This window comes from Serratia sp. 14-2641, from assembly GCF_001692375.1.
GTDB lineage: Bacteria > Pseudomonadota > Gammaproteobacteria > Enterobacterales > Enterobacteriaceae > Chania > Chania fonticola_C.
Window position 1 is genome coordinate 57,672 of sequence record NZ_LXKR01000002.1, and the last position, 57,671, is coordinate 115,342.

46 protein-coding genes (1 of these 46 only partly in view) are annotated in these 57,671 nt (G+C 55.6%); 23 read left to right on the forward strand and 23 right to left on the reverse strand.

Translation table 11 applies throughout. The annotated features are described in order from the left end of the window. The first annotated feature begins 251 nt into the window (after positions 1-251). The 7 genes from dnaA to A6U95_RS03045 all read left to right on the forward strand — a co-directional run bounded on the left by dnaA (position 252) and on the right by A6U95_RS03045 (position 9,813). The gene (gene dnaA, locus A6U95_RS03015; protein ID WP_021181394.1) at positions 252-1,646 is read left to right on the forward strand and encodes a chromosomal replication initiator protein DnaA; all 1,395 of its coding nucleotides are present in this window, start codon (positions 252-254) and stop codon (positions 1,644-1,646) included. A 5-nt stretch (positions 1,647-1,651) separates the two neighbouring features. Beyond that, complete coding sequence (dnaN, locus tag A6U95_RS03020; RefSeq protein WP_021181393.1) at positions 1,652-2,752, forward strand: DNA polymerase III subunit beta; 1,101 nt, start codon at positions 1,652-1,654, stop codon at positions 2,750-2,752. Between the two features lie 155 nt (positions 2,753-2,907). Next, positions 2,908-3,993 (forward strand): DNA replication/repair protein RecF, encoded by a 1,086-nt coding sequence (gene recF, locus A6U95_RS03025; RefSeq protein ID WP_021181392.1) that lies wholly within the window; start codon positions 2,908-2,910, stop codon positions 3,991-3,993. A gap of 18 nt (positions 3,994-4,011) precedes the next feature. Next, positions 4,012-6,426, forward strand: coding sequence for a DNA topoisomerase (ATP-hydrolyzing) subunit B (gyrB, locus tag A6U95_RS03030; RefSeq protein ID WP_065683417.1), 2,415 nt, complete (start codon positions 4,012-4,014; stop codon positions 6,424-6,426). Between the two features lie 125 nt (positions 6,427-6,551). Then, on the forward strand, positions 6,552-7,367 hold the full coding sequence (gene yidA / locus A6U95_RS03035; RefSeq protein ID WP_065683418.1) for a sugar-phosphatase: 816 nt from the start codon (positions 6,552-6,554) through the stop codon (positions 7,365-7,367). A 373-nt stretch (positions 7,368-7,740) separates the two neighbouring features. Beyond that, positions 7,741-8,457 (forward strand): phosphatase PAP2 family protein, encoded by a 717-nt coding sequence (locus A6U95_RS03040; protein WP_241810616.1) that lies wholly within the window; start codon positions 7,741-7,743, stop codon positions 8,455-8,457. Positions 8,458-8,532: 75 nt separating this feature from the next. Beyond that, positions 8,533-9,813, forward strand: a complete 1,281-nt coding sequence (locus tag A6U95_RS03045; RefSeq protein WP_065683420.1) for a DUF3748 domain-containing protein — start codon at positions 8,533-8,535, stop codon at positions 9,811-9,813. Here A6U95_RS03045 and A6U95_RS03050 read toward each other — a convergent pair whose 3' ends face one another. Then, on the reverse strand, positions 9,814-10,173 hold the full coding sequence (locus tag A6U95_RS03050) for a YceK/YidQ family lipoprotein (protein ID WP_024527353.1): 360 nt from the start codon (positions 10,171-10,173) through the stop codon (positions 9,814-9,816). It abuts the gene before it with no gap. A 306-nt stretch (positions 10,174-10,479) separates the two neighbouring features. Here A6U95_RS03050 and ibpA point away from each other — a divergent pair, with 306 nt between their 5' ends. The 3 genes from ibpA (at position 10,480) to A6U95_RS03065 (ending at position 13,217) form a co-directional block, all read left to right on the forward strand. Then, entirely contained in the window at positions 10,480-10,893 is a 414-nt protein-coding gene (gene ibpA / locus A6U95_RS03055; RefSeq protein ID WP_021181374.1) for a small heat shock chaperone IbpA, read from the forward strand. Positions 10,894-10,962: 69 nt separating this feature from the next. After that, positions 10,963-11,391 (forward strand): small heat shock chaperone IbpB, encoded by a 429-nt coding sequence (ibpB, locus tag A6U95_RS03060; protein ID WP_024527352.1) that lies wholly within the window; start codon positions 10,963-10,965, stop codon positions 11,389-11,391. 167 nt (positions 11,392-11,558) lie between these two features. Beyond that, the gene (locus A6U95_RS03065; protein ID WP_065683421.1) at positions 11,559-13,217 is read left to right on the forward strand and encodes a putative transporter; all 1,659 of its coding nucleotides are present in this window, start codon (positions 11,559-11,561) and stop codon (positions 13,215-13,217) included. A gap of 59 nt (positions 13,218-13,276) precedes the next feature. Here A6U95_RS03065 and A6U95_RS03070 read toward each other — a convergent pair whose 3' ends face one another. The 16 genes from A6U95_RS03070 to A6U95_RS03145 all read right to left on the reverse strand — a co-directional run bounded on the left by A6U95_RS03070 (position 13,277) and on the right by A6U95_RS03145 (position 33,152). Next, positions 13,277-14,527 carry a valine--pyruvate transaminase gene (locus tag A6U95_RS03070; protein WP_065683422.1) on the reverse strand — a complete coding sequence of 417 codons (1,251 nt, stop codon included), beginning with the start codon at positions 14,525-14,527 and terminating at the stop codon, positions 13,277-13,279. A gap of 134 nt (positions 14,528-14,661) precedes the next feature. Beyond that, positions 14,662-16,728 carry an alpha-amylase gene (locus tag A6U95_RS03075; protein WP_065683423.1) on the reverse strand — a complete coding sequence of 689 codons (2,067 nt, stop codon included), beginning with the start codon at positions 16,726-16,728 and terminating at the stop codon, positions 14,662-14,664. A 166-nt stretch (positions 16,729-16,894) separates the two neighbouring features. Beyond that, positions 16,895-17,869: a glyoxylate/hydroxypyruvate reductase GhrB gene (gene ghrB / locus A6U95_RS03080; protein ID WP_065683424.1), complete on the reverse strand. Its 975-nt coding sequence runs from the start codon at positions 17,867-17,869 to the stop codon at positions 16,895-16,897. A gap of 81 nt (positions 17,870-17,950) precedes the next feature. Then, positions 17,951-19,219 carry an MFS transporter gene (locus A6U95_RS03085; protein ID WP_065683425.1) on the reverse strand — a complete coding sequence of 423 codons (1,269 nt, stop codon included), beginning with the start codon at positions 19,217-19,219 and terminating at the stop codon, positions 17,951-17,953. A 122-nt stretch (positions 19,220-19,341) separates the two neighbouring features. Then, positions 19,342-20,289, reverse strand: coding sequence for a sugar kinase (locus A6U95_RS03090; protein WP_139102312.1), 948 nt, complete (start codon positions 20,287-20,289; stop codon positions 19,342-19,344). Continuing rightward, positions 20,286-21,044 carry a xylose isomerase gene (locus tag A6U95_RS03095; protein WP_065683426.1) on the reverse strand — a complete coding sequence of 253 codons (759 nt, stop codon included), beginning with the start codon at positions 21,042-21,044 and terminating at the stop codon, positions 20,286-20,288. Before A6U95_RS03095 ends, A6U95_RS03090 begins: the two co-directional genes overlap by 4 nt. 355 nt (positions 21,045-21,399) lie before the next feature. After that, a complete protein-coding gene (locus A6U95_RS03100) occupies positions 21,400-22,434 on the reverse strand; it encodes a LacI family DNA-binding transcriptional regulator (protein ID WP_065683427.1) in 1,035 nt (344 codons plus the stop codon). A gap of 70 nt (positions 22,435-22,504) precedes the next feature. Beyond that, the gene (locus A6U95_RS03105; RefSeq protein ID WP_065683428.1) at positions 22,505-23,776 is read right to left on the reverse strand and encodes an MFS transporter; all 1,272 of its coding nucleotides are present in this window, start codon (positions 23,774-23,776) and stop codon (positions 22,505-22,507) included. A gap of 82 nt (positions 23,777-23,858) precedes the next feature. Next, positions 23,859-25,985 (reverse strand): alpha-galactosidase, encoded by a 2,127-nt coding sequence (locus A6U95_RS03110; RefSeq protein ID WP_065683429.1) that lies wholly within the window; start codon positions 25,983-25,985, stop codon positions 23,859-23,861. 129 nt (positions 25,986-26,114) lie between these two features. After that, positions 26,115-27,122, reverse strand: coding sequence for a LacI family DNA-binding transcriptional regulator (locus tag A6U95_RS03115; protein ID WP_065683430.1), 1,008 nt, complete (start codon positions 27,120-27,122; stop codon positions 26,115-26,117). 118 nt (positions 27,123-27,240) lie between these two features. Then, complete coding sequence (locus A6U95_RS03120; RefSeq protein ID WP_024527339.1) at positions 27,241-27,900, reverse strand: OmpA family lipoprotein; 660 nt, start codon at positions 27,898-27,900, stop codon at positions 27,241-27,243. 280 nt (positions 27,901-28,180) lie between these two features. Then, positions 28,181-29,617, reverse strand: a complete 1,437-nt coding sequence (locus A6U95_RS03125; RefSeq protein WP_065683431.1) for a 6-phospho-beta-glucosidase — start codon at positions 29,615-29,617, stop codon at positions 28,181-28,183. A 26-nt stretch (positions 29,618-29,643) separates the two neighbouring features. After that, on the reverse strand, positions 29,644-31,152 hold the full coding sequence (locus tag A6U95_RS03130; protein WP_024527337.1) for a PTS transporter subunit EIIC: 1,509 nt from the start codon (positions 31,150-31,152) through the stop codon (positions 29,644-29,646). Positions 31,153-31,328: 176 nt separating this feature from the next. Next, on the reverse strand, positions 31,329-32,060 hold the full coding sequence (locus tag A6U95_RS03135; protein WP_065683432.1) for a MurR/RpiR family transcriptional regulator: 732 nt from the start codon (positions 32,058-32,060) through the stop codon (positions 31,329-31,331). 76 nt (positions 32,061-32,136) lie between these two features. Further along, positions 32,137-32,583, reverse strand: coding sequence for an N-acetyltransferase (locus A6U95_RS03140; RefSeq protein ID WP_024527336.1), 447 nt, complete (start codon positions 32,581-32,583; stop codon positions 32,137-32,139). Beyond that, complete coding sequence (locus A6U95_RS03145) at positions 32,580-33,152, reverse strand: DNA-3-methyladenine glycosylase I (protein ID WP_065683433.1); 573 nt, start codon at positions 33,150-33,152, stop codon at positions 32,580-32,582. Before A6U95_RS03145 ends, A6U95_RS03140 begins: the two co-directional genes overlap by 4 nt. A gap of 193 nt (positions 33,153-33,345) precedes the next feature. On the opposite strand from A6U95_RS03145, the gene A6U95_RS03150 reads away from it, so the two are divergent. The 8 genes from A6U95_RS03150 to A6U95_RS03185 all read left to right on the forward strand — a co-directional run bounded on the left by A6U95_RS03150 (position 33,346) and on the right by A6U95_RS03185 (position 45,484). Further along, entirely contained in the window at positions 33,346-35,334 is a 1,989-nt protein-coding gene (locus tag A6U95_RS03150) for an autotransporter domain-containing protein (RefSeq protein WP_065683434.1), read from the forward strand. A gap of 812 nt (positions 35,335-36,146) precedes the next feature. After that, on the forward strand, positions 36,147-36,890 hold the full coding sequence (locus A6U95_RS03155; protein ID WP_065683435.1) for a LuxR family transcriptional regulator: 744 nt from the start codon (positions 36,147-36,149) through the stop codon (positions 36,888-36,890). Between the two features lie 292 nt (positions 36,891-37,182). Beyond that, the gene (glyQ, locus tag A6U95_RS03160; RefSeq protein WP_024483285.1) at positions 37,183-38,091 is read left to right on the forward strand and encodes a glycine--tRNA ligase subunit alpha; all 909 of its coding nucleotides are present in this window, start codon (positions 37,183-37,185) and stop codon (positions 38,089-38,091) included. 8 nt (positions 38,092-38,099) lie between these two features. After that, entirely contained in the window at positions 38,100-40,169 is a 2,070-nt protein-coding gene (gene glyS / locus A6U95_RS03165; RefSeq protein WP_065683436.1) for a glycine--tRNA ligase subunit beta, read from the forward strand. A 197-nt stretch (positions 40,170-40,366) separates the two neighbouring features. Further along, complete coding sequence (locus A6U95_RS03170; protein ID WP_065683437.1) at positions 40,367-41,086, forward strand: DUF3053 domain-containing protein; 720 nt, start codon at positions 40,367-40,369, stop codon at positions 41,084-41,086. Positions 41,087-41,633: 547 nt separating this feature from the next. Continuing rightward, positions 41,634-43,550, forward strand: a complete 1,917-nt coding sequence (locus tag A6U95_RS03175; protein WP_065683438.1) for a PTS mannitol transporter subunit IICBA — start codon at positions 41,634-41,636, stop codon at positions 43,548-43,550. A 63-nt stretch (positions 43,551-43,613) separates the two neighbouring features. Beyond that, on the forward strand, positions 43,614-44,762 hold the full coding sequence (locus A6U95_RS03180) for a mannitol-1-phosphate 5-dehydrogenase (RefSeq protein WP_065683439.1): 1,149 nt from the start codon (positions 43,614-43,616) through the stop codon (positions 44,760-44,762). Positions 44,763-44,926: 164 nt separating this feature from the next. Next, positions 44,927-45,484 (forward strand): MltR family transcriptional regulator, encoded by a 558-nt coding sequence (locus A6U95_RS03185; RefSeq protein WP_024483278.1) that lies wholly within the window; start codon positions 44,927-44,929, stop codon positions 45,482-45,484. Here A6U95_RS03185 and A6U95_RS03190 read toward each other — a convergent pair. Beyond that, complete coding sequence (locus A6U95_RS03190; protein WP_024483277.1) at positions 45,481-46,089, reverse strand: LysE family translocator; 609 nt, start codon at positions 46,087-46,089, stop codon at positions 45,481-45,483. The genes A6U95_RS03185 and A6U95_RS03190 overlap by 4 nt on opposite strands. A gap of 137 nt (positions 46,090-46,226) precedes the next feature. Here A6U95_RS03190 and A6U95_RS03195 point away from each other — a divergent pair, with 137 nt between their 5' ends. Together A6U95_RS03195 and A6U95_RS03200 are read left to right on the forward strand one after the other, a co-directional pair. Further along, positions 46,227-47,696 carry a PLP-dependent aminotransferase family protein gene (locus tag A6U95_RS03195; protein ID WP_065683440.1) on the forward strand — a complete coding sequence of 490 codons (1,470 nt, stop codon included), beginning with the start codon at positions 46,227-46,229 and terminating at the stop codon, positions 47,694-47,696. A gap of 67 nt (positions 47,697-47,763) precedes the next feature. Then, complete coding sequence (locus tag A6U95_RS03200; protein ID WP_024483275.1) at positions 47,764-48,126, forward strand: YibL family ribosome-associated protein; 363 nt, start codon at positions 47,764-47,766, stop codon at positions 48,124-48,126. A gap of 52 nt (positions 48,127-48,178) precedes the next feature. Here the strand turns inward: A6U95_RS03200 and A6U95_RS03205 are convergent, their stop codons facing one another. The 5 genes from A6U95_RS03205 to fdhD form a co-directional block, all read right to left on the reverse strand. Then, a complete protein-coding gene (locus A6U95_RS03205; RefSeq protein WP_065683441.1) occupies positions 48,179-48,961 on the reverse strand; it encodes a class I SAM-dependent methyltransferase in 783 nt (260 codons plus the stop codon). Positions 48,962-49,010: 49 nt separating this feature from the next. Further along, positions 49,011-49,682, reverse strand: coding sequence for a 6-hydroxyaminopurine reductase (gene yiiM, locus A6U95_RS03210; protein WP_065683442.1), 672 nt, complete (start codon positions 49,680-49,682; stop codon positions 49,011-49,013). Between the two features lie 100 nt (positions 49,683-49,782). Next, a complete protein-coding gene (locus A6U95_RS03215; RefSeq protein ID WP_065683443.1) occupies positions 49,783-51,705 on the reverse strand; it encodes a methyl-accepting chemotaxis protein in 1,923 nt (640 codons plus the stop codon). Positions 51,706-51,826: 121 nt separating this feature from the next. Beyond that, a complete protein-coding gene (gene sodA / locus A6U95_RS03220; protein ID WP_024483271.1) occupies positions 51,827-52,450 on the reverse strand; it encodes a superoxide dismutase [Mn] in 624 nt (207 codons plus the stop codon). Between the two features lie 128 nt (positions 52,451-52,578). Beyond that, positions 52,579-53,406, reverse strand: a complete 828-nt coding sequence (fdhD, locus tag A6U95_RS03225) for a formate dehydrogenase accessory sulfurtransferase FdhD (protein WP_037434388.1) — start codon at positions 53,404-53,406, stop codon at positions 52,579-52,581. 173 nt (positions 53,407-53,579) lie between these two features. Between fdhD and fdnG the strand changes: the two genes are divergently transcribed. The 3 genes in view from fdnG to fdoI are tightly spaced (at most 12 nt apart) and all read left to right on the forward strand, a layout consistent with a single transcriptional unit that may run on beyond the window. Continuing rightward, positions 53,580-56,627: a formate dehydrogenase-N subunit alpha gene (gene fdnG, locus A6U95_RS03235; protein ID WP_080673316.1), complete on the forward strand. Its 3,048-nt coding sequence runs from the start codon at positions 53,580-53,582 to the stop codon at positions 56,625-56,627. Between the two features lie 12 nt (positions 56,628-56,639). Continuing rightward, the gene (gene fdxH, locus A6U95_RS03240; protein ID WP_021807291.1) at positions 56,640-57,551 is read left to right on the forward strand and encodes a formate dehydrogenase subunit beta; all 912 of its coding nucleotides are present in this window, start codon (positions 56,640-56,642) and stop codon (positions 57,549-57,551) included. Continuing rightward, on the forward strand, positions 57,548-57,671 hold the 5' end (the start) of the coding sequence (gene fdoI / locus A6U95_RS03245; protein WP_024527318.1) for a formate dehydrogenase cytochrome b556 subunit. The gene runs 515 nt beyond the window's last position; the window shows 124 of its 639 coding nt (coding positions 1-124); its start codon is at positions 57,548-57,550; the stop codon falls past the right edge of the window. Before fdxH ends, fdoI begins: the two co-directional genes overlap by 4 nt.

The following is a 57,671-nucleotide window of genomic DNA, read 5'->3' on the forward strand; positions in this document are numbered from 1 at the left end:
CTCTTCACGGGCTGTGGATAAAATGGATCTAATCTGTGATGAAGGGGAGGATCTCTTGCGCAGATTGCGCTATGATCCGTCATTCCGATCGCGATCCCAAAACAGGATCGTTAAGGGCATAAACCGTGAAAGGCGGTTCGCATACCCTACAGGTTTTTCAGCCAATACCGGGCGTGTGTCAAAAATCATGAGTTATAAAAAAGTAGCCTGATTCTTTTCTTTTTATTGATCTTGTTCGAGTGGAGTCCGCCGTGTCACTTTCGCTTTGGCAGCAGTGTCTTGCCCGATTGCAGGATGAGTTACCTGCCACAGAATTTAGTATGTGGATACGCCCATTGCAGGCGGAACTGAGTGACAATACCCTGGCGCTGTATGCGCCCAATCGTTTTGTGCTGGATTGGGTTCGCGATAAGTACTTAAACAATATCAATGGCCTGTTGAATGATTTCTGCGGTACGGATGCGCCGCTGTTGCGTTTTGAGGTGGGCAGCAAGCCACTGACACAAACCCTCAGCCAGCCCGTGATGGCTAGCGTCAACAGTGCTCCGGTCGCCCCTGTGGTGCGCACGGCTGCACCGTCCCGTCCAAGCTGGGACAATGCAGCACCGCCGCCTGAGCTGTCCTATCGTTCCAACGTCAACCCCAAGCACACCTTCGATAACTTCGTTGAGGGTAAGTCTAACCAGCTGGCTCGTGCTGCGGCGCGGCAGGTGGCAGACAATCCGGGGGGCGCTTATAACCCACTGTTCCTGTATGGCGGTACCGGCCTGGGTAAAACGCACCTGTTGCATGCGGTAGGTAACGGCATCATGGCGCGTAAGGCCAATGCCAAAGTGGTGTATATGCACTCGGAACGCTTTGTGCAGGACATGGTTAAGGCGCTGCAAAATAACGCCATTGAAGAATTCAAACGCTACTACCGCTCGGTGGATGCGTTGCTGATCGATGATATTCAATTCTTTGCCAACAAAGAGCGTTCACAGGAAGAGTTCTTCCATACCTTTAACGCCCTGTTGGAAGGTAATCAACAGATCATCCTGACCTCGGATCGCTATCCAAAAGAGATCAACGGGGTGGAAGATCGTTTGAAATCCCGCTTCGGCTGGGGCCTGACGGTGGCGATCGAGCCGCCGGAGCTGGAAACCCGCGTCGCGATCCTGATGAAAAAGGCCGACGAGAACGATATCCGTCTGCCGGGCGAAGTGGCGTTCTTTATCGCCAAACGCCTGCGTTCCAACGTGCGTGAGCTCGAAGGGGCGCTGAACCGGGTGATCGCCAACGCCAACTTTACTGGCCGCGCCATCACCATCGATTTCGTGCGTGAAGCGCTGCGGGATCTGCTGGCGTTGCAGGAAAAACTGGTCACCATCGACAATATCCAGAAGACGGTGGCCGAGTACTACAAAATCAAAATCGCGGACCTGCTGTCTAAACGGCGTTCGCGCTCGGTTGCCCGCCCGCGCCAGATGGCGATGGCATTGGCAAAAGAGCTCACCAACCACAGCCTGCCAGAAATCGGCGATGCGTTTGGTGGCCGCGACCATACTACGGTGTTGCACGCCTGCCGGAAGATTGAGCAGCTGCGTGAGGAAAGTCACGACATCAAAGAAGATTTCTCCAATTTAATCAGAACATTGTCGTCATAGCCCATATGAAATTTATCGTTGAACGTGAGCATCTGCTAAAACCGCTGCAACAGGTGAGCAGCCCACTGGGTGGCCGCCCGACGCTGCCAATTCTGGGTAACCTGCTGCTGCAGGTGACGGAAGGTTCCCTGTTGCTGACAGGTACCGATCTGGAGATGGAGATGGTGGCCCGCGTTGCCCTGTCTCAGCCCCATGAAGCGGGCGCGACGACCGTCCCCGCGCGTAAATTCTTTGATATCTGCCGTGGCCTGCCGGAAGGGGCTGAGATTACGGTGATCCTCGAAGGCGACCGTATGCTGGTGCGTTCTGGCCGCAGCCGTTTCTCGCTGTCCACGCTGCCGGCGATAGACTTCCCGAATCTGGATGATTGGCAGAGCGAGGTGGAGTTCACCTTGCCGCAGGCGACGTTAAAGCGCCTGATCGAAGCCACCCAGTTTTCGATGGCTCATCAGGATGTGCGCTATTACCTGAACGGTATGCTGTTTGAAACCGAAGGGGAAGAGCTGCGTACCGTGGCTACCGACGGCCACCGCCTGGCGGTGTGTTCGATGCCGATTGGCCAGCAGTTGCCCACCCATTCGGTGATCGTGCCGCGTAAAGGGGTGATGGAACTGGTCCGCTTGCTGGACGGTGGTGATACGCCGCTACGGGTGCAGATTGGCAGCAACAACATCCGCGCTCACGTCGGTGACTTTATCTTCACCTCCAAGCTGGTTGATGGCCGTTTCCCTGATTATCGCCGCGTATTGCCGAAAAATCCGGACAAAACGCTGGAGGCGGGCTGTGACCTGCTCAAGCAGGCGTTTGCCCGTGCGGCCATTCTGTCGAACGAAAAATTCCGCGGTGTGCGCCTGTACGTCAGCCAGAACCAGCTCAAGATCACCGCCAACAACCCGGAACAGGAAGAGGCGGAAGAGATCCTTGATGTCAGCTATGATGGCACCGAGATGGAAATTGGTTTCAACGTCAGCTATGTGCTGGACGTGCTGAACGCGCTCAAGTGTGAAGATGTGCGTCTGCTGCTGACCGATTCCGTTTCCAGCGTGCAGATCGAAGACGGTGCCAGTAAGTCTGCCGCCTACGTCGTCATGCCAATGCGACTGTAGAAATTATCGGGCTATCTTACTGGCCCCTTTGCGATTGGGCAGTGCCCGCAATCCTCACGTACTTTAAGTACGCTGCGGTTGCTGTGCACTGGCCGCACGCAAATGATCTGCGACGATAACGCCCTGGATTGTTAGATGATGAAGACAACTACAGTATGGCTCTGACGCGCTTACTGATTAAAGATTTCCGCAATATCGAAGCTGCCGATCTGGCGCCTGCGCCGGGGTTTAACTTCCTGGTGGGGGCCAACGGCAGTGGCAAGACCAGCGTGCTGGAGGCGGTGTATACCCTTGGCCATGGGCGCGCGTTTCGCAGCCTGCAGGCCGGGCGAGTGATCCGCCACGATCAGCCGGAGTTTGTGTTGCATGGCCGGATCGAAGGCAGCGGGCGCGAATTATCGGTAGGACTGAGTAAAAGCCGTCAGGGTGACAGCAAAGTGCGCATCGATGGCAGTGATGGCCATAAGGTGGCAGAGCTGGCACAGCTACTGCCCATGCAGTTGATCACCCCCGAAGGTTTTACCCTGCTTAATGGCGGGCCGAAGTATCGGCGTGCCTTCCTGGACTGGGGTTGTTTTCACAATGAACCCGGTTTTTTCACCGCCTGGAGCAACCTGAAAAGGTTACTGAAGCAGCGCAATGCCGCGCTGCGCCAGGTCAATCGCTATGCGCAGATCCGCGCCTGGGATCAGGAACTGATCCCGTTGGCCGAGCGTATCAGTGAGTGGCGGGCAGCTTACAGCGATGCAATTGCCGCGGATATCACCGCGACCTGCGCGCAGTTTTTGCCCGAATTTGCCCTGAGTTTCTCTTTCCAGCGTGGCTGGGACAAAGAGAGCGACTACGGAGAGCTGCTGGAGCGCCAGTTTGAGCGCGACAGGGCGTTAACCTATACCGCGGTGGGGCCGCATAAAGCGGACTTCCGCATTCGTGCTGAAGGCACGCCGGTAGAGGATTTGTTATCGCGCGGTCAGCTTAAACTGCTGATGTGCGCATTGCGCTTGGCGCAGGGTGAGTTTCTCACCCGCCAGAGCGGGCGGCGTTGCCTGTATCTGATTGATGATTTTGCCTCCGAGCTGGACACCGGCCGTCGCCGGTTGCTGGCCGATCGCCTGAAAGCCACCCAGGCTCAGGTTTTTGTCAGTGCGGTAAGCGCTGAACAAGTAACCGACATGATGGGTGAAAAGGGCAAGATGTTCCGCGTGGAACAAGGTAAAATAGAGGTTCAACCACAGGACTAAAATGAGCGAGAAACGTTGATGTCGAATTCTTATGACTCCTCAAGTATCAAGGTATTAAAAGGGCTGGATGCGGTACGTAAGCGTCCGGGCATGTATATCGGTGATACTGATGACGGCACCGGTCTGCACCACATGGTATTCGAGGTCGTGGACAACGCTATCGACGAAGCACTCGCTGGCCACTGTAGCGACATTCAGGTGACGATCCACGCCGACAACTCCGTCTCGGTGCAGGATGATGGCCGTGGTATCCCAACCGGTATCCACGAAGAGGAAGGGGTGTCTGCGGCACAGGTCATCATGACCGTACTGCACGCCGGCGGTAAGTTTGACGACAACTCCTATAAGGTATCCGGCGGTCTGCACGGCGTAGGCGTTTCGGTTGTTAACGCCCTGTCAGAAAAGCTGGAACTGGTGATCCGCCGCGAAGGCAAGGTCCATGAGCAAACCTACAAGCATGGCGAACCACAGGCCCCGCTGAAAGTCGTCGGTGAAACCGACCAGACAGGTACTACCCTGCGCTTCTGGCCGAGCTTCCAGACCTTTACCAATAACATCGAGTTTGAGTACGACATCCTGGCCAAGCGCCTGCGTGAACTGTCGTTCCTCAACTCGGGCGTTTCTATTCGCCTGAAAGACAAACGCAACGACAGAGAAGACCACTTCCATTACGAAGGTGGTATCCGTGCGTTTGTGGAATACCTGAACAAGAACAAGACTCCGATCCACCCAACGGTGTTCTACTTCTCAACCGTGAAAGACGATATCGGTGTGGAAGTGGCGCTGCAGTGGAACGATGGTTTCCAGGAAAATATCTACTGCTTCACCAACAACATCCCGCAGCGTGATGGGGGGACTCACCTGGCCGGCTTCCGTGCCGCGATGACCCGTACCCTGAACACCTACATGGATAAAGAAGGCTACAGCAAGAAGTCCAAAATCAGCGCCACCGGTGACGATGCGCGTGAAGGTCTGATTGCCGTGGTGTCGGTGAAAGTGCCCGATCCTAAATTCTCTTCCCAGACCAAAGACAAGCTGGTGTCTTCGGAAGTGAAAACGGCGGTCGAATCGCTGATGAACGAGAAGCTGGTGGATTACCTGATGGAAAACCCAGCGGACGCCAAGATCGTGGTTGGTAAAATCATCGATGCGGCCCGTGCTCGTGAAGCGGCGCGTAAAGCGCGTGAAATGACCCGCCGTAAAGGCGCGCTGGATTTGGCTGGCTTGCCAGGCAAACTGGCGGACTGTCAGGAACGTGACCCGGCGTTGTCCGAACTCTACCTGGTGGAAGGGGACTCCGCGGGCGGCTCAGCCAAGCAGGGCCGTAACCGTAAGAACCAGGCGATCTTGCCGCTGAAAGGGAAAATCCTCAACGTTGAGAAAGCCCGCTTCGACAAGATGCTGTCCTCACAGGAAGTTGCCACGCTGATCACCGCGCTGGGCTGCGGCATTGGCCGTGACGAATACAACCCGGACAAACTGCGTTATCACAGCATCATTATCATGACCGATGCCGACGTCGACGGCTCGCACATCCGTACGCTGCTGTTGACCTTCTTCTATCGTCAGATGCCGGAAATCATCGAGCGTGGCCATGTGTATATTGCCCAGCCGCCGTTGTACAAGGTGAAAAAAGGCAAGCAGGAGCAGTACATCAAAGACGACGAAGCGATGGATCAGTATCAGATTTCCATCGCCCTAGACGGCGCGACCCTGCACACCAACGGTTCTGCACCAGCCTTGGCGGGTGAGCCGTTAGAGAAGCTGGTGGCTGAACATTACGCCGTACAGAAACAGATTGGCCGGATGGAACGCCGCTATCCACGCGCGTTGCTGAACAACCTGATCTACCAGCCAACCTTGAACGAAGAAGATCTGGGCGACCGCGCCAAGGTGGAAAACTGGATCGAATCGCTGGTGAAATTGCTCAACGATAACGAGCAGCACGGCAGCAGCTACAGCTCGGTGCTGGTTGAAAACCGTGAGCGCCAGATGTTCGAACCGGTGCTGCGTATCCGCACCCATGGTGTGGATACCGACTACCCGCTGGACTTTGAATTTATCCGCGGTGGTGAATACCGCAGGCTTTGTGCGTTGGGCGAAAAACTGCGTGGCCTGCTGGAAGAAGATGCCTATATCGAACGTGGCGAACGTCGCCAGCCGGTAGACAGCTTCGAACAGGCGTTGGAGTGGCTGGTGAAAGAGTCGCGCCGTGGCCTGTCGATCCAGCGCTATAAAGGGTTGGGCGAAATGAACCCGGACCAGCTGTGGGAAACCACCATGGATCCCGATCAGCGGCGTATGCTGCGCGTAGCGGTGAAAGACGCTATTGCGGCAGATCAGCTGTTCACCACCCTGATGGGCGATGCGGTTGAACCACGCCGTGCCTTTATCGAAGAAAACGCCCTGAAAGCGGCGAATATCGATATCTAACGCCTTATTTGGCTATTAAAAATCCGCGCCGGTTCGCCCGCGCGGATTTTTTTATGCCGTTTTTAGCACTAACAAGGCAAGCTGAAACGCGTTAGCATGAGAAAAAACCACTGGGAGACACTCGAATGGCTATTGAACTGATTGCAATTGATATGGACGGTACGCTGCTCAATCCGCAGCACCAGATTACGCCAGCGGTAAAGCAGGCGCTGACCGCCGCGCGCGCTAAAGGCGTGCATGTGGTGCTGGCTACCGGGCGGCCTTATGTTGGCGTGCAGGACTATCTGCGTCAGTTGGATATTCAGGGTGAGGGCGATTTCTGCATCACCTATAACGGTGCCCTGGTGCTGAAGGCGACAGACGGGGCCTGTGTGTTGCAAGAAACCCTCGGCTTTGACGATTATCTCTATTTTGAGCAGTTGGCACGGGAGTTCGGCGTTCATTACCAGGCATTTGATTTCGATACCCTCTACACGCCGAATAAAGACATTGGCAAATATACCGTCCATGAATCCCAAATGACCGGTATCCCGCTGAAATACCGCAGCGTGGAAGAGATGGATCGCACTATGCGTTTCCCGAAGGTGATGATGATTGATGAGCCTGCCTTACTGGACGATGCGATAGCCCGCTTGCCTTCAGAGGCCTGGGATCGCTACACCATCATGAAAAGCGCCCCTTACTTCCTGGAGATCCTGCATAAGAATGTGGATAAGGGCGCGGGCGTCAGAATGCTGGCCGAACATTTGGGTATCAAGCAGGAAAACGTGATGGCGTTAGGCGATCAGGCTAATGATACCGCGATGATCGAGTATGCCGGGATGGGCGTAGCGATGGGCAATGCTATTCCAGAATTAAAGGAAATTGCCCAGCACGTGACCGGCACCAATACCGAAGACGGCGTCGCACTGGCGATCGAGAAGTTTGTGCTGAACGTTTAATGCTTGCCAGCCCCCTCTATGGGGGCTAATAAAACTAACGGCGTTAACTAAGCTGCTTCCACGTAAATCGTGTATTAACGCCTAATGGCTGACGGCCTACAGGTATTATTTCTGTACCGAAATAACTAACTTGCCCATAAAATAATATTTCCAGTGAAAACATGCTTTATTAATATAAGTGTTCCCGTTAATTAATTGCATTAATTTAAATCGTATAAATAAAATTTATTTTTGCGATCTGTGTTTTTCATTGTATTTTAAATTTCGATATGGTTATTTGTCACCACATGCATTAATTCGGTTATTCATTATATTGTAAAATAACCAATAAGTATTGTTAGGAGATAACATGAAGAAAATTTTAATTATATTAATGGGTTATATTGCCTTTGCGCAATTATCCTTTGCTGCCAGAGACGTGACGACGATACCGGATTTCTACTATCTTAAGGAAGCGCAGTCTATTGATAGCCTCTCCTTACTGCCTCCGCCACCGGCCGTTGACAGTATCGATTTTCTCAATGACAAGGCTCAGTATGACGCCGGTAAGTTGCTGAGGGATACGCCAAGAGGCAAGCAAGCTTATAATGATGCGCAGATTTACGGCGATGGCATACCACTGGCATTTTTCAGCGCTTTCGGCATGGAAATAACACGCAAGAAAACGCCAGAGTTATATCGTCTGGTAACGAAAATGCGCGAGGATACCGGTGATTTGGCGACCCGCAGCGCCAAGGATCATTATATGCGGACACGGCCTTTTGCTTTTTATCATCAGGCGACCTGCCGCCCGGAAGAAGAAAGTGTGCTATCAACCAACGGCTCCTACCCTTCTGGCCATACGAGTATCGGTTGGGCTACCGCACTCGTGCTGACGGAGATCAATCCTGCTCGCCAAGGGGAGATCCTCAAACGGGGTTATGAGATGGGGCAAAGCCGCGTGATCTGCGGCTATCATTGGCAGAGTGACGTTACCGCCGGGCGCCTGGTGGGAGCCGCCATTGTGGCACGTTTACACGCCGAGCCAGCGTTTGTCGACCAGTTACAAAAAGCCAAGGCTGAATATCTGCGATTAGCAAAGGCCCCTTAAACCTGGGTGGTGTGAAACAGGCAGGTCGATCGGGTACTATGGCGGTTCTATGCCAGCCGGTATACAGGAGCCGCCATGAACCATCAGGAACGACAGCTGACTTTTGATCCACGAGGTCATCAGCTCACCAACATTAACGTCTGGACGCCGTGCAGCCAATGGCTGGCGTATGACGTACGGCCAAGCGGCGCATCCTTTACCGGGCTGAGTATTGAACGGGTGAACGTTGCCAGCGGTCAGGTGGAGGTGGTTTATCGGGCGCAGCATGGAGCCCATGTCGGCGTGGTAACGGTGAGCCCGGATGCGCCAGCGCGTTATGTGTTTATCCATGGGCCGGAACACCCGGACAGCCACTGGCATTATGACTTCCACCATCGCCGTGGCGTGATCGTCAGCGAACCGGATCGTGAATTGGCGATCACCCTCGACGCCCTGGACATTACTGCCCCCTATACCCCTGGTGCGCTGCGTGGCGGTACCCACGTGCATGTATTCAGCCCAGATGCCAGCCGCTTGAGCTTCACCTATAACGACCATGTGATGCATGAACTCGATCCGGCACTGGATTTGCGCAATGTCGGCATAGCGGTGCCGCTGCAAGGGGTCAATCCGCCCAAGCAGCACCCGCGTGAATACGACGGTAGCCATTACTGTGTACTGGTTAGCGCAACCACGCCAACCCCGCAGCCGGGCAGCGATCAAATCAATCGGGCTTACGAAGAGGGCTGGATTGGCCTGCAAGGCTATAGCAAACCCGATGGCAGCCGCCAGCGTTGGGCGTTGGCGTTTATCGGCGACACCCTCTCGCAGCAGGGGGAAAAACTGCCGGAAGTGTTTGTAGTGGATTTGCCGGAAAACGATGCCGACTATGCCAAAGCCGGAGATGCTCCCTTGCAGGGAACGGCAACAACCTTACCTGCCCCCCCGTTGGGGGTACAACAACGGCGGTTAACCTATACCGGCCAACGCAAATATCCTGGGGTTGCCACCACGCCACGCCATTGGTTGCGGAGTTCGCCAGACGGCAGCGCCATCGCCTTCCTGATGCAGGACGATCGGGGCATTGTGCAACTGTGGACTATTTCCCCAAATGGCGGGGAGGCGAATCAGGTGACACAAGCGGATCACAGCATTCAGTCGGCCTTTAGTTGGCATCCGCAGGGGGGCAAGATTGCGCTGGTGTGTGATAACAGCGTGATGCTGTGCGATATCGCCAATGGCAATCTGCAGCGCCTGACCAAGCGGACTGCGCAGCCACCACTGGGGGACGCCGTGGTGTTTTCACCGGACGGCAAACAGGTGGCCTTTATGCGTGAAGTCGCCGGATTTAACCAGATTTTTGTGGTGGCGGTTTAACTACGGCCCGGCCGGTGCTGGCGAGGTTGCCATGCCCTGGCCTGGATTGCCGCTGACAGCCAGATTTCGTTCTTCATCATGCTGGATACGGGCTTTGGGTGAGGCTGCCGCTTTATCGCTGCCTGAGCGCAGGTAGTCGTAAGGCAGCAAAATGGTATCCATCGCCGCCGACAGGGGCAGGTCGATCGCCAGCAGGGGCATCATGGCCCAACTGGTATCTTCGCTCTTCATCATATCGACATTGGCGCGCGTACCGGAGTAATAACCCTGGTCGGCCCCGGTATGGCTGGCTACGCTGGAGCAACCGTTAGTGGTCAGCAGCAGGCAACCGGTCGCTATCATTTTTTTTATTGGTTTCATTCGTCCATCCTGAGGGGGCACACATCCCCTGAAATTTGCTGATTTATAACATCCAGCCAAAGCATTGAAAGATGCAACGTTCCGCACTGTGGCGGCTATCTCACTTTGAGTGTATGTGATAAACAAATTTTCGCCGTTTCCATTGGCAATTATTTCATCATCACCAGTTGAAATGTGGAAAGCAAACCCCATCTTCTTTACAAGGCCAAATTAAGAATTTGCCGTAAGGGAATTCAAGCCTTATAGCCTGTCCATGATGGAAGGCTTCATTATCAACCTCGCTGAAGTGCCTTAGGAGGCTGTTTTATGCGCAACTTTGATCTTTCCCCGCTGTACCGTTCCGCGATCGGTTTTGATCGCCTGTTCAACGCCCTTGAGGCTGGCCAAAGCCAGGGTAACGGTGGTTATCCGCCGTACAACGTTGAGCTGGTTGATGAAAATCATTACCGCATTGCCATCGCGGTGGCCGGGTTTGCCGAGCAGGAACTGGAGATCACCACGCAAGACAATCTGTTGATTGTGCGCGGGGCCCACACCAACGAACCTGCTGAGAGAACCTATTTATATCAAGGCATTGCCGAGCGTAATTTTGAACGCAAATTCCAGCTGGCCGAGCATATTCAAATTAGAGGCGCCAAACTGGAAAACGGCCTGCTGTATATCGATCTGGAACGTATCGTGCCGGAAACATTAAAGCCGCGTCGGATCGAAATTAAGTAATTGTTGTATCACCGTGCCTGCCGTTAGGGGGCAAACTTTGAATCTCGCTTCTTTGAAGGAGTTTATACTATGCGTAACTACGATTTATCCCCACTTCTGCGTCAATGGATCGGTTTTGACAAGCTGGCCAGTTCAATGGGCGGCCAGGAGCCACAAGGGTTCCCGCCATATAACATTGAGAAAAGCGACGACAACCACTATCGCATTTCCCTGGCGTTAGCCGGGTTCAAACAGAGCGAACTGGATATTGAAGTGGAAGGCCCGCGCCTGACCGTGCGTGGCAACCCCACACCGCCGGAAAAACAGGTGGAGTATCTGCATCAGGGGCTGGTGTGCAAAGAGTTCACCCTGACCTTTACCCTGGCAGAACACCTGCAGGTGGCCGAAGCCAAATTTGAAAACGGCCTGCTGCACATCGATCTGGTACGTCACGTGCCGGAAGCCTTGCAGCCACAACGCATCAGCATCGGCAGCACTCCGGGGCTGGAAGCCAAATAACCGGCTGAAAAAAAACAAAAACTTGCGGGGGAGGTCCATTCGGGCCTCCCCCGTTGCATTCTGTGGCATACCCCACATTACCCCCCTACGCCTTATGTCAGAATCCCTATTAATTGCAGGCATTTAATCGCATACCGATTGTTAAACTTATGGTAAGGATGTGACGTATGAGTGATATCGCCCTGACCGTCAGCATGTTGGCGTTGGTGGCTATTCTCGGGTTATGGATTGGCAACTGGAAAGTGTATGGCGTGGGTTTAGGGATAGGCGGCGTCTTGTTCGGCGGCATCATCGTCGGACACTTTGCACAGACTTACCAGATCACTCTCAACGGCGACATGCTGCACTTTATTCAGGAGTTCGGTCTGATCCTGTTTGTTTACACCATCGGTATCCAGGTTGGTCCTGGTTTCTTCTCGTCCCTGCGCGTTTCCGGCCTCAAACTCAATGGCTTCGCCATTCTGCTGGTGCTGGTAGGCGGCGTGGTAGCGGCGATTGTCCATAAGCTGTTTGCCGTGCCGTTGCCGATCATTCTCGGCGTGTTCTCCGGTGCGGTTACCAACACCCCGGCGCTCGGTGCTGGGCAGCAGATACTCACCGATCTGGGTTCCGATCCGGCGCTGGTTAACCGCATGGGGATGGGCTATGCGATGGCCTATCCGTTCGGTATCTGCGGCATTCTGCTGGTGATGTGGCTGATCAGGCTGTTCTTTCGCATCAATATCGATAAGGAAGCGCAGGAGTTTGAAGATAGCCTGGGGAGTAATCGCGAACTGTTGCAGACCATGAACGTGGCGGTGCGTAACCCCAATCTGCAAGGCATGGCTATCAAGAATGTGCCGCTGCTCAACAGCGATGACATCATCTGTTCGCGCCTCAAGCGCGGCGATTTACTGATGGTGCCTGCCCCGCATGAGACGCTGGAACTGGGGGATTTCCTGCACCTGGTCGGCAAGCGCGAAAAGCTGGAAAATGCCCGGCTGGTGATTGGCGAGGAGGTCGACGTTTCGCTCTCCACCCGGGGGACTTCACTGCAAGTGGTTCGTGCGGTCGTGACCAACGAAAAGGTGCTGGGTAAAAAAATCCGCGATCTGGAGTTGAAGCAAAAATATGAAGTGGTGGTCTCGCGCCTTAACCGTGCCGGGGTCGAGCTGGTGGCAGGCAGCAATGTTACGCTGCAGTTCGGGGATATCCTCAACCTGGTGGGGCGGCCAGAATCTATCGAGGCGGTGGCGGCGATTGTGGGTAACGCCCAGCAGAAGCTGCAACAGGTGCAGATGCTGCCGGTCTTTATTGGTATTGGCCTTGGGGTGCTGTTGGGATCTATCCCGCTGTTTATCCCCGGTTTCCCGGCGGCGTTGCGGTTGGGGTTGGCCGGTGGTCCGCTGGTGGTGGCCCTGATCCTGGGGCGTATCGGCAGCATCGGCAAGCTGTACTGGTTTATGCCGCCCAGTGCCAACCTGGCGCTGCGCGAACTGGGGATCGTACTGTTCCTGGCCGTGGTTGGCCTGAAGTCTGGTGGGAACTTTATTGATACCCTGCTGCATGGCGATGGGTTGGCATGGGTCGGTTACGGTGCGTTAATCACCTCGATCCCGCTGATTAGCGTGGGTATTTTGGCTCGGGTGGTGGGTAAGATGAACTACCTGACGCTCTCCGGCATGCTGGCTGGTTCAATGACCGATCCACCGGCGCTGGCCTTTGCCAACGGCCTGCACCCTACCAGCGGCGCTGCGGCGCTCTCTTATGCCACGGTCTACCCGCTGGCAATGTTCCTGCGCATCATGTCACCGCAGCTGCTGGCGGTGCTGTTCTGGGCGATGTAGCCAGCAAAAGGGGCTCCGCTTGCGGAGCCCCAATATACTGCTGACAAAATCTCAACCGATTACGCTTCCTGGTGTGCGCGCTCAACTTCTTCGGCCAGGATCATCACGCCACGCTCAATATCTTCCGGATTAGGTACATAGTTCATGCGCATACATTGATGCGTATGCGGCCATTCATGCTCCAGCCCCGGGAAGAAGTAGTGGCCTGGCACCATCAATACGCCACGCTTTTTCAGCCGTTGATACAGCAGCTCGGTGGTGATGGGCAGATCCTTGAACCACAGCCAGAGGAAGATAGCCCCTTCCGGTTTATGGATCAGGCAGCGCTCTGGCGACAGGTAACGGCGAATAATGCCGATGGTCTGCTCGACACGTTGCTTGTAGAACGGGCGGATCACCTCGTTGGATAAACGCAACAGATCACCACGCTCAATCATCTCCGTGGCCAGCGCCGGGCCGATGCTGCCTGGGGACAGGCTGATGATGCCGTTCATATTGGTCAGTGCGGTAATGACCTTCTCGTCGGCAATCACGATGCCACAGCGTGAGCCAGGCAGGCCCAGCTTGGACAAGCTCATGCACAGGATGATGTTCGGGTTCCACAGCGGCGTGGCTTCGCTGAAAATAATACCGGGGAACGGCACGCCGTAAGCGTTATCGATCACCAGTGGGATATCACGCTGCTGCGCCAACAGATCGAGCTTCATCAGCTCTTCGTCGGTGATCACGTTGCCGGTCGGGTTGGTGGGGCGCGATACGCAGATCATGCCGATGTCGTCACCGATGTTCAGATGCTCAAAATCGACGTGATACTTGAACTGGCCATCTGGCAGCAGTTCGATATTGGGTTTGGCAGAGACAAACAGCCCTTCATCCAACCCGGAATCGGCATAGCCAATATATTCTGGTGCCAGCGGGAACAGCACGCGGCGGCGGGTGCCGTCGGCGTAGCGGCCAGCAAACAGGTTAAACAAGTAGAAAAACGCGCTCTGGCTGCCATTTGTCAGTGCAATATTCTGTGGTTCGATCTGCCAGCCAAGCTCTTCTTGCAGCATGGTGGCCAGCGCTTTCAGCAGGGCGTCTTTGCCTTGTGGGCCGTCGTAGTTGCACAGTGCCTCGGTCAGCTTGCCCTGATCGAGCATCTCCTGGCACAGCTGTTTGAAGTAGTTGTCCATCTCTGGGATGTGCGCCGGGTTACCGCCGCCGAGCATGATGGCACCTGGCGTGCGCAGGCCTTCATTGAGATCGTCCATCAAGCGGGTGATGCCCGCGTAACGGGTAAATTTGTCGCCGAAAAGTGAAAAATTCATAGCTGCTGCAATATGGTTGTAAGCGGGTAGACGCCCACCATACCGCCAGATAAAAGCGGGTGCAATGCGGCTGACATCTTACCCGCCGGGCATAGATGTTGCTCGGCGGGGTTTTTACAGCATAACGCGCTGAATTATTGTGACCGATCGCCAGCCCACACCACCATCACTTTATCCCCCCCATGCTGGCGACTAAAGGCATAGTAATGAGGCGTTTGCTGGGATTGCTGCGTACCGGCACCGATTGCCGGGTGGCGCTCGCGGAACTGGCCTAGCCGCTGCCAATGTGCCAACAACGGCGCTTTGGCTCCTTGCAATTCACCCCAGTTCATATCCGAGCGTGTGCCTTGTAAAGGATCGGAGCCAGTAGGGCCAAACGGCCGGCCACTCTCATCACCGTAATAAATCTGTACCGCGCCCGGGGCCAATAACAGTAGGTCTGCCGCTCGTTGCTGCAAAGGCAACGCACCTTTGGCATCGCTGGCGAAGAACAGGCGAGTGTCGTGCGAGGAAATATAGCTCAGCACGTTGAAACCCTGCAGCTTGTCCGCCATCTGCTGATAGGTGGCATCGATATTGGAGAAGCAGCCCAGCGCCTGCGAGGCCTGATCCTGAAAATCGAAGTTGATCATCGCATCGAAGCCGTGCTGGTAATAGTCGCTTTTCATCACCCCGTGGCCCCAGGCTTCACCGGTCATCCAGAACGGTGCGTTATCCAGCGCCTGCTTGGGGTTGGCCGCTTTCCACTCTGCCAGTGCCTCGGTGGCTCGTTGCTTTAGCAGGTCCAGCGTGGGTTTATCGACGTGTTTGGCGGTATCAACGCGGAAACCGTCAATGCCATAGTCACGCACCCATTGGCTGAGCCAGACCGTCAGATAATCGCGGGTGGTGGCTCCTGGGATTTCGCGTGCGGCGGTATCAGGTTTATGGCGGAAGAACAGCGGTAGGCCGCTGGCTCCGGGCGCTTCAGTTTTGATGTCCGGAAGGAAAGCCAGTGACATGGTCAGGTCGTCAAAGCCCGGTGAGTCGTAATCGCCGATATCGGTGCGGATCCAGTTTTTCCCCCACCATTGGCTCCAGCCTGCTTTATCGCTGAAGTTGATGTAGTCGTTAAAGCTGTGCCAGCTCTGGCCAGGCCCAGGTTGCCAATCGCCCCAGTTTTTGCCGAGGGTTTTTGCGGCTTCATCACCCTTCAGGTACAGCGAGCCGAACTGAAACTGCTGCATATCGGCCAGCGTGGCATAGCCGACGTGATTGACCACCACGTCAAACAGGATGCGGATCCCCCGCTGATGTGCTTGCTCCACCAGATTACGCAGATCCTGCTCGTTGCCCATATTGGCATCGAGCTTGGTCCAGTCCTGATGGTAGTAACCGTGATAGGCATAATGTGGGAAATCCCCTTTGGTACCGCCGCCTACCCAGCCGTGGATCTGCTCCAACGGGGAACTGATCCACAGGGCGTTGACCCCCAGTTGTTGCAGATAATCCAGCTTTTTCGTCAACCCGGCGAGGTCGCCGCCGTGGAAGGTGCCGATCTCCTGCATGCCATCGCCGTGGCGGCCATAGCTGTGATCGTTGGCCGGGTTGCCGTTTTCAAAGCGATCGGTCAGCACAAAATAGACCGTGGCGTTGTGCCAGTCGAAAGCCGCCTGTGGCGGCGTATTGGCTGATTCCAGCAATAGCAGCCCCCCGCTGTTGGCCGCCGGTTGCAGGGTGACCTGGCCCTGAACCACCGTGGCGGTCTGGCCGGAGTAAAAATCACGCACCGTTTCGCCTTCGGCAAAGGTGTCCTTCACCGCGATCGTGATCGGCTGGCCATCCCAGCGTTGGCAGGTACGGGCCACGGCGGCGACGGTTTTTTCCGGTTCGGCCTTCAGGCTGAGCTGCAAGGTAGGCGTACCGCTGCGGGTATCGATCCGCGCCTGATAATCACCATCGCGAAATAATCGCCAACTGACCGGCTCGCTATCGCTACAGGGCTGCAGCGACAACGTCTGGTTCAGCTTAACCGCGTCGCTGGGCTGCCAGCACTGTTGGTTCTGATACAGCCGCAACGGCAGTTGGCCTTTGGCCAGGGTTGCCTGGCTGGTAAATAAACCGCTGGTAGTTTCGCTGAAGGACGGGAAGCTTTGTAGCGTCCAGTTGGCCAGCGCTGCGGGTGACAGCAGCATCAGCAGGGGAAGGGTCAGGCGTTTCATAGGCTCTCCTTACTCGTGGCAGGAAGCGTTTTTATCGTAGGGTAGCCCAGTGTGCTTTATGCAGAAAAAATCGCCTCATCCCAGGGTAAGAATTTGGGGGCGGAGGGGGAAGGGGGAGACTGCCGGCAACCCTTACAGTGGGGACAGCAGTCTCATTCAGTCAAACTTATTTCTTCAGCAACTGCGGGTTAACGCAGTTTTCTGTGACCGTACCGGTCAAGGCGGCAATCAGGTTATCCACGGCGCACTCAGCCATGCCGTAGCGAGTCTCATGGGTGGCGGAACCGATATGCGGCAACGCGACCACGTTGGCCATTTTCAGCAGCGGCGAATCGACCGCGACCGGCTCTTGCTCGAACACATCCAACCCAGCGGCGTGAATGGTGCCGTCCTGTAAGGCTTCAATCAGCGCTTGCTCATCCACCACCGGGCCACGCCCTGCGTTGATCAGAATTCCGCTCTGCTTCATCTTCGCCAGCTGTTCGCGGCCAATCAGATGGAAGGTTTGCTCGGTGAGCGGCAGCGTAATGCACAGGAAGTCCGACTCGGCCAGCAGCGTATCAAGATCGCAGCGGCGGGCATTGAAGCGTTGCTCTGCTTCTTCATGTGTACGGCGCGCGTTGTACAGCACCGGCATGCCAAAGCCGAAGTGCGCACGTTGCGCCAGCGCCAGGCCGATGCGGCCCATGCCGAGGATGCCGATGGTTTTATGATGCACGTCAACGCCGTACCAGTCAGGCCCGATGCTGCCTTGCCATTCCCCTGCCTTGACCCGCTCGGCCACCTCGACCACCCGGCGTGCGGTGGCCAGCACCAGGCTCATAATGGTATCGGCCACGGTTTCGGTCAGGACGGTTGGGGTATGCATCAACAGCACCCGGTGGGCGTTGAGCGCTGCGACGTCAAAGTTGTCGTAACCGACGGAGACGGTGGATGCCGCACGCAGTTTGGGGGCGCGTTGCAAAAAGGCTTCGTCAATCTTGCCGCCGGAACCGAGGATGCCTTCGGCCTGTTGTAGCGCCTGATCGAAGGCGGCGTTGTCCAGTTGCAGACCGTCGAAGGCATGAACGGTAAAGTGCTGGTCCAGCTTGGCACGCAGGTCGGCAGGAATACTTTTGTACAACACGATTGCAGGCTTCATCAAATAACTCCATCTGGCGAACGAGACGTTCAACATAACATATTGCAGGAGAGTGAAGGGCTGAGCCCCTCACTCGCAAGATTAGGCCACCTGTGGCTGAGCTTCGTTACGTGCAGGCTTGACGATCAGCGTCAGCCCCACCGAGGCCAGCAGCGCGATAGCCATAAACATATAAGAGGCTGCCGGGCTGCCGGTCGCCCCGTTGAGGTAGCCGACAAACCAGGAGCCGAAGAAGGAGCCCAGCGCGCCCATGCTGTTAATCAACGCCATGGCACCCCCGGCGACGTTTCTTGGCAGCATCTCCGGAATGATGGCGAAAAACGGACCGTAAGGCGCATACATGGCCGCACCGGCGACCACCAGCAGACCATAGGAGATCCAGAAATGGTTCGGGCCAATGGCGTAGGAGGCGAAGAAGGCCAGCGCGCCGATCAGCAACAGCGGCCAGACAAACAGCTTGCGGTTCTGCATCTTGTCCGATGCCCAGGAAACCACGATCATCGCAATGGTGGCGGCCAGATAAGGTACTGATGACAACCAACCCGCTTCAACCATCCCCATCTGCATACCGCTGCGCAGGATCGAAGGTAGCCACAGCACAAAGCCATACACGCCGATGCTCCAGGCAAAATATTGCATGCACAGCAGGATCACGTTGCGCGAGCGGAAGGCTTCGCCGTAGTTGCGTACCGCCTTGATGCCTTTCTGCTCCTCGGCCAGTTGCTGTTGCAACGCCAGCTTTTCCTGATCGCTCAGCCAGCCGACCTGTGACGGCTTGTCTTTGACCAGTACCCACCAGCAGAATGCCCAGATCACCGCTGGAACCCCTTCGATGATAAACATTTCACGCCAGCCAAAGGCGTGGATCAGATAGCCGGAAACCACCGACATCCACAACACCGTGACCGGATTGCCGAGGATCAGGAAGGTGTTGGCGCGGGAACGTTCAGACTTGGTAAACCAGTTGCTGATGTAAATCAGCATCGCGGGCATTACCGCAGCTTCCACCACACCGAGGATAAAGCGGATCGCCGCCAGCATCGGGATATTGCTGACCATGCCGGTCAGCGAGGCGCACCCGCCCCACAGGATCAAACACCAGAAAATCAGCTTCTTGACGCTGCGGCGTTCGGCGTAGATGGCACCGGGAATTTGGAAGAAGAAATAGCCGAGGAAAAACAGGGCACCCAGCAGAGATGACATCCCTTTGGTGATGCCAAGATCGTCATTAATCCCGGCGGCGGAGGCAAAGCTAAAATTGGCGCGGTCCAGATAGGCCAGGCTGTAGGTGATAAACACGATGGGCATGATGTACCACCAGCGTTTGGCCGCAATAGTTGCTTTATTCATGTGCAGAACCCTTCAGTGGAGTCTTCTCACCAGCGCTGGCTTGTCGCCATCCGCTGGGGCTTGTGCTCTCCCGGCGTGCCTCGGTTGTAGGGACAGAGGTGGGCGCTCATTGGAGCAAATGATTATTCCGCCAGTGCGGCGCGGGTTGGCAACCCTTCGCTGTCGCCGATGGCCTGGATGGCCAGCGAACCGATCTTGTTGCCGCGTTGCACTGCCTGTAACAGCGTTTTGCCCTCCAGCAGGGCGCTCAGCGTCCCTACTGCGAAGCCGTCTCCGGCACCGACGGTATCTACCACGTTGGTGACTTTGACCGCGGGTACCGCAGCCTGGTCGCCGGCGGCGGTTTTAAACCAGGCACCCTCTGGCCCGGTTTTGATGATCACGGCCTGTACGCCGCGCTCCAGATAGAAGTCGGCGATACCTTCTGCGGTGGATTGCCCGGTCAGGATCTGGCCCTCTTTTAACCCTGGCAGCACCCAGTCGGCCGCGCAGGCCAGCTTGTTGAGTTGTTCGATCATCAGCTCCCGGCTAGACCACAGCACCGGGCGCAGGTTGGGGTCGAAGGAGATGGTTTTGCCCAGGGCGCGCATCTCGGCAGCGGCGAAATGGCACAGCTCCAGCGACTCGGCAGACAGGGCGGCGGCCACTCCACTCAGGTGCAGGTGGCGCGCCCCAGCGAAGTAGTCGCGGTCAAAATCGACGGTGGAAAGATGGCTAGCGGCGGAGCCTTTGCGGAAATACTCCACATTGGGATCGGTTCCATCCGTGTTTTTAGATTTCAGCTGAAAACCGGTTGGGTAGCGGCCATCGACGGTGACCTGCTGGGCGTTAACCCCTTCTTTCGCCAGCTGTTGCAAGGTAAAGCGGCCAAAGGAGTCGTTACCTATCCGGCTTACCCAGCCGACGTTCAAACCCAGGCGGGCCAGCCCGATCGCCACGTTCAGTTCGGCACCGGCGATGCGTTTGGTAAAGCTTTCTACCTCGGCCAAATCGCCCGTTTGCGCGGCGACAAACATCGCCATGGCTTCACCCAGCGTTACGACGTCTAAAGAATTTTGCGTGTTCATCATGCCTGCTCCCTGCGTAACACATCCACGTAATGGCGGGTTACCGCCTCCAGATCGCTGCCCTGTAGTGGGAACTCGATGCCGCGCGGCACGTCCTGCGGCAAGCGGGCCAGCACTTCACGCCAGCTACCGTCGGTGTCATCCAGGGCGATGGCGCGCCAGCCGCGTGGGCCAAGGGTGGCGGCTTTAACATGAATATAGCCAACGTGTGCGGCCAGCAGATTGGCGGCGGCCAGGGCGTCTTGCCCCACCCAATGCCAGTTGGCCATGTCGAACGTCATGCCGACCGGCAACTGGCTCGCTTCCACCGCATGGAAAAAGGCGTTCATCAACGACAGGATGCCGCAGTCTGGCGTTTGATCGTTCTCGACCACCAGTTGGGTTGCGGATTGCCCCAGCGCGATTTTTAACTCGGTAAAGTCAAAGCCCGGTTGGTAGTGACCCAAGGCCAGCTTGAGACGGCTGGCTTGCAGGATCTTCGCCTCAGCCAAAAAGGCGGGCAGATTCGGGTTAAGGGTATGCTGTGGCGTAAACAGTGACTCAGGTGCGGAATACACGGCGGCCAGTTGGTGTTGCTGTAGGGCTTTTGCCAGGGTGGGTAAAGCATCCAGCTCCTGCGGGGAAAGCAGTTCACGGCGGATTTCCACGCCGTCGGCACCTGCCTGGGCGATCAGGGGTAACAACGCCGCCTGGCCACCTAGCTGTTGCACCCTGTCGTTGCCGTAGGCGCTGGTTACTACAATAATCTGTTGCTTCATCTTTTGGCTCCTGAGGTGACCTATCACCACCGCTACTGTTGTTGTAACGGTAAATGGAACCGGTTCCATTGAAAAGCAGCAGCATGCAGAACTATGATCGCAATCACGGAGTTGGTTAAAAAATGGCCCCTCACCCCAACCCTCTCCCACAGGGAGAGTCAACGAATGCACATGATGAGTCACCGTACTTTCAGGCTAACTCGATCGGTCCCTTGTGGGAGCTATCCAGAGTACGTAGTTAGCCCGGGCAGCTTCGGAAATAGGGAGTAAGAACAATTAAGGCAAGGTATTACGCAAAACAATAAACGAACTCGATCGGTCCCCTCTCACTAACGGAGAGGGTTAGGGTGAGGGGTCAACGCAGGGTGGAGCCACGGACGATCAGCTCACCGGAGAATAGCTGTTCGCTAACGGGAGCATCGAGGCCCTGAATACGCTGCACCAGCAGCTCCAACGCGGCATGCCCTATCTGGTAGGTGGGCTGTTTCAGGGTGGTGATCCCCACCCCGGCCAGTTCGGCCCAATCCAGTTCGTCAAACCCCAGCAAGCCAATGTCGTTGCCCCACTGCATGCCCAGGTGGCGCATAGCGCGCGCAACTTGCAGCGTTAAGGCACCGTTGGCCGAGATCACCGCTTTACGCATCCCGCGATGGCGGGTGTTGAAGGTCTGTAATACCGTTGCCAGCTTTTCGGCGTCGTTTAGCGGAGTTTCGGCCTGCTCGGCGGACAAATCGGGATGTTGGGCCATCGTCTGGCGAAAAGCGTGCAGACGCTCAAGCCGGGTATTCACGGTGCCAATCGGCTCACTGAGGAACAGGATAGCCTCGAAACCCTGTTGCAGCAGGTGTTCCGTTGCGGTGGCGGTGGCCTGGTGGTTATTCAAACCCACCACATCGCAGGCAAAGTCGGGGATTTTACGGTCGATCAGCACCATCGGCAGCATCGACTGTTGCAGCATGGAGAGCGCGTCTTCACGCATCCCGACGGCGTTCACCACAATCCCTTCCACCCGGTAGCTGCTCAGCAACTGGAGGTAATGCTGTTCCTGATTGATCTCGTTATTGGTGTTACAGACCAGCAGGGTAAAGCCATGCTGGCGGCAAGCTGCTTCGATGCCGCGCATCACGTCGACGGAATAGGGATTGGTGATATCGGCGATGATCAAACCGATCAGCCGCGTTTGTCCGCCCTTCAGGCTGCGTGCCATCTGGCTTGGGCGATAGTCGAGCTGCTGGATCGCCATATCGATACGTTGCTTGAGGGCGTCGGAGAGCAGGTGCTGTTCACCATTGAGATAGCGCGACACGCTGGTTTTGCCGGTTTGGGCGTGTTTTGCCACATCACTGATGGTGGCGCGCCCTGAGGCACGCGTTGCTTTATCACTGCTCACAGCCAATCTCCCCTGCGGTTCAATGCCAAGGAGACTAACACACCAAGCCTAAAGCCGGGAATGACCCATGTCAGGAGGTGGCCTCCTGCGCTTTGGCCTGCGGCTGGATTTTCTTGTCGGGGCTGCTGAGGGTGAAAACAGAAATCAGCGTGACACCCAAGGCAAGGCTGCCGAGGATCAGGTAAGTTTCGGCGAACCCCATACGGTCATACAGGCTACCTGCAAAGGCAGAGAGGAAGATGGCGGCCCCCTGTTTGGCAAACTGGAAACCAATCAGATAGATCGTGGCGGAAAGGCGGGTATCAAAGTTGGCGGTGATGTACTTGAAGGAACCGACCAGCAAGAAAGGCACTTCCAGCGCGTGCAGCATTTTCAGCATGATGACTTCCAGTGCCGTTGTGGCAAAGGCGGAGCCAATAATGCGTATCGACATGATGGTACCGGCCAGCAGCAGAGTATTTTTTGCTCCGATGCGGTTAATAATCCACGGCGAACAGAACATGATCAGCGCATTGGCCAACTCTCCGGCGGTGGTCGCATAGCCGAAGACCTCGGTACCGCGCTGCGGAGAACTGAAGAAGGTTTTAAAGAAGTTGGCAAACTGTTGATCGAACACGTCATAGACGCAGGCTACCCCGACCACATACAGGATGAACATCCACATCTTCGGCATTCTGAACAGCTGTGCCACCATCCTCAGATTGAACTGGCTCTGATTGGCTCCCAGCTTGCCCATGACAATGGCGTTAGGATTTTCGCGCGGGTTGGCCAGTATCAGGAGTAACATCAGTAGCACTGCCGCTCCAGATCCCATCCAGAAGACGATATCCGGATTGATGTTGAATAACACTCCGGCGGTAGACGCACAGATCCCCCAGCCGAAACAGCCAAACATCCGCGCCTTGCCGTATTCGAAGGCACTTTTGCGGCTGACTCGTTCGATATAAGCCTCAACGGCTCCTGCACCCCCTGAGAAAGCAAATCCGATATAGGCCCCGCCCACCATGGCTCCGAGCAAGACGTTCATTTTCAGCAACGGTGCAAAGACGTAGAGGAAGAAGGGAGCAAAGAAAAACAGCAACAGGGTAATCACCCAAAGCAGATGTTTTTTCAGCCCGAGCTTATCGGAAATAATGCCGAAAATGGGTTGAAATAGAATGGCAAACAGAGACAGACAGGAAAATACCAGGCCAGTTTCGGTTTTATTCAGTCCGATGACTTCCGACAGCCAGATTGGCAGAAACGGAAAGCAGGTGGCCATAATGAAAAAGTAGAGGAAAAAGAAAGCGCCAAATATCCAGAAGTTACGGTTATTTTTATAGGTACAGACGGTGGCGTTCATGGTGATTGTCCTTCCACGACGAGCTTTGGGTGTGCAGCGGCTCGCCGTGGTGAGCGCTGCACCTGCAAATCTATGGGATAACTCAGAGCTGTTCGAGGCCGATCAGCATGGCGCTTTCCGGATCCAGTACCGGTAACGCCAGGCCAACCTGCGCCAGCCATTCCCCGCTAACGTCGCAGGGCTGTTTCATCCAGGCGGGCAACTGGCGCATGGTATGGCCGCCCTGTTGCTGGTGAATGAGCGGCGGGGTATCCAGCAGGGTGATGCGATAACGAGCATCCGGCCTCAACCCTGGAATGCGCAAATTACCCGGCAGTTGGTGATTTGGCATCGTCAACTGGCTGACCAGAATGACAGCTCGCTCCTGTCCTGGGGCAACCACGCCATTAATCTGGGTGCTTGGGTCGTGATGATCGATACGGATAACATCGCCGCTATGTAGCAATGGCCGGAGAGATTTGTGCAACGCCACATAGCGGACGAAACCAAGCTGTTCGGTGTCGCCTTCTTTGACCGGGTCCAGTTCTATACCCATGTGACCGAACAACGCCGTCAGGCCGCGAAAACCGATGCTGTGCTGACGTTCGGTGGCGTGACACTGTCGGTTGCCGATGTGTGAGCCCATCACTTCCGGGGGGAAGAAATAGCTCATGCCGCGTTGAATGGTTTGGCGTTCCAGCGCGTCGTTGTTGTCGGAGGTCCAGAAGCGGTGGCAGCGTTGCAGGACCTCAAAATCGATTCGGCCCCCACCGGAGGCGCAGGATTCGAATTCCACCTGCGGGAAGCGTTCCCTCAAGCTATCCAGCAAGCGATAGAATTGCTCGGTCTGGGCTGTCAGCGAGGCGCGGCCAAGGTGAGCGGGTTGTACGATCTCGCGGTTCATGTCCCACTTGATGTAGTCGATATCATGATTGCTCAGTAGCCAGTTCATGCGTTCCAGCAGGTATTCGAAGACCTGTGGGTTGCACAGATCGAGCACGTACTGAAAACGCCCGGTAGGTTGCTGATAGCCCGGTAAACCTAACACCCAGTCGGGGTGAGCCCGGAACAGATCGGAATCTGGATTGATCATCTCTGGCTCCACCCAGATACCGAATTCCATGCCTAGTTGTTTAACATGCTCGATCACCGGAGCCAGCCCGTTCGGGTATTTTTTCTCGTCCAGGTACCAGTCGCCAAGTGCGGCGCGATCGTGGTCGCGCCCACGGAACCAGCCGTCATCAATGATAAAGCGTTCTACACCCAGTTCGGCCGACTTGGTGGCCATCTGCATGATGTACTCGGGCTGGTGGTCGAAATAGATGCCCTCCCAGGTATTGAGATGCACGGGGCGCGGCCTGTGGTCGGGGAAGCGCAGAATATTCTGGCGGACATAACGGTGAAACTGCTGGCTAAGTGCATTCAGACCAGTACGAGAGCTGGCAGCATACAGCCAGGGGGTGCTTAGGCTGGCTCCGCCTTCCAGTTCCTGCTCGCCTGGCAGGTACAGGGCCTCTGCCTGCAACAGGCGGCGGCCATCGGTTTTCACATCGGCGCGCAGACGATGGTTGCCGCTCCAGCCAAGATGGATACCCCAGACTTCCCCCTGTTGCTCGCTGAAGCCACGGCTACCTACCATCATGCCGGGGAAGTATTCATGAGAGCTGCGACCTCGGCGGTTTTCCTGCAGGTACCCGCCATGCTCAAGGGTGATGCGGTGCGGTTGGAACTCGCGGATCCAGCGGCCATGGAACGCCATCACTTCACCAGCACGCTCTGGCAATGGCAGTGTCAACGCCAAGCGGTTAACCCAGTAACGAGCAGTATGGTGATTGATCAACGTGTGGCGCATTTTTAGCACGCCGCTGGCGCTGTCCAATTGCAGTTCGCTGCGTAGTTGCAGCCCTGCCTGTGGGTCTTCTGCCAGGATCAGCAACTGATTGTCCTGATGCGTGATTTCGCTGGTAGTGAACACGGGTGACCAATCGTAGCCGTCACGATGGCCTTCCACTCCCGGCGAGCCAAACAGACCGCGTCCAGATTCTGCCGCCAGCGTCAGAGGCGTATCTACATCCAGCCTGCCGTTTGGCACCGCCCGGCTCAACGTCAATACATCCTCCGGCATAAACCCGCTTAAATGGGGGCCCCAATAGAGAATTTCGGCAAACGGCTGGCAACGAACAATGACGTCGGTCGTGGGGCTGGTTAACCGCACAATGGTAGGTTCCATCTTTTGACTCCTTTACGATCTTTGGCTCAACTCAGTGGCGTTATCATTGATCCGAAACGTTTCGGATTAAAACCTAAACGTTTCGGATCTGTGATCTGGTCGGGCAAAAAACGGCGTTGTTTTAAACGATCAGGAGGTCAAGGGGAGTTCGTCCGGGTTGGGTTTTAGCACCGGTTGCCATAGTACCTGTAATTTTTGCAGCGGTTCACCACGGATCAGGCCAAGAGTCATTTGTGCGATTTGTTGGCCAACCTCCGCGCGGGTGGCTTGGACGATGGCGGCTACAGGCAGGTCGAGCAGGCTTTCCGCTGGTAATCCGTCATACACCACCAGAGAAACCCCTCCGGGGCCGAGTTTATCGGCATCACGTAGCGCCATTGCTGCCCCCTCGCCGTGACCGTTGCAGTCGGTAATGATTGCCGTCGGCGGATCGGCCAACGCCAATAACGCTTGGGTGGTCAGATAACCCGCGCGACGGCTTGGCGTGATACTGCACAGATAATCGTCACGTTGTTGCAGTTGGTGGCTGGCCAATCCATCCAGATAACCTTGGCGGCGCTGGCTGATAAACGACTGCTGGTTATTTTCGCCCAGATAGGCAATTTTCCGGTGGCCCAGCGCCACCAGATAGTCCACGGCCATCAGGCTGCCAGCGCGGTTATCAAAATCAAACCAGGCGTAATCTTTCTCCAGCTGGCTGCGGCCCAGTGCCAGAAAGGGGAAGTTAAGCCGCTGTAATTCCTGCAGACGCGGATCGTTGTCTAGCGTATGGGCAACAATCAACGCATCAACACGTTTGCTGGCAATCAGGCGAGTAAAGGCATGATGGGGCGCATCATCTGCCACCAACAGCAGATCGATCTCGTGGCGTACCAACTCATTGCTGATACAACCGATCATTTCCATCAAGGTAGAGTTACTCAACGTGTAGTTATTGAACGGGAAAACCAGCCCAACGGCGTCGATTTTGCCCATTTTCAAACGGCGTGCCAGGGTATTGGGGCGATAACCCAAACGCTCTGCCTCAGCCTCTACCCGTTGGCGCGTATCTTGGGCGACGTCGCCGTAGCCATTCAGGGCGCGACTCACGGTGGTAACGGAGAGATCCAATGCTTTGGCAATCGCTTTCAGGGACATATTTCACTCTACAGAAGGTATTGGGATGCTGGGCGAGAGTAACACAGGCAGAGGAATTGGCGGGAGAGGCGAGGGCAGGAAATGCGAACTGGCGGGGCAAAGGCCCCGCACTGTGTGCTTACAGCGGGCTGAGGGTGATCTCAACTCGACGGTTTTGTGCCTTGCCTGCGGTGGTGCTGTTGGAGGCAATCGGGTTATCCGGGCCGGCACCGATTGAACGGATGCGGTTGGCGGCGACCCCTTGGGTGATCAGCGCGCTGGCCACACCGTCTGCACGTTGTTGGGACAGCGTCATATTATGCGCGCGAGCCCCGGTGCTGTCGGTGTAACCCACCACGTTGACGGCGGTTTTTTCATACTCTTTCAGCACCATCGCTACGCCGGTCAGGGTGTTGGCTCCTGCCGGTTTCAGCGTGCTGCTGTCGGTATCGAAGGTCACGTTGTTTGGCATATTCAGCACGATATTATCGCCCTGACGGGTAACGCTAACGCCGGTGCCTTTCATTTTGTCGCGCAGTTTGGCTTCCTGCACGTCCATGTAGTATCCGGCTCCACCGCCCAATGCGGCACCGGCTGCGGCGCCGATCAGCGCGCCTTTACCACGGTCTTTTTTCGATGAAGAGATCATGCCGATACCGGCACCCAGGGCTGCGCCAACGCCAGCGCCAATACCGGACTTGCCGGCTTCTGACTCCCCGGTGTAAGGGTTGGTGGTACAAGCCGATAGCGTCATGGCAACGGCTACTGCACCAGCAATTATCGCAATGCGTTTTTTCATTGTTAGTTCCTTTAAAAGCAGGGATATCTGCGTGCGCTACTCCAAACTGGAGGCGCTAAATCATCGGCATTCAGCCGCGAGCCCCAAAACGGGCCGCGCAACTATGACGTACCTTTTGGCCAGCAGTTCCGATAAAAATCGTGACAAATTATAAACCTGTAAGCCAGGCAGGAAGGTAGCCGCCAAATCGCCGCTTGGGAACCAGAACAAACTGAATTAATGCAGGAAGGGTTGATCTTTAGGACAAAGGGGCGAAGAGTTTCGCCCCGATGAGATGCGGTTAAGCTAACGTTTCGCCATTGCTGGCGATCACGCGGCGATACCAGTCGAAGCTCTGTTTCTTCGAGCGGGCAAAGCTGCCGCTGCCGTCGTCGTGCTTATCCACGTAGATAAAACCGTAGCGCTTACTGTATTGCCCGGTGGTGAAGGACACGCAGTCGATACAGCCCCAGGGGGTAAAGCCCATCAGCTCAACGCCGTCGTCGATCACCGCTTTTTTCATCTGCTCGATGTGCGAGCGGAGATAGGCGATGCGGTAATCGTCGTGGATCTGGCCATCGGCCTCGGGCTTATCCAGCGCACCGAAGCCGTTCTCGACGATAAACAGCGGCTTCTGGTAGCGTTCATAGAGGATGTTGAGCGTATAGCGCAGCCCCACCGGATCGATCTGCCAGCCCCAGTCGGACGCTTTCACATAAGGGTTCGGCACGCTGCCTTCAAAACCGGCCAGCGCCGTGCCCGTGCCGATGGAGTCCGCCTGCACCGCGTTACTCATGTAGTAGCTCAGGCCGATATAGTCTGCACAACCTTCACGCAGGATCTGCTCATCTTCCGGCTGCATCTGGATGTGGTAACCCTTGCGCTCCCATTCGTGCAGAATGTAGGACGGGTAATAGCCGCGCATATGCACATCGCCAAACAGGAAGCGTTCACGCATCGCCTCTTGCGCATACATCACATCATCCGGATTACAGGAGAACGGATATAGCGGTACCATGGCGATCATGCAGCCAATCTGCAATGCCGGGTTGATGGCATGCCCCAGTTTGACCACCTGTGCGCTGGCGACAAACTGATGGTGCAGCACCTGGTACATGCACTCTTCCGGGTTCGGTTCCTGGGTGAAAATCACCCCTGAACAGCAGTAGCCGAACAGCGGGGTCTTCCAGTTGCGCTGGTTGTTGATCTCGTTGAAGGTCATCCAGTACTTCACTTTGTGCTGGTAACGGGAGATGACCACTTCGCTAAAGCGCACAAAGAAATCGACCACCTTGCGATTCTTCCAGCCGCCATACTCTTTCACCAGATGCCATGGCATCTCGAAATGGGAAAGGGTGATCACCGGCTCAATGCCGTATTTCAGCAACTCGTCAAACAGGTTGTCGTAGAACTGTAATCCTTCCTCGTTCGGCTCCAGCTCATCCCCCAGCGGGAAGATGCGCGACCAGGCAATAGAGGTGCGGAAGCACTTGAAGCCCATTTCGGCAAACAGCGCGATATCGCCTTTATAACGGTGATAGAAGTCCACCGCGTCGTGGTTGGCGTAGAGGTAACCAGGTTCAATGCCGTCGGTGATCACGCGATCGACGCCGTGGGCACCACTGGACAGTACATCGACGATGCTTGGGCCTTTACCGCCCTGATCCCAGCCGCCTTCAACCTGGTGCGCCGCTACCGCGCCGCCCCACAGGAAATCATCCGGTAACTGTTTTTTCATAACGTTGGTTCTCTTGGTAGATGAATTTAGGCCATTTCAGGCTTGTTGAGCGGTGCCGTTGGCGCAGGCTGTTCCTCTTTGAAGCCGACGATATAGGTTAGTACGGCACCAAGCACAAACGCCACGCAGATGGACAGCAGGAAGCCAAGGAACTGCGGCATATGGCCTTCTTTAAAGAACACCGGCAGCACGGCAATCCCCGGCAGGCAATAACTCCATGACACCGCGTTGAAGGCTCCGGCAATGGAACCCCCGACCGCGCCGGCGACACAGCCGCAAATCATGGGGCGTTTCAGACGCAACGCTACGCCGTAGATGGCGGGTTCCGTGATGCCAAACAGCGCGGTCATGCCTGCAGACAGCGAAACGCGCTTCATCTCCGGGTCTTTGGATTTCAAATAGACGCCCAGCACGGCACCCGCCATGGCAAACACCGGCGAGGCCTGCAGGCCGGTAAAGGTGTCATAGCCCAGCGTGGCATAGTTTCCCACGGTGACCGGCGTGATCCCCCAGTGTACGCCCAGCGTTACCAACGGCATCCACAGTGCGCCTACCACCGCTCCGGCAATGGAAGGGCTGAGGTGATACAGCGTGTTATAGACGCCGCCGATGGCCCCGCCAATCATGTTACCGATCGGGCCAAAGGCCAGCAGCGTCAGCGGCACCATGATCGCGATACAGAACATCGGCGTGAACAGGTTGCGGATCACCAGCGGCAGGATGCGTTCAAAGAAACGCTGTACATAAGACATGATCCAGACCATCAGGATGATCGGGATCACCGAGGCGGTGTAGCTGAGATACTGCACCGGCATGCCCAGGAAGGTGAGGGGATCGGCGTTAATCGGGATACCGGCCACCTCGGCCAGCACCCTGGCAATCTGTGGGTTATTGACGGCTTCCTGCATCAAGGCCTGCATGGCCGGATCGGCAGAGTTCACCAACAGAATTTTATTGGCGGTGAGCATGTTCATATAGTCTGGAGAGACCAGCGCACAGGCCGCGATCACTGCGGTAAACGGATTGACGTTGAATTTTTTCGCGGCGGTGAAGGCCACCATCACCGGCAGGAAGGTGAAGCCGGTCCAGGAAACGAAGTTCAGAATACGATAGGTGCCACTGGCCGGATCCATCCAGCCTAAGGCAGCAAACAGCGAGATGAGCCCCTGCAATACCCCGCAGGCTGCCAGCGGATACAGGAAGGGGGCGAAGATGCTGGAGATAATGTCCATCAGGCGACTGACGATGCCGACGTTCGGCGCGCTGACCGCCACGTTCTCATCCATATTGACCAGCTTGAGCACCTCCCGATAGGCATCGCCGACGTGGTTGCCGATCACCACCTGCAATTGGCCACTGGATTCGATAACGGTAATAACGCCTTTGACGCGTTTCAGCGTGTCTTTATCGGCCTGACTACTGTCTTTTAAAATAAATCGCAAACGTGTGGCACAATGTGTGACATTAATCACATTATTATCGCCGCCAATCAGGCGTACGATCTCTTTTGCCGAGTCAGCATAATTAATTGCCATCAACGTAACTCCATCTGTGGTGTACAGAAATATCGGGCTTTATTGTTGCTCTAAGGTGATTTCTAAATGGATAGTAACAAACAGCAAGGGAATGTCACGATATAACAAAATGGCGAAATAGTGATTTGTCACATGCAAAAAACAGGGTGTTATTTAGCGTGATTTAGCTAATAAAATTAATGGCCAAGACTTTTTGCCAGCTTTTTCCCTATCGCTTCCAATATATACATCACAGGTACTTGGGTAGTGATATCATATTCGCTGGCAATGCGGATTTGCGGCATGTGGTAAGAGAGATTAAAGTCCGCCATGCGCGCCAGTGAAGAGGTTTCACTATTGGTAATGCTGACGATCTTACAGTTATGCAGGCTAAATTGGCTGGCCAGTTTAAGAATTTCCGGCGTTTCTCCAGAAACCGATAAAATAATGGCTACCGCATTTTTATACATATCGCTGCTGATGGGATAATAAGGGTCATCGATATAATTACTGAATTTACCAACGTTAGAGAAAAAGCGAGCGCCGTACTTACCTAACGTGCCGGATGTTCCTGCTCCGACAAAGATGATCCGTTCCGCATTGGCAATGTGTGCTGCCGCATCGGTAATTAACTGCTCAAACTCTTCATTGTTAATACTTTTGAAGAAGCTGACAATTTCACTGACGCCGGAGGTTAGCAGCAGCTTGTCTTCCTGTTCCAGATAGAGTTTAAAGCGAATGCGGAATTCCGAATAGCCGCTGAAATTCATTTTCTTACAAAAGCGTAATACCGTGGTGGTGGAGACCTTGGCACCCTCCGCCAGCTCGCGAATGGTCATATACATAACCTTGTCCTTATTTTTGATGACGTAGTTGTACACCATCAATTCAAGACCGTTGAGCTTGGATAAGGCGATATGGGTAAACATGCTGGATCTCGTTGACAAGGTTGGCTGCCAAAGTACCAGAAGCGGGCAGGGATGACAAAGCCCGCCCGCGGCTTCTTCAGGGATGGCGCAGTTCCGCGGTGGCCCAGTTCATGATCAGCGTATGGGCCTGGGTCTCCTGATTGAACTGGCGTTGTACTTCACTGAACCCAAGCTTGCGGTAAAAGGCGCAGGCCCGCAGATTCTGCTCGTATACCTCCAGGCTCAGCCAGCCGTGCTGTTGCTGTACTTGCTCCATCAGCGCGGCTCCGACGCCTTGGCCGTGGAAGCGCTCATCGACAAACAGCGCGCCCACAAAGCGTTCATCCAGCACGCTGATAAAACCGGCGATCTGCTGGTGATGCAGATAAACCCAAGTTTTGGCGCGCGGCAGATAGCTTTCACGCACCAACTGGGCGGTTTGCTGCCAATAATCGGCCGCGATAAACGGATGGGCCTGGGTGGTGCTTGCCAGCCACAGCGTCATCAGCGGCTCGATATCGGCCGGAACGGCGGTACGGATCATGCCTGGCGCTGCTTTGGGTGGCAGAAGCACCCGGTAAGATGATCGTTCACCAGGCCGCTGGCCTGCATAAAGGCATAGCAGGTGGTTGAGCCGATAAACTTAAAGCCGCGCTTTTTCAGCGCCTTGGACAGGGCATCGGACTGTTCGGTTTTGGCGGGGACTTCGCCAAGCGCCTGCCAGTGATTGAGCAGCGGCTTGCCGGTGACGAACTGCCAGATAAAGGTGACGAAATCTTCTCCGGCGGCCTCCATCGCCAGATAGGCCTTGGCATTATTGATAATGGCCTCGATCTTGCCGCGGTGGCGGATAATGCCGCTGTCTTGCATCAGCGTTGCCACGTCTTGTTCGGTCATGGCTGCAATGCGCTGCGGATCAAAATTGTGGAAGGCACGGCGGTAGTTTTCACGCTTTTTCAGCACGGTGATCCAGGAAAGACCCGCCTGCTGGCCTTCCAGGCACAGCATTTCGAACAGCTCGCGTGCGTCGGTGGTGGGTACGCCCCATTCCTGGTCATGATACTCAAGATATAGCGGATCGGCGGTAACCCAACCGCAACGTTCGTTGGCCATACGAGGATTCCTTATGCTGTAATTATTTACAGGTAATCATCGCCGTAAGCCGCCCGCTTGGCAACCCTTTGCACGATTTATCGTCAGTTAACTTGACGTTATGTGAATCCCCGCAATATTTACTACACGGCTATGGCGATAACTGCCAACGATAAGAACAGGATTTCCTCTATCTATGACTAGGAGTCTATTTATGCCTCTGAAAAGACAGGGCAAGCACACTCCAACGGTGCTTGCCGTGGCGTTAGCTTTTTGCCTCAGTGCTACGGCACAGGCTTACGATCAACTTTACGTGTTTGGTGACAGCCTGAGTGATACCGGCAATAACGGCCGCTTCACTTATGACAGTAACCAACATCAGCTATATGACGAAATACTGGGCCAGCGTATCGGTGCTGCGCTGGTGGCGTCCGATAACGGTGGCTACAACTATGCTGCCGGTGGTGGTGTGGCCGTACCGGCGATAAACCCGGCGGACAACACCGAGGATCAGCTACAAAGCTACCTTGCGCGGGTTAACGGCAGGGCCGACGGCGACGGTCTGTATATTCACTGGGTTGGTGGCAACGATCTGGCCGCCGCGGCGATGAATGTGCCGACCGCACCGGAGGTGGCTTTCACTAGCGCCTTGGCTGCGGCGACGCAGGTGCACGCTTTACTGAACGCCGGTGCCGGGACGGTAATAGTGCCAACGGTACCGAATATCGGCTCAACCCCGCAACTGATGGAACTGATTATCCAGCAGGCGCTGGGGCCAGTGCAGGGTGCGGCTATACTGGCGGCGTATGGCAAGCTTAATACTCTCGCTACGCCGGATAACGCTTCGCGCCAGCAGGCGATCCATCAGGCTTTAGGTGCCGCTGCACAGCAGGCCAGCAGCAATCCTCTGGTGCAGCAGGCCATTGCTGCCCAATTGAGCGCGGCTTTTGACAGTTTCAGCGCCCAGGCGGCCCAGCTTACCGATTTTTATAACCAGAGCGAAGATCGCCTGCTGGCTCAGGGCGGCGGTAATATCGTGCGCGTTGATGTCAACAAACTGTTCAGCGAGGCGATCGCCAACCCGGGCCAGTTTGGTTTTACCAACACTGCCGGTATGGCCTGCCCAGCGGGAGTTTCTTCGGCGGTATGCAGTTCGTCCATGCCAGGTTTTAACAGCGAGCAGGCTTATCTGTTTGCCGACCATTTCCACCCCAGCCCGCAGGCTCATCAACTGATCGCCGATTATATTCAGGCGGTATTGGATGGCCCGGCGCAGGCGGTGGCTCTCAACCAGGCAACCGCCGCTTTCGCGCGTGATAGCCGTGCTACCTTGGACAGCCGTCTTCAGCAGTTACGCACCAGCAGCAATCCTCAGGGGTCGTTGGGCGTGTTCGGCGGCTATGCCGGGCAACGTTACGATTATTCTGCCAATACAGTTGCCGGGGATGGCGACGCCACCACGCATAACCTAACGCTGGGCGTGGATTACCAACTGACGGATGAGTGGCTGATAGGTGCGCTAATCTCGGGTTCCAACGACAATCAGCAACCTTCCAGCCGTTACGATTATAAGGCGCGCGGAGTGCTGCTTTCGGCCTTCAGCTCCGTGACGCTATTTGAGCAAGGTTGGGTTAATGCCGATTTGCACTATGCCAGCGTGAATTACGACGACATTAACCGCAGTATGCAGTTGGGTTCGCTAACCCGAACAGAAACCGGCGATACCGATGGTAAGCAGTGGGGCGCACGCGTTACGGCGGGGTATGACTTCCCGATCGCTTCGTATCTCACCACCGGGCCGATGGCCCAGTTTGCCTGGGATTACAGCAACGTCTCCGGTTATAGCGAGAATGGCGACGACAGTACGGCCATGCGTTTCAACGATCAGACCTATCATTCGCAGATCGGCGCTGTAGGATGGCGATTGGATAGCCAGCTCGGGATAGTTAATCCGTATGCGGAGGTGAGCTATCAGCACCAGTTTGGTGATGGCGTTTACCGGGCAGGCGGTGGATTGAAATCGACCCAGACCTCATTCACCCGCGACAGCGCCAGCCAGGATAAAAACTGGATGGATATCACCTTGGGGGCAAATATGCCGTTGAGCGATCGGGTGGCGGCGTTTGCGACAGTTTCGCAAACCAGCGGCTTGAGCAGCGGTGAGCAATTTATGTACAACGTGGGAGTCAGCGCGCGTTTTTGAAGAATGGCTTTAAACTTGATTGCCCGGTGCCAGACGGTTTGGTGCCGGGAAGAATAGGAAGGAGCTGTGCTTACCATTATTATGGGACAGTGCCTGATCTCAGGGGCTGTCAGCTCTGTTTGCCATCGCCTTGCCCAAGCCCTTCACCGAAAAAGTACAGTGTCTGACTGTACTTTAGTATAACTATCATTTGCTCCTAAAAGACTTTATCGTTACGCCATAAGAACAAAAGATTTAAATAAAAAAAACTGATCCCGTTTAAAGGATCAGGAGCCAATTCGGCCAACACCAGGGAAATTTTGTTGTCATTATTATAAATAACAGGTTGTCTGTCAATTGTTCTCTCGCTCGCTAATCAACGAGTGGGAGGCTTTTGCGTGCCTTAAATATATAAAAAACGTATCAATTTCAGCCCCTATCATTAGTTTTTTAGCTTTAACCCGGTATCGACAATCAGAAAGTCAGTTATTATCAGATATGACGTAGTGTTTTTTGCTGAATGTTAACATTTTTGGCAAAAAAACACCCAATTTAAAACACTTCAGCAACTAAACGTTTATCACGCAAACTGTCGCAAACTCGTTATTAACGCAGCGAAAAAATCAGGTTTTGATGTCTTGGGGTGAGTGTGGTTAAAAAAGCACAGTGATTTCATTAAATATATCAAGCATTAAAATCTTCACAGTGTTATTGCTTAAAAGCTCACGGATTTTTTTTACTTACTATTAGTTTTCTGTTTTTTTTATGATAAAATATTACTTCTATGCTGTGCTCTGAAATTTGTAACGGGAATTTCAATAAGGAGACTTTGCGTGCCGAGTTTATTCTTTAATAATGAATTTATTAACTCAGTCATAAAGAGCTATTTGGAAGTGAACTTACAAGAGTATAACAGCATAAAGTACGCTTATGCGATCATGAGCAAAATAAATCCTGCGGACTTCGCCATTATTTCCAACAAAACAGAATGGTTTGAGTTTTATACCGCAAATAACTACCAGTTCATCGATCCGGTATTGATTGCCACATCCCGCCGAGTGACCCCTTTCTTCTGGGATGAAAGTATTACGATCAGCTCCGGGGCAAAATACCCCAATATTTTTGATATGGCCAAGAACTATAATGTCATCAATGGCTATACGTTTGTGTTGCACGATCACAACAATAATCTGGTGGTGCTGTCTCTTATTATGGATGATTCCTGTGACGAAAATATAGAAGAGATTCTCAAAGAGAACCAACATAAACTGCAAATGCTGTTGATCACCGTGCATGATAAATTAATCGCACTTTATCACGAACTGAATAACACCAGCGATTATGACCAAATCAACCAAAAAGAGCTGCTCTCCAAGCGCGAGAATGAGGTGATTTACTGGGCAAGCATGGGAAAATCCTATCAGGAAATTGCGCTGATTTTGGGGATCAAGCTCACCACAGTAAAATATCATATCGGCAACGTGGTCAAAAAATTAGGCGTTACCAATGCCAAACATGCCATCAGGCTTGGCGTTGAACTGAAGCTCATCAGGCCGGTGTTTTCCGATCGGGAATGAGAGTGATCAAGAGCTCAACGTTGCCTTCCGGCTTGAACGTGTCGATGATCATTGTCGGGTGGTGTTGCGGTATTACACACCGTTGCTTAAGCCAACCCTAAATTGGGGCCTATCGCCTGGCTCAACCCCGTTCAGGCAACAGCTATCAACCCGATCCCTTCCTAACTGGCCGCGAAGCGCGCTTTTTTCACGAAGATTGACACTTGCTGCGGGATTCTGGCTGTATATCTTACGGTCAACGGGTATACTGACCCATTCTGTTAAATCCACTTGTATCGCGTGCGAAATCAACATGCAAAAGTTTGATACCAAGACCTTTCAGGGTCTGATCCTGACACTACAGGACTATTGGGCGCGCCAGGGCTGCACCATCGTGCAACCGCTGGACATGGAAGTTGGCGCGGGGACATCCCACCCGATGACCTGCCTGCGTGCACTGGGCCCGGAGCCAATGGCCACCGCCTATGTGCAACCTTCACGCCGCCCAACCGACGGCCGTTACGGGGAAAACCCGAACCGCCTGCAGCATTACTACCAATTCCAGGTGGTGATTAAGCCATCGCCAGAAAACATTCAGGAACTCTACCTGGGTTCCTTGAAGGAACTGGGTCTGGATCCGACCATCCACGATATCCGCTTTGTGGAAGACAACTGGGAAAACCCGACGCTCGGCGCCTGGGGTCTGGGTTGGGAAGTGTGGTTAAACGGCATGGAAGTCACGCAGTTTACCTATTTCCAGCAGGTTGGCGGTATGGAGTGCAAACCGGTCACCGGCGAGATCACCTACGGTCTGGAACGCCTGGCGATGTACATCCAGGGCGTGGACAGCGTCTACGATCTGGTGTGGAGCAACGGCCCGTTGGGCGTTACCACCTACGGCGACGTGTTCCATCAGAACGAAGTGGAGCAGTCCACCTATAACTTCGAATACGCCGATGTCGATTTCCTGTTCTCCTGCTTCGAGCAGTATGAGAAGGAAGCGCAAACGCTGCTGGCATTGGAGAAACCGCTGCCACTGCCGGCTTATGAACGTATCCTCAAGGCTGCTCATACCTTCAACCTGTTGGATGCACGCAAGGCGATCTCGGTTACCGAGCGTCAGCGCTATATTCTGCGTATTCGCACGCTGACCAAAGCCGTTGCCGAGGCCTACTACGCTTCCCGCGAAGCGCTGGGCTTCCCAATGTGTAACAAGAAGTAGAGGCAGCTATGACACAACAGACTTTCCTGGTGGAAATCGGCACGGAAGAGCTGCCGCCGAAGGCTCTTCGCTCACTGGCAGAAGCCTTTGCTGCCAACTTTACCGCTGAACTGGACAACGCTGGCCTGGAACATGGCGAAGTGAAGTGGTTTGCCGCTCCGCGCCGCCTGGCGTTGAAAGTGACGGATCTGAGTGCTGCGCAGGCCGATCGTGAAGTTGAAAAACGCGGTCCAGCCATTGCCCAGGCGTTCGATGCCGAAGGCAAACCGAGCAAAGCGGCCGAAGGTTGGGCGCGTGGCTGCGGTATTACCGTCGATCAGGCCGAGCGCCTGGTGACCGATAAAGGCGAATGGCTGCTGTATCGCGCCCATGTGCCAGGCCAATCTGCCCAGCAACTGCTGGCCGGTATGGTGAGCACCGCGCTGTCCAAGCTGCCAATCCCGAAACTGATGCGCTGGGGCGATAAAGAAACCCAGTTCGTCCGCCCTGTGCATACCGTGACCATGCTGCTGGGTGCAGAACTGATCCCTGGCACCGTGCTGGGGATCGACTCAGCCCGCACCATTCGCGGCCACCGCTTTATGGGTGAAGCCGAATTCACCATCGATAACGCCGATCAATACCCGCAGATCCTGTTGGAGCGCGGCAAAGTGGTGGCGGAATATCAAACCCGTAAAGCGTTGATCAAGCGCGATGCCGAGCTGGCAGCACAACAGATTGGCGGTAAAGCCGATCTGAGCGAGAGCCTGCTGGAAGAGGTTACCTCGTTGGTCGAATGGCCAGTGGTGCTGACCGCCAAGTTCGAAGAGAAATTCCTGGCGGTGCCTGCGGAAGCGCTGGTGTACACCATGAAGGGCGATCAGAAGTATTTCCCGGTGTATGACGCCGCGGGCAAACTGCTGCCAAACTTTATCTTCGTCGCCAATATCGAGTCGAAAGATCCGCAGCAAATCATCTCCGGTAACGAGAAGGTGGTGCGCCCGCGTCTGGCAGATGCCGAATTCTTCTTCAACACCGACCGCAAGCAACGCCTGGAAGACAATCTGCCGCGTCTGGAAACCGTGCTGTTCCAACAGCAACTGGGCACCCTGCGCGCCAAGACCGACCGTATCCAGGCCATGGCAGGCTGGATCGCCGGCCAGATCGGGGCTGACGTCAACCACGCTACGCGTGCCGGGCTGCTGTCTAAGTGCGATCTGATGACCAACATGGTGTTCGAATTCACCGACACCCAAGGCGTCATGGGCATGCACTATGCGCGCCACGACGGTGAAGCCGAAGACGTGGCAGTGGCGTTGAACGAACAGTACCAGCCACGCTTTGCCGGTGATGAACTGCCGCAATCGTTGGTGGCCTGCTCGTTGGCGATTGCCGACAAGATGGACACCCTGGCCGGGATCTTCGGCATCGGGCAACATCCAAAAGGTGATAAAGACCCGTTCGCACTGCGCCGTGCTGCGCTGGGCGTGCTGCGTATTATCGTTGAGAAAAACCTGCCGCTGGATCTGCAAACCCTGACCGAAGAAGCTGTCCGCCTGTATGGTGACAAGCTGACCAACGCCAAGGTGGTGGACGAGGTTGTCGACTTTATGCTGGGCCGTTTCCGCGCCTGGTATCAGGAAGAAGGCCATGCGGTGGATACCATCCAGGCCGTATTGGCACGTCGTCCAACCAAGCCAGCCGACTTCGATGCGCGGGTAAAAGCGGTGACGCATTTCCGTACGCTGGAAGCAGCAGCGGCATTGGCTGCGGCCAACAAGCGCGTTTCCAATATCCTGGCCAAATCCAACGATACGCTGCTGGACCAGGTCCACGCTTCGGTATTGAAAGAACCGGCCGAGCTGAAGTTGGCAACCCACTTGGTGGTGCTGCGCGATAAGCTGCAACCGTTCTTCGCCGAAGGCCGCTACCAGGAAGCGCTGGTAGAACTGGCCGCACTGCGTGAAACCGTGGATGCGTTCTTCGACAGCGTGATGGTGATGGCAGAAGATGAAGCGGTGCGCGTGAACCGCCTGACGTTGCTGAGCAAGCTTCGTGAGCTGTTCCTGCAGGTCGCGGATATCTCCGTGCTGCAATAATGGTGTAAAGCCCAAGAAAAAGCGCCTGCGGGCGCTTTTTCATCTCTGATGGCGGCAGCGAAACGATAGGTTATTCTGAGTACCTCGCATAATCACATTTCGTATCGCTGGCAGTTGATCTATTCTTTAGACGCACGGAGGGCGGCAGACGGCATGGAATCTGATAAAAGACACGTTTATAACAGGAGTTATGTCACATGGCTGTAGGGATCCAGAGCAGAAGTTTCGCGCGTTGGCTGGCACCGGTGTTGGCATTGTTGGTGGTTATGCAACTGACCGCCTGCGGCGATAAAGAGCCGGAGCAACGCAAGGCATTCGTTGATTACTTACAGAATACGGTCATGCGCAGTGGCGTACATATCCCGACGTTGAGCGAAGATCAGAAACAGAAATTCGGTGCTTATACCGGCGATTATGCCATTCTGGTGGGTTTTTCCCAGCAGTTGACGAAGTCGGTGGACGCCAGCCTGACCCCGGCGCTGGAGCAGGTTAATCAGATCCGTACCGCGCAGGACTATATGAGCAAGCGCGATAGTCTGCAACAGTCGATCGGCGCGTTAAACCTGCTAGGCCAGCAGATCCAGACTGCCAAGGCACAGGCGGATACCGCTCGTGCGGCGCTGAAACAGCCGGACGATCTGAAAGCGGTATACAACCAGGCGTATGACAAGATTGTTACCGCACCGGCCAATGCGCTGATGCCAGCGATCCCAACCACCGCCGGTTTTGTCCAGGACCTGGTACAGGTAGGTGATTTCCTGCAGGCTCAGGGCAATCAGGTCAGCTTCAACAACGGCGGCGTGCAGTTCCGCACCCAGCAGCAGGCGACGCAGTACAACACCATGATGTCCAATCTGGTGGCCAAACAGCAGGACTTGCTGAACGCACAGAAAACCGTGCAGGCGGTAATGCAGTAACCTTCGTTCTAAACAATGTATGTGGGCCAGCGTTTGGTACCACATACATTATTCCGCTTTTTACCAACTCCTTGCCCCTCCCTCCCCCACGTATTTTCTGTACTACACTTCACTTATTCATCACATCTCTTAATGTAGTTTTCTTTCATCCACGCCATGGTTATTTCCCGACGGTGTCGATGCCCACAGGGAAGATGTCATTTCAGGCCACGGCACGGTGGTCGGATGTAAAATAAATTGTGATGTTTGTCACATTTCAAAAACAAACAGCAAGGATGTAAGTGTGATTAATGTCACGTTTTTGTCGCATTTTGCCGGTATATCTTCGCGTTGTATTTTTTTTACACCGGATAAGTGTGATGAATATCACTAAATACACCGGGGTATGGGGGCAATGTTAGTGATGGTGATCACAAAAATTCAGTGAAGTTCGCGTAGTAAAAAGAGCGTGGTAGAGTCCGTTTCGCAAACAGCATCAACAGGGCTAGAACGTTACAACAATTATCGCGCGCTCTTATTGTCAGCGCGTAACAATAGGGGTGTGTTTATGTTTTCACCAGACATCAAGGTTAAAGTGCAAAACTTTGGCCGTTTCCTGAGTAACATGGTGATGCCCAACATTGGCGCATTCATCGCCTGGGGTATCATCACTGCGCTATTCATTCCTACCGGCTGGCTGCCAAACGAGACGTTAGCCAAGCTGGTTGGGCCAATGATCACCTACCTGCTGCCACTGCTGATCGGTTATACCGGCGGTAAACTGGTGGGCGGCGAGCGTGGCGGTGTGGTCGGTGCCATCACCACCATGGGCGTGATCGTCGGTGCAGACATGCCGATGTTCCTCGGTGCCATGATTGTTGGGCCGCTGGGTGGTTGGGCGATCAAGCATTTTGACCGTTGGGTCGACGGTAAGATCAAGAGCGGCTTCGAGATGTTGGTCAACAACTTCTCCGCTGGCATCATCGGTATGCTGTTGGCAATCCTGGCCTTTATGGGTATCGGGCCATTGGTTGAAGCGCTGTCCAAAGTGTTGGCGGCTGGCGTGCATATCATGGTGGTCAACAACCTGCTGCCATTGACCTCGATCTTCGTTGAACCGGCGAAAATCCTGTTCCTGAACAACGCCATCAACCACGGTATCTTCTCACCGCTGGGCATCCAGCAGGCGACGGAAACCGGTAAATCAATCTTCTTCCTGATCGAAGCCAACCCAGGCCCAGGTTTGGGCGTGCTGATGGCCTACATGTTCTTCGGCCGTGGTAGTGCCAAGCAGTCTGCTGGCGGTGCGGCGATCATCCACTTCCTGGGTGGTATCCACGAAATCTACTTCCCATACGTGCTGATGAATCCACGCCTGATCCTGGCGGTTATTCTGGGCGGTATGACCGGCGTATTCACCCTGACCCTGCTGAACGGCGGCCTGGTATCTCCTGCTTCCCCTGGCTCTATCCTGGCGGTGCTGGCGATGACGCCAAAAGGCGCCTACTTCGCCAACCTGGCGGCGGTATTTGCGGCGTTCCTGGTCTCCTTTGTGGTCTCATCTTTCCTGTTGAAAACCTCGAAAGTGAAAGAGGAAGACGATCTGGAAGAGGCGACCCGCCGTATCCAGGACATGAAAGCCCAGTCTAAAGGTGGTGCCGCGGTAAACGCAGCGGTAGACGGCGATCTGAGCACCGTGCGTAAAATCATCGTAGCTTGCGATGCGGGTATGGGCTCCAGCGCCATGGGTGCCGGCGTGCTGCGCAAGAAAGTGGCGGACGCGGGGCTGAAGAATATCTCCGTAACCAATAGCGCGATCAACAGCCTGCCGGAAGATGTGGATCTGGTGATCACTCACCGCGATCTGACCGAGCGTGCGATGCGCCATGCGCCGCAGGCCCAGCACATCTCGCTGACCAACTTCCTGGACAGCCATCTGTACAGTGATTTGACCGCCCGTCTGGTGGCCGCTAACAAGACCAGCGAAACCGAGCAGAAGGTTATCTCCACCCTGGATGACAGCTTTGACGCCAGCGAACAGAACCTGTTCAAACTGGGTGAAAGCAACGTGTTCCTCGGCTTGCAGGCCATTGATAAAGAGCAGGCCATTCGCTTTGCCGGTGAGCAACTGGTGAAGGGCGGCTATGTCGAGCCAGAATATGTTCCGGCTATGTTGGAACGTGAAAAGCTGACCTCTACCTATCTGGGCGAATCCATTGCCGTGCCGCATGGCACCATTGAAGCCAAAGACCGCGTGCTGCGCACCGGCGTAGTGTTCTGCCAGTATCCGCAGGGCGTACGTTTCGGTGACGAAGAGGATGAAGTTGCACGCCTGGTTATCGGTATCGCGGCGCGTAACAACGAGCATATCCAGGTGATCACCAGCCTGACCAATGCGTTGGATGATGAAACCGTCATCGAGCGGCTGGCGAATACCACCAGCGTCCAGGAAGTGTTGGATTTGCTGGGCGGTAAGAAGGCCTGATAACAGAATTATTTTAAAGGGTGCAGCTTGCTGCACCTTTCTACATTTAAGAAAGGGTGGAATATGAAAGCATTACACTTCGGAGCCGGTAATATTGGCCGTGGCTTTATTGGCAAACTGCTTGCCGACGCGCACGCCGAACTGACTTTTGCTGACGTTAACCAGACGGTGCTGGACGCGTTGAACCAACGCAAAAGCTACCAGGTACATGTGGTGGGCGAGCAGGCGCGCGTTGAAGAGGTGAATAACGTCAGTGCCGTTAACAGCGGTAGCGAAGAGGCGGTGGCCCTGATTGCCCAGGCCGATATCGTCACGACCGCCGTTGGTCCGCAGATCCTCGCCAGAATTGCCGGGACTATCGCCAAAGGCCTGACCCTGCGCCATCAGCAAGGCAATACTCAGCCGCTGAATATCATCGCCTGTGAAAACATGGTGCGTGGCACCAGCCAGCTCAAGCAGCACGTGTTCGACGCACTGCCACAGGATGAACAGGCCTGGGTTGAGCAGCATATCGGCTTTGTCGATTCTGCCGTAGACCGTATCGTGCCGCCTGCAGAGGCGGGCAGCAACGATCCGCTGGAAGTGACGGTAGAAACCTTCAGCGAGTGGATCGTCGATCAGACCCAATTCAAAGGCCAACCGCCAGCCATCGCCGGCATGGAACTGACCGACAACCTGATGGCGTTTGTTGAGCGTAAGCTGTTTACCCTCAATACCGGCCATGCGATCACCGCCTACCTGGGCCAGCGCGCCAAGCTGTTGACCATTCGTGATGCGATCCTCGATCCGGTCATCCGCCAGGTGGTCAAAGGGGCGATGCAAGAGAGCGGTGCGGTGCTGATCAAGCGCTACGGTTTTGACGCCGACAAGCATGCCGCCTATATCAACAAAATCCTGTCCCGCTTCGAAAACCCGTATCTGCACGATGACGTAGAGCGTGTAGGCCGTCAGCCGCTGCGCAAACTGAGCGCGGGCGATCGCCTGATCAAGCCGTTATTGGGCACGTTGGAATACGGCTTGCCGCACGCCAATCTGATCAAGGGAATTGCCGCCGCCATGAGCTACCGCAGCGAGCAGGACCCACAGGCACAAGAACTGGTAGACTTGCTGACAAAACTGGGTCCAAAAGCCGCGCTGGCGCAAATTTCCGGTTTACCGGCCGACAGCAAGGTTGTGGAAGAGGCGGTTGCTGTGTATAACGCCTTGCAGTAAACGCAGTGATATCAAACCAGTGTAAGCAAACTCATTCCCTTTCCCCACGGATAAGGGGGAGGGTGAGGGGGCAAGGCGTCTTTGCCCCCCATTCGGGCTCACTCCCTGCGGTTAACGGGGAGCGCCCGAGTGACCACACCACCCACGCGATTCGAAAAGCGAAGATGATCGAGACACAGGCATTCGAAAACAAGGTTCTGGAAAAGCTGAACGCTGGCAAGACGGTGCGCAGTTTTCTGATTGCAGCGGTCGAGCTGTTGGCAGAAGCGCTTAACGTCCTGGTGGTGCAGGTTTTCCGTAAAGATGACTATGCGGTGAAATATGCCGTCGAACCTCTGTTGTCCGGTGCCGGGCCGCTTGGTGAACTTTCGGTTCGTCTGAAGCTGATGTACGGGCTGGGGGTGATTTCCCGCCACGAATACGAAGATGCCGAACTGCTGATGGCGATGCGTGAAGAGCTGAACCACGACGGTTCGGAATATCGCTTTATTGATGATGAGATACTCGGCCCCTTCGGTGAGCTCCACTGCGTCAGCGCTTTGCCGCCGGTTCCCACTTTTCTACAGCCCGGCGAGGCGGATGAATCGTTGATCGCCATGCAACACCAGCGTTACCAGCAGATGGTACGCTCCACCATGGTGCTGTCGATTACCGAGCTGCTGGCGGAAATCGGCGCCAAACAGCCCTCTCGGCTCTCCCCGCTCGGTGCTCAAAAGCCTTAAGCCATCAGCGTCCGCCACTCGTCAAACAGCAGCCATAACGCGGTTGCTGCCATTAAGCCCGCCATCACGCCGTTAAATAACCGCAGTTTCCAGGTCACACGCAGAGCGTGGCGTAGCCGATCGCCCATCAACGCCCAAATCAAGATGCAGGGGATATTCACCGCGGTGAAGCCTGCAATGGTTAAAAGCGTTTGATGTAGCGACGCTCCCTCATGAGGCGTGAACAGGATTGCCACGTTGATAGCCATCAGCCAGGCTTTCGGGTTGACCGCCTGGAACAAGGCTCCGCCAATAAAGTGCATTGGTCGCGCCTGCTGTTTTGCATCCGGTGAGGCCGCCTTATACAGTTTCCACGATAGCCACAGCAGGTACGCACAGCCCATTACCGCCAGCGGAAAGCGGATGGTATCGGCCCAGTTAAGGATCAGCGCCAGCAATAGCGTGGTGAGGGCTAACTGTGTTGCACAGCCCAGGCTGATACCAAACACCATCGGCAGGGTACGCCGCAGGCCGAAATTGACGCCGGACGAGGCGAGCAGCAGGTTATTGGGGCCAGGAGTAATCGACATCACGGTCACGTAACTGATAAAAGCAGAGTCCAGCATAAGGTTTTTCCATACATGATTGGGGGTGATCATCAGCATAAGGGCTATGGGGTGATGGTGACAGAACCAGAAATAAGCTATTGTCATGGTTACAGTTACGCTGATTTCTAACTGTACCCATTGCCTGGAGAGAAATTGTGACCCTGCTCGACGAGATCCCGGAAACCCGCTACCTGCAACTGGCGGAGACGTTGTCGGCCGCTATCCACCGTGGCACTTTACCGCCCGGTAGCCGCCTGCCTTCGGTGCGCCGCTGCGCACAGAGCCACAGCGTCAGCATCAATACCGTGGTGGCAGCCTATCGCCAGTTGGAAGACCGGGGGCTGATCGAGGCACGGCCACAGTCTGGCTTTTACGTGCGGGCGACCTTGCCTGCGTTGAAAACGGCGTCGGCACCCAGCAACCGGGTAGAGCAACCGGCGGATGATGTGCTGGCCCTGATCGATACGGTTTTCGCCGCCCAGCAGAACCCGGCCTTCACCAATTTGTCGCTCGCCTGCCCGCAAACCGTGGATTTTTATCCCGGTGGCAAGCTGGGGCGGATGTTGTCATCGCAGTTACGCCGCCAGCCTAATCTGATTGGCCAATACGCTTTGCCGCCGGGCAGCCTGCGGTTGCGCCAACAGATCGCCCGGCGCTCGATGACGTTGGGCATGTTGCTGGAGCCGAGTGACATCACGCTGACGCACGGTTGCATGGAAGCCTTGCAGCTGGCGCTCAGGGTGACCACCAAGCCGGGCGACTGCGTGGGGTTGGAGTCGCCTACCTATTTTTACCTGTTGCCGCTGCTCGCCAGCCTGGGATTGAAAGCGCTGGAAATCCCCACCGACCCGCAGCATGGCCTGTCGCTGGATGCGTTGGAGTTGCTGTTGCAGGAGAAACGGCTGAATGCGGTCATCGCCATGCCGACGATACAGAATCCGCTGGGTTGCACCATGCCGCTGGCGTCGAAAAAACGGCTGGCACGCTTGATGAACGATCATCAAGTGCCGCTGATCGAAGATGGGTTGTATGCCGAGCTGCAATTTGGCAGCGCGCTCAGCCCGGCGGTGAAGGCGTTCGATAGCGACGGCTGGGTGCTGTTTTGCTCTAGCTTCACTAAAACGCTGGCACCGGATTTCCGCATTGGCTGGGTGGTCGGCGGGCGGTTCAGTGATGCGCTGCGCAAGCTGAAGGCGGTGTCTTCGATGTCGGAGTCGCACTTGTTGTCAGAGACGCTGGCCATGTTCCTGGAGGCGGGGGGATACGATCATCATCTGCGCAATTTGCGCAAACGCTATGCGGCGCAGGTGGAAGAGGCCAGGGCGCTGATTGCCCGCCATTTCCCGTGCGGGACAAGAGCTACCCAGCCTGCCGGTGGGTTTGTGTTCTGGGTGGAGTTCCCACCAGGGGTGGACACGGTGGCGCTGTTCCATCAGTTGCTGGATGAGCAGATCTGCCTGACGCCCGGTACGCTATATTCTCCAAGCGGGCGTTATCATAATGGGCTGCGCCTCTCTTGCTGCTATCCATTTAACGCCCGTTATACCCAGGCGCTGGCGCGGGTGGGGGCAAAAGCCTGTGAGATGAGCGGCCTGCCTGCGGGAATTGCGCAAGGTGAGGAGTAACCTGCCGTGCATTTTGCTACACTAGCGAAATATTTTTTACGCCATAGAACAAAACAGGCCAGAGACGATGAAAGAGAAAGAAAAAGCCGAGATTAAGCGCCTGAGCGATTTGCTGGACGCACTGAACCACAAAGACACCGTGGTGATCCAGCAGGGTAACACCGACCTGATTGCGCAACATCTCAAAGAAAAAGAGAAGTTGAAGACCGAGATTGAGCGCCTGAAAAACGTGCGCGTGGAAAAACTGAGTGCGGAAGCGCAGAAGTTGAGCCAACTGCCGTTCAGCCGTGAGATCACCAAGAAAGAGCAGGCGGATATGGGCACGCTGAAGAAAAGCGCCCGTGGCCTGATCGTGGTGCACCCAATGACCGCACTTGGCCGCGAGATGGGCCTGAAAGTGGTTACCGGCTACGCCAAAAAAGCGTTCTGATAACCAGCCCCGGAGAACATCGTCTTAGCCTGACGATGTTCTCCGGGTTGCTTTATCCGGCTTTAGTCGTAAAGAACGCGCAGGTCTGGTAAGGCACCGTGAGCGTTTCCTTCCCCCGCAGCTCCTCTTCCTCTGCCACCAGTTGGCGGATTTGTTCGATCACCTGTTCCTGCTGTTGTTGCGGCAACGCGGCGATAAAGCTGGTGGATCGCACACGGTTATAAATCACATCCTCCGGCGCTCCGCTATGCCCCAGCATAAACACCTGTTCCTGCAGCTGGACAAAACCCGGGTAAGGAAACAGCCTGCGCCATTCACCGGTATAAAAACGCGGCGCATCTCCTTCGTGGCGATCGACTATCTGATTGAGTTTGCGTACCCAGCCAACCCGCGCATCGCGCATATTCCACACCAGGCCAAGTTTGCCGCCGGGTTTCAGCACGCGCTGAATTTCCGCCAGCGCCTGACGTGTGGCAAACCAGTGAAAGGACTGCGCGCACACCACGGCATCCACAGACTCATCCGGCAGCGGGAGTGATTCGGCGGTACCTGCCAGCGTTTTCACCTGAGGGAATGCCGCCGCCAGCTTTTCCAGCATCTGCGCCACCGGTTCAACGGCGATGACGTTGGCACCGGTCTCCAGTAGACGCGGAGTGAACTTGCCGGTGCCTGCACCCAGATCTATGACGGTCTTACCGGGCTGTAGCTCGAGTACCTCACGCAGCCAAACGGCGATTTCCGCCGGATAATCCGGGCGGCCTAAAACGTAGCGATCCGCATTGGCCTGATAGCCAGCCGCAGCCGCGTGATGAATGGAATGAGGTGATGTAGCCATAACGCAGCTCCCTAATCCAGATCGATAGATGTCTTCTGCCTGGTGCCGATTAACGGCCAAGCAGACGGCGGTTGAGGTCTTCGATTTTGCCGCTGGTGATGCGCGTCAGCATGGTTTTGCTCCAGCTGGCCGACAGCCCCGCAACCGACAGTAGACGACGGTATTGCTCTTCATCGAACGGCATGTGCCAGGCAATGCTGATGGCTTCTGCGACGGAAACATCACTATTGCGGGTTACCAGCTCAAGCGGCTGATCACCACTGACCATCCCAGTTGATACCACGCGATACAGCCAGCCGCAGCGGCCGGTTTGCTGCATCAGCACCGAAATATCGTTAATAGCGAAATGGTAATTGAGTTTGAAACACGGAGAGCGCGGTTGGGTCACCTGGATCAGCGCTTCGCCCCAGCGGAAAATATCCCCCATAAACACGTTATGCTCGGTCAGGCCGAGGGTCGAAATATTCTCACCAAAGGCTGGCGCGCAGAACTGTTCTGCCTGAGCGGGGAACTGTTCACGCCAGTGGTCGTAATGCTCGCGCGGGTAGTGGCAAAGGGCGCGGTCAGGCCCGCCGTGGTAGCTTTTTTCTGCCTGCTCATCGCCTGCCAGACCCAAGGGGGTAAGCTTCAGCGTACCCTCCACCAGGCGTTTGGCGATAGCGCTGGGGCGGCCACCTTCATAGGGTTGAATCGAACCGAGATAGACGTCTGGGTGGTGCATTCAAGCCTCCATTCACGCTCGTTAATGCCGTCTAGCATAGCCTGAGTCGAGGGGGAGGAACAGAATAACCCGCCCGGAGATCACCGGGCGGGCGGAGGGGTTAGAAGGTTGTCCAGTTGTCTTCGGCGCTGCTGTTCGGTTTAGCCATCGATGGCGATTTGAGCTGGGTGGCTTTCGGCTCCACTGGCGCAGCCTTATCTGCCAGGCGGAATACCGAGACGCTTTGCAGTAGCATTTCGGCCTGTTCTTCCAGCGAATCGGCGGCAGCGGCAGACTCTTCCACCAGCGCGGCGTTTTGCTGAGTGGTGTGATCCATTTCCACGATGGCCTGGCCAATCTGCGCGATGCCCCTGGTCTGTTCATCGGAGGCGGCGGCTATTTCAGCCATGATATCGCGCACGTGGGTGACCGAGCGGACGATTTGTTCCATTGTGTTGCCGGTGTCTTCCACCAGTGCGGTACCGCTCTGTACCCGGTTGACCGACTCGGTGATCAACCCTTCGATTTCTTTCGCCGCCTGGGCGCTGCGCTGGGCCAGATTGCGGACTTCGCTGGCAACAACCGAGAAACCGCGCCCTTGCTCGCCTGCCCGGGCGGCCTCTACGGCGGCGTTCAGGGCCAGGATGTTGGTCTGGAAGGCAATGCCGTTAATCAGGGTAGTAATTTCGGCGATCCGCTGCGAACTGTTGGAAATATCCCGCATTGTGCTGACGACGTTGTTAACCAGTTTGCCGCCCTGCTGTGCCGTTTGCGAGGCATCGGTTGCCAGCTGGTTGGCGTGATGGGCATTGTCGGCATTCTGCTTCACCGTAGCGGTGAGCTGTTCCATGCTGGCGGCGGTTTCTTCCACCGCGGCGGCCTGCTGTTCGGTACGTGAAGAGAGATCGGTATTGCCCGCAGCGATTTCCCCGGCGGCGGTTGAGACCTGGCTGACCCCCATCTGGATTTTCTCAATCATATCGCGCAGGTTCTGGCTCATGGCGGCGACGGCATTGAGCAACTGGCCCAGTTCATCACGGCGAGTGCTGGTTTGTGCCTGACGTAGATCTCCCTTGGCAATGCGTTCTGCCAGTTCCAGGGTGCTGTTGAGTGGGCGAGTGATCTGCAATGTGATACGCCATGACACCAGCAGGCCGGCAAGAATGGCGATTGCCGTGGTGATCCCCATCTGCCACTGTGCGGTATTGATATTATTGTGCGTCTGCGTCAGCTCATCCTTCATGAAATTGTTAACCAGCGTACCGATCTCGTCAGCGTAGCCGCCGAGCTGTTTACTGATCTTGATCTCATTCTCAACGGCGGGCAGGTAGGCCGCGATGTGGCCTTTATACTCGTCAAGCACGGTCAACAGAGGTTGGAGCAACGGGCGCTGTGACTCGTTCAGGCGTTGGCTGAGCGTGTTGGCGGCGCTACGGGCGTCGTCGATAGCGCTGAGTAATGGGATTTCGGAGTCGCGATTGGGTTGCAGCACCAGGCCACGGGCATAGTAGCGGATCTGGGTCAGCTTCTGGTTCAACTGGATAAACGCCAGTTGCAGATCGGTAGCACCCAGTTGGCGTTCAACCTGGCTCAGGCTGTCCTGAACTTCGGACATGTTCCAGCTGGCTCGTACCGCGTCTTTATCCACCACGGCTTTGGCAAACATTTTCTGTTGTTGCTCATAGTTACCCAGCAACACCACCAAAAGCTCCAGATCCTTGCGGCTTTGCGCATCCCAATTCAGGTTTTGCGCGTGGCTGGCCAACTGCAACGCGTTCTCGATATGTTTGCGGTTACGTTCAAGGTAGTCGGTATTGTAATTTTGGCTAAACATGGCTCGGGTGTATTTAGCCTGACTGATTTCGCCCGTTAACTGATAGCTGAAATCGATGCGGTCGCTGCGTGATTCGATAAGATTGAGGTAGGTTATCCCGGTGCCAGCGATAACGATCGCCAGTATCAACATCAGAGAGAATCCGAGTCCGAGCTTTTTACCTACGGTGAGATGAACGATTTTTCCTGCCAAAGCTTTCAATGCCGCCATGATTTATCCCTCTTTAGGCGTTGGTCAATTGAACAAAGCATCGGCAAGGGGCGGTTAAACTTTAGCGGACAACGGGCAAAAAAATGCCCGCATCAGCGGGCATCATCGGAGATAAGCCAAATTATTTCTTGGCTTCGGCGAAGCGTTTTGCCGCTTCGTCCCAGTTCACCACGTTCCAGAATGCCTTGATGTAGTCAGGGCGACGGTTCTGGAATTTCAGGTAGTAAGCGTGTTCCCACACGTCCAGGCCAACGATTGGCAAGCCTGAAGCGCCGGAGACGGCTTCGCCCATCAGCGGGCTGTCCTGGTTAGCGGTAGATACCACGGCCAGTTTGTCGCCTTTCAGCACCAGCCAAGCCCAGCCAGAACCGAAACGGGTGGCGGCGGCTTTCTCGAACTCTTCCTGGAATTTCTCTACGCTGCCGAAATCGCGCTCGATAGCGGCTTTCAGATCGCCACCCAGCGTGGTGCCGGTTTTCAGACCTTTCCAGAACAGGCTGTGGTTAGCGTGGCCGCCTGCGTTGTTGCGCATAAAGGTGCGCTTGTCTGCAGGGACTTTATCCAGATCCTGGATCAGCTCTTCTACGCTCAGCGAAGCCAGCTCAGGGTAAGCTTCCAGCACGGTGTTGGCGTTGTTGACATAGGTCTGGTGGTGTTTGGTGTGATGGATTTCCATCGTCTGCTTGTCGAAATGCGGTTCTAGTGCGTCGTAAGCGTAAGGTAGGGATGGCAGTGAATAACTCATGATCATCATCTCCAGTAGTGTAGGGCGGCGCAAAATGTGAGCACCGCGTAAGCAGTATGATGCATTATAATTAATTAAATGATATTGAAAATGATTATCAATGCCCTACATACTGTGTGGTTTAGGGATTAATCGGTAATACGCTGTGGGTGAGTAAACACCGTTGCTCGGCCTGGCTTGCTAAAGCCAACCAATGTCAGGTTGCTGCGCTCGGCGATTTCCACCGCCAGCGAGGTGGCGGCAGACACCACGAACAGGATCTCGGCGCCGCACATGGCGGATTTTTGCACCATCTCATAGCTGGCCCGGCTGGAAACCAGGATCGCCCCTTGCTGCCAGCCCTGTTTGGCGCGTATGCCGATCATTTTGTCCAGTGCCACATGGCGGCCAACGTCTTCGCAGCCGCCCAGTAGTTCACCCTGCGGTGAGATCCAACCTGCGGCGTGGGTACACCCCGTCAACTGGCCGACGTTCTGCACCTGGCGCAACTGGCTGAGGGCGCGATCGAGATTGGCCAGCGAGAAGGTCTGGGTAAAGGGCAATGGTGTGACCGGCCGGAAGATATCCGCCAACTGTTCAATGCCACAAACGCCGCACCCTGTGCGGCCAGCCATCGCCCGGCGGCGCTCCTTCAGCCCGGCAAAGCGGCGGCTGGAAAGCTCGATTTGTACTTCCATGCCGTTGCAGGTGGGATTAACCTCTATACTGAAGATATCCCGTGGTGAGTCGATAATCCCTTCCGAGAGGGAAAAACCGAGGGCGAACGCCTCCAGATCCTTTGGCGTACACATCATCACCACGTGAGAAATACCGTTATACACCAGCGCGACCGGCACCTCTTCGGCGAGCCAATCTTGCTCTGTGGTGGTCAGTTGCCCGCGCTGGTACACCGGAGCCTGGATCAGGCCCGTGAGCGCGTTCACATTTGTGGGCTGCTCTTGGTTAATTTTGTTCACTTTCCTGGCACCTGTTTGTAACAACCCTACGCCTGCTATGGTATTATTGCGGCGCCGTTGCGGCCCATTTGGCCAATACCCACATAAGAATAGTGATTTTAGCGCTTCCCGCTTTAAGGGGGAAAGCGTCATTTGAAACAATGTGACAACACGAGAGAGAAAGGAGACCCCCCATGCAGGTCAGCAGAAGGCAGTTCTTTAAGATCTGCGCTGGCGGTATGGCAGGAACCACGGTGGCCGCACTGGGCTTTAGCCCGGCGGTGGCATTGGCGGAAACCCGGCAGTACAAGTTGCTGCGCGCCCGTGAAACCCGTAATACCTGCACGTATTGTTCCGTCGGCTGTGGGCTGTTGATGTACAGCCTTGGTGATGGCGCCAAAAACGCCAAAGAGAGCATCTTCCATATCGAAGGGGATCCAGACCATCCGGTAAACCGTGGTGCACTGTGCCCGAAAGGGGCAGGTCTGGTGGATTTCATCCACAGCGAAAGCCGTCTCCAATACCCAGAATATCGCGCTCCAGGCTCGGACAAGTGGCAACGCATCAGCTGGGACGACGCTTTCACCCGCATCGCCAAACTGATGAAAGAAGACCGCGATGCCAACTTCGAAGCCACCAACGCCGCTGGCGTAACGGTGAACCGTTGGCTCTCCACCGGGATGCTGTGTGCTTCGGCCTCCAGCAACGAAACCGGTATGCTGACCCAAAAATTTAGTCGCGCTCTCGGCATGCTTGCCGTAGATAACCAGGCGCGTGTCTGACACGGACCAACGGTAGCAAGTCTTGCTCCAACATTTGGTCGCGGTGCGATGACCAACCACTGGGTTGATATCAAGAACGCCGACTTAATTATCGTCATGGGTGGGAATGCGGCAGAAGCGCATCCAGTGGGATTCCGCTGGGCGATGGAAGCCAAAATTCATAATAAAGCCAAGCTGATCGTCATCGATCCGCGCTTTACCCGTACTGCATCCGTGGCGGATTTCTACACGCCTATCCGTTCAGGTACCGACATTGCTTTCCTGTCGGGCGTCTTGCTGTACCTGATCACCAATAACAAGATTAACCGCGAATACGTGGACGCCTACACCAACGCCAGCCTGCTGGTGCGGGAAGACTTCACCTTCGACGACGGCCTGTTCAGCGGCTACGACGCGGATAATCGCAAATACGATAAAACCACCTGGAATTACCAGCTCGACGAGAACGGCTTCGCCAAGCGTGATACTACGCTACAGGACCCGAACTGCGTGTGGAACCTGCTGAAAAAGCACATCAGCCGTTATACGCCAGAGGTGGTCACCAACATCTGCGGCACGCCAACCGAGGATTTCCTCAAGGTGTGCGAATATATCGCCGAAACCAGCGCCAACGACAAGACGGCCTCGTTCCTCTACGCCCTGGGCTGGACACAGCACTCGGTCGGTGCGCAGAACATCCGCACCATGGCGATGATCCAGTTGCTGCTTGGCAATATGGGCATGGCAGGTGGTGGTGTGAACGCCCTGCGTGGCCACTCCAATATCCAGGGGCTGACCGATTTGGGTCTGCTGTCACAAAGCCTGCCGGGCTATATGACGCTGCCTTCCGAGAAGCAGGCGGATCTGGAGACCTACCTGAAAGCGAACACGCCGAAGGCGCTGCTGCCGGGCCAGGTCAACTACTGGAGCAACTACCCGAAATTCTTCGTCAGCATGATGAAGAGCTTCTACGGCGACAAAGCGCAGAAAGATAACAGCTGGGGCTTTGACTGGTTGCCGAAGTGGGACAAAGGCTACGACGTGCTGCAGTATTTCGAGATGATGTCGCAGGGGAAAGTGAATGGCTATATCTGCCAGGGCTTTAACCCGGTTGCCTCATTCCCGAACAAGAACAAAGTGGTGGCCTCGCTGGCCAAGCTGAAGTTCCTGGTGACCATCGATCCGCTGAACACCGAAACCGCCAACTTCTGGCAGAACCACGATGAGTTCAACGACGTTGACCCATCGAAAATCCAGACCGAGGTATTCCGCCTGCCGTCCACCTGCTTTGCCGAAGAGAACGGTTCAATCGTTAACTCTGGCCGCTGGCTGCAATGGCACTGGAAAGGGGCCGATGCCCCAGGGGAAGCGCTGAACGACGGTGAAATTCTGGCGGGGCTGCTGATGCGCCTGCGCGAAATGTATACCCGTGACGGCGGTGCGGTCCCTGAGCAATTGCTGAATATGTCCTGGGATTATCTGACCCCGGAAAATCCGAAGCCAGAAGAAGTGGCGATGGAGAGCAACGGCCGGGCACTGGCGGATGTCCTCGATCCGGACGGCAAAGTGTTGGCGAAGAAAGGCGAACTGCTGAGCACCTTCGCGCACCTGCGTGATGACGGCACCACGGCAAGTGGCTGCTGGATCTTCGCTGGCAGTTGGACGCCAGCGGGCAACCAGATGGCGCGCCGTGATAACGCCGATCCTTCTGGCCTTGGCAACACGCTGGGCTGGGCTTGGGCATGGCCGCTGAACCGCCGCATCCTGTATAACCGTGCGTCTGCGGATCCAGCGGGTAAACCGTGGGATGCCAAACGCCAGTTGCTGGAGTGGGATGGTGCCAAGTGGGGCGGGGTTGATATCCCGGACTACAGCGCCGCCGCACCGGGCAGCGACGTCGGGCCGTTTATCATGCAGCCGGAAGGCATGGGCCGCCTGTTTGCCCTCGACAAACTGGCGGAAGGGCCGTTCCCTGAACACTACGAGCCGTTTGAAACGCCGCTCGGCACCAACCCGTTGCACCCGAACGTGGTGTCCAACCCGGCGGCGCGCGTGTTCAAAGACGATCTGGCCGCGATGGGCAAATCCGACAAGTTCCCGTATGTCGGTACTACCTATCGCCTGACCGAGCATTTCCACTACTGGACCAAACACGCGTTGATCAACGCCATCGCTCAGCCAGAACAGTTCATCGAAATTGGCGAGAAGCTGGCAGAGAAGAAAGGCATCAAGCAGGGCGATACGGTCAAAGTCAGCTCCAACCGTGGCTATATCAAGGCCAAGGCGGTGGTGACCAAACGTATTCGTACTCTGCAGGTAAATGGCCAGGACGTGGACACCATCGGCATCCCGATCCACTGGGGTTACGAAGGGGTGGCGAAGAAGGGCTTTATCGCCAACACGCTGACGCCGTTTGTCGGCGACGCCAATACGCAAACGCCAGAGTTCAAGGCGTTCCTGGTTAACGTGGAAAAGGTGTAACGGAGACGAATTATGGCAATGCAATCTCAAGACATCATTCGTAAATCCGCCACCAATGGCTTCACCCCGGCACCGCGCGCGCGCGATCACCAGGAAGAAGTGGCCAAGCTGATCGATGTCACTACCTGTATCGGCTGCAAAGCCTGCCAGGTGGCCTGTTCTGAATGGAACGATATCCGCGATGAAGTGGGGCACAACGTCGGGGTTTACGATAACCCCGCCGATCTGACCGCCAAATCGTGGACGGTGATGCGCTTCTCGGAAGTTGAGGAGCACGGCAAGCTGGAGTGGCTGATCCGCAAGGATGGCTGCATGCACTGCGCCGATCCGGGCTGCCTGAAGGCGTGCCCATCGGAAGGGGCCATCATCCAGTACGCCAACGGCATCGTCGATTTCCAGTCCGAACACTGCATCGGCTGCGGCTATTGCATCGCCGGTTGCCCGTTCGACGTGCCACGCATGAATGCGGAAGATAACCGGGTGTACAAATGTACCCTGTGCGTCGACCGCGTTGGCGTTGGCCAGGAACCGGCCTGTGTGAAAACCTGTCCGACCGGGGCGATCCACTTCGGCACCAAAGAAGCGATGAAAAATGTCGCGGCGGAACGTGTCGATGAACTGAAAACCCGTGGCTACCAGAATGCCGGTCTGTACGATCCGGCTGGCGTGGGCGGCACCCACGTGATGTACGTACTGCATCACGCCGATAAACCGCAGCTGTATCACGGTTTACCGGATAACCCGACCATCAGCCCGGCGGTGACCTTCTGGAAAGGGGTCTGGAAGCCGTTGGCCGCCATCGGGTTTGCTGCCACCTTCGCGGCCAGTATCTTCCATTACGTTGGCGTGGGGCCAAACCGCGTTGAAGAAGAGGAAGAGCAGGATCCGAAGGACGAGCATCATGATGAGGAGACGCGCAAATGAGGAAGGAAAAGCCAATTCAGCGCTATAGCGCGCCGGAGCGGATTAACCACTGGATTGTGGCGTTCTGCTTTATTTTTGCCGCCGTCAGCGGGCTGGGGTTCCTGTTCCCGTCCTTTAACT

Bases quoted from the DNA above. Each gene is read 5' to 3' on its own strand.
- dnaN (WP_021181393.1), top strand. From the start codon at position 1,652: ATGAAATTTATCGTTGAACGTGAGCATCTGCTAAAACCGCTGCAACAG.
- recF (WP_021181392.1), top strand. From the start codon at position 2,908: ATGGCTCTGACGCGCTTACTGATTAAAGATTTCCGCAATATCGAAGCT.
- gyrB (WP_065683417.1), top strand. From the start codon at position 4,012: ATGTCGAATTCTTATGACTCCTCAAGTATCAAGGTATTAAAAGGGCTG.
- yidA (WP_065683418.1), top strand. From the start codon at position 6,552: ATGGCTATTGAACTGATTGCAATTGATATGGACGGTACGCTGCTCAAT.
- A6U95_RS03040 (WP_241810616.1), top strand. From the start codon at position 7,741: ATGGGTTATATTGCCTTTGCGCAATTATCCTTTGCTGCCAGAGACGTG.
- A6U95_RS03045 (WP_065683420.1), top strand. From the start codon at position 8,533: ATGAACCATCAGGAACGACAGCTGACTTTTGATCCACGAGGTCATCAG.
- A6U95_RS03050 (WP_024527353.1), bottom strand. From the start codon at position 10,173: ATGAAACCAATAAAAAAAATGATAGCGACCGGTTGCCTGCTGCTGACC.
- ibpA (WP_021181374.1), top strand. From the start codon at position 10,480: ATGCGCAACTTTGATCTTTCCCCGCTGTACCGTTCCGCGATCGGTTTT.
- ibpB (WP_024527352.1), top strand. From the start codon at position 10,963: ATGCGTAACTACGATTTATCCCCACTTCTGCGTCAATGGATCGGTTTT.
- A6U95_RS03065 (WP_065683421.1), top strand. From the start codon at position 11,559: ATGAGTGATATCGCCCTGACCGTCAGCATGTTGGCGTTGGTGGCTATT.
- A6U95_RS03070 (WP_065683422.1), bottom strand. From the start codon at position 14,527: ATGAATTTTTCACTTTTCGGCGACAAATTTACCCGTTACGCGGGCATC.
- A6U95_RS03075 (WP_065683423.1), bottom strand. From the start codon at position 16,728: ATGAAACGCCTGACCCTTCCCCTGCTGATGCTGCTGTCACCCGCAGCG.
- ghrB (WP_065683424.1), bottom strand. From the start codon at position 17,869: ATGAAGCCTGCAATCGTGTTGTACAAAAGTATTCCTGCCGACCTGCGT.
- A6U95_RS03085 (WP_065683425.1), bottom strand. From the start codon at position 19,219: ATGAATAAAGCAACTATTGCGGCCAAACGCTGGTGGTACATCATGCCC.
- A6U95_RS03090 (WP_139102312.1), bottom strand. From the start codon at position 20,289: ATGATGAACACGCAAAATTCTTTAGACGTCGTAACGCTGGGTGAAGCC.
- A6U95_RS03095 (WP_065683426.1), bottom strand. From the start codon at position 21,044: ATGAAGCAACAGATTATTGTAGTAACCAGCGCCTACGGCAACGACAGG.
- A6U95_RS03105 (WP_065683428.1), bottom strand. From the start codon at position 23,776: ATGAACGCCACCGTCTGTACCTATAAAAATAACCGTAACTTCTGGATA.
- A6U95_RS03110 (WP_065683429.1), bottom strand. From the start codon at position 25,985: ATGGAACCTACCATTGTGCGGTTAACCAGCCCCACGACCGACGTCATT.
- A6U95_RS03115 (WP_065683430.1), bottom strand. From the start codon at position 27,122: ATGTCCCTGAAAGCGATTGCCAAAGCATTGGATCTCTCCGTTACCACC.
- A6U95_RS03120 (WP_024527339.1), bottom strand. From the start codon at position 27,900: ATGAAAAAACGCATTGCGATAATTGCTGGTGCAGTAGCCGTTGCCATG.
- A6U95_RS03125 (WP_065683431.1), bottom strand. From the start codon at position 29,617: ATGAAAAAACAGTTACCGGATGATTTCCTGTGGGGCGGCGCGGTAGCG.
- A6U95_RS03130 (WP_024527337.1), bottom strand. From the start codon at position 31,152: ATGGCAATTAATTATGCTGACTCGGCAAAAGAGATCGTACGCCTGATT.
- A6U95_RS03135 (WP_065683432.1), bottom strand. From the start codon at position 32,060: ATGTTTACCCATATCGCCTTATCCAAGCTCAACGGTCTTGAATTGATG.
- A6U95_RS03140 (WP_024527336.1), bottom strand. From the start codon at position 32,583: ATGATCCGTACCGCCGTTCCGGCCGATATCGAGCCGCTGATGACGCTG.
- A6U95_RS03145 (WP_065683433.1), bottom strand. From the start codon at position 33,152: ATGGCCAACGAACGTTGCGGTTGGGTTACCGCCGATCCGCTATATCTT.
- A6U95_RS03150 (WP_065683434.1), top strand. From the start codon at position 33,346: ATGCCTCTGAAAAGACAGGGCAAGCACACTCCAACGGTGCTTGCCGTG.
- glyQ (WP_024483285.1), top strand. From the start codon at position 37,183: ATGCAAAAGTTTGATACCAAGACCTTTCAGGGTCTGATCCTGACACTA.
- glyS (WP_065683436.1), top strand. From the start codon at position 38,100: ATGACACAACAGACTTTCCTGGTGGAAATCGGCACGGAAGAGCTGCCG.
- A6U95_RS03170 (WP_065683437.1), top strand. From the start codon at position 40,367: ATGGCTGTAGGGATCCAGAGCAGAAGTTTCGCGCGTTGGCTGGCACCG.
- A6U95_RS03175 (WP_065683438.1), top strand. From the start codon at position 41,634: ATGTTTTCACCAGACATCAAGGTTAAAGTGCAAAACTTTGGCCGTTTC.
- A6U95_RS03180 (WP_065683439.1), top strand. From the start codon at position 43,614: ATGAAAGCATTACACTTCGGAGCCGGTAATATTGGCCGTGGCTTTATT.
- A6U95_RS03185 (WP_024483278.1), top strand. From the start codon at position 44,927: ATGATCGAGACACAGGCATTCGAAAACAAGGTTCTGGAAAAGCTGAAC.
- A6U95_RS03190 (WP_024483277.1), bottom strand. From the start codon at position 46,089: ATGCTGGACTCTGCTTTTATCAGTTACGTGACCGTGATGTCGATTACT.
- A6U95_RS03200 (WP_024483275.1), top strand. From the start codon at position 47,764: ATGAAAGAGAAAGAAAAAGCCGAGATTAAGCGCCTGAGCGATTTGCTG.
- A6U95_RS03205 (WP_065683441.1), bottom strand. From the start codon at position 48,961: ATGGCTACATCACCTCATTCCATTCATCACGCGGCTGCGGCTGGCTAT.
- yiiM (WP_065683442.1), bottom strand. From the start codon at position 49,682: ATGCACCACCCAGACGTCTATCTCGGTTCGATTCAACCCTATGAAGGT.
- A6U95_RS03215 (WP_065683443.1), bottom strand. From the start codon at position 51,705: ATGGCGGCATTGAAAGCTTTGGCAGGAAAAATCGTTCATCTCACCGTA.
- sodA (WP_024483271.1), bottom strand. From the start codon at position 52,450: ATGAGTTATTCACTGCCATCCCTACCTTACGCTTACGACGCACTAGAA.
- fdxH (WP_021807291.1), top strand. From the start codon at position 56,640: ATGGCAATGCAATCTCAAGACATCATTCGTAAATCCGCCACCAATGGC.